This window comes from Bradyrhizobium sp. ISRA442 (genome assembly GCF_038085055.1).
Taxonomy (GTDB): domain Bacteria; phylum Pseudomonadota; class Alphaproteobacteria; order Rhizobiales; family Xanthobacteraceae; genus Bradyrhizobium.
The window spans coordinates 228,758-286,428 of sequence record NZ_JALGCN010000002.1 but is presented as its reverse complement, the minus strand read 5'-3'; the positions used below and the strand labels follow the sequence as shown (position 1 = coordinate 286,428).

General features: G+C 64.1%; 49 protein-coding genes and 1 pseudogene (1 of these 50 cut by a window edge). 33 read left to right on the top strand and 17 right to left on the bottom strand.

What is annotated here, in order from left to right:
• Window positions 1–52 precede the first annotated feature (52 nt).
• The gene (locus MTR72_RS04410) at window positions 53–1,000 is read left to right on the top strand and encodes an oxygenase MpaB family protein (protein WP_280965211.1); all 948 of its coding nucleotides are present in this window, start codon (window positions 53–55) and stop codon (window positions 998–1,000) included.
• Window positions 1,001–1,053: 53 nt separating this feature from the next.
• Here MTR72_RS04410 and glgA read toward each other — a convergent pair whose 3' ends face one another.
• Complete coding sequence (gene glgA, locus MTR72_RS04405; RefSeq protein ID WP_445819557.1) at window positions 1,054–2,520, bottom strand: glycogen synthase GlgA; 1,467 nt, start codon at window positions 2,518–2,520, stop codon at window positions 1,054–1,056.
• 131 nt (window positions 2,521–2,651) lie between these two features.
• Here glgA and MTR72_RS04400 point away from each other — a divergent pair, with 131 nt between their 5' ends.
• The 3 genes from MTR72_RS04400 (at window position 2,652) to MTR72_RS04390 (ending at window position 6,271) form a co-directional block, all read left to right on the top strand.
• Window positions 2,652–3,848 carry a CaiB/BaiF CoA transferase family protein gene (locus MTR72_RS04400; RefSeq protein WP_280965209.1) on the top strand — a complete coding sequence of 399 codons (1,197 nt, stop codon included), beginning with the start codon at window positions 2,652–2,654 and terminating at the stop codon, window positions 3,846–3,848.
• A gap of 147 nt (window positions 3,849–3,995) precedes the next feature.
• Window positions 3,996–5,063 (top strand): alcohol dehydrogenase, encoded by a 1,068-nt coding sequence (locus MTR72_RS04395; protein WP_280965208.1) that lies wholly within the window; start codon window positions 3,996–3,998, stop codon window positions 5,061–5,063.
• Between the two features lie 128 nt (window positions 5,064–5,191).
• On the top strand, window positions 5,192–6,271 hold the full coding sequence (locus MTR72_RS04390) for an isocitrate/isopropylmalate dehydrogenase family protein (protein ID WP_280965207.1): 1,080 nt from the start codon (window positions 5,192–5,194) through the stop codon (window positions 6,269–6,271).
• A 45-nt stretch (window positions 6,272–6,316) separates the two neighbouring features.
• Here the strand turns inward: MTR72_RS04390 and MTR72_RS04385 are convergent, their stop codons facing one another.
• The 4 genes from MTR72_RS04385 to MTR72_RS04370 form a co-directional block, all read right to left on the bottom strand.
• Window positions 6,317–6,604, bottom strand: a complete 288-nt coding sequence (locus tag MTR72_RS04385; RefSeq protein WP_280965206.1) for a hypothetical protein — start codon at window positions 6,602–6,604, stop codon at window positions 6,317–6,319.
• Between the two features lie 105 nt (window positions 6,605–6,709).
• Window positions 6,710–7,531 (bottom strand): enoyl-CoA hydratase, encoded by an 822-nt coding sequence (locus MTR72_RS04380; RefSeq protein ID WP_280965205.1) that lies wholly within the window; start codon window positions 7,529–7,531, stop codon window positions 6,710–6,712.
• Window positions 7,532–7,868: 337 nt separating this feature from the next.
• A complete protein-coding gene (locus MTR72_RS04375; protein WP_279377845.1) occupies window positions 7,869–8,240 on the bottom strand; it encodes a helix-turn-helix domain-containing protein in 372 nt (123 codons plus the stop codon).
• Between the two features lie 28 nt (window positions 8,241–8,268).
• Entirely contained in the window at window positions 8,269–9,315 is a 1,047-nt protein-coding gene (locus MTR72_RS04370) for a LysR family transcriptional regulator (RefSeq protein ID WP_280965204.1), read from the bottom strand.
• A 511-nt stretch (window positions 9,316–9,826) separates the two neighbouring features.
• Here MTR72_RS04370 and MTR72_RS04365 point away from each other — a divergent pair.
• Together MTR72_RS04365 and MTR72_RS04360 are read left to right on the top strand one after the other, a co-directional pair.
• A complete protein-coding gene (locus MTR72_RS04365; RefSeq protein ID WP_280971039.1) occupies window positions 9,827–10,063 on the top strand; it encodes a hypothetical protein in 237 nt (78 codons plus the stop codon).
• Window positions 10,064–10,269: 206 nt separating this feature from the next.
• Complete coding sequence (locus MTR72_RS04360) at window positions 10,270–11,001, top strand: cytochrome c biogenesis CcdA family protein (RefSeq protein WP_280965203.1); 732 nt, start codon at window positions 10,270–10,272, stop codon at window positions 10,999–11,001.
• On the opposite strand, the gene MTR72_RS04355 is transcribed toward MTR72_RS04360, so the two are convergent.
• On the bottom strand, window positions 10,998–12,134 hold the full coding sequence (locus MTR72_RS04355; RefSeq protein WP_280965202.1) for a mandelate racemase/muconate lactonizing enzyme family protein: 1,137 nt from the start codon (window positions 12,132–12,134) through the stop codon (window positions 10,998–11,000). The genes MTR72_RS04360 and MTR72_RS04355 overlap by 4 nt on opposite strands.
• A gap of 25 nt (window positions 12,135–12,159) precedes the next feature.
• Window positions 12,160–13,668 (bottom strand): sensor histidine kinase, encoded by a 1,509-nt coding sequence (locus tag MTR72_RS04350; protein WP_280965201.1) that lies wholly within the window; start codon window positions 13,666–13,668, stop codon window positions 12,160–12,162.
• A gap of 257 nt (window positions 13,669–13,925) precedes the next feature.
• On the opposite strand from MTR72_RS04350, the pseudogene MTR72_RS04345 reads away from it, so the two are divergent.
• Window positions 13,926–15,634 (top strand): annotated as a pseudogene (locus tag MTR72_RS04345) (SulP family inorganic anion transporter).
• A gap of 306 nt (window positions 15,635–15,940) precedes the next feature.
• Here MTR72_RS04345 and MTR72_RS04340 read toward each other — a convergent pair.
• Complete coding sequence (locus MTR72_RS04340) at window positions 15,941–16,282, bottom strand: DUF1236 domain-containing protein (protein ID WP_280965200.1); 342 nt, start codon at window positions 16,280–16,282, stop codon at window positions 15,941–15,943.
• 317 nt (window positions 16,283–16,599) lie between these two features.
• Entirely contained in the window at window positions 16,600–17,874 is a 1,275-nt protein-coding gene (locus MTR72_RS04335) for a serine hydrolase domain-containing protein (protein ID WP_341510122.1), read from the bottom strand.
• Window positions 17,875–18,037: 163 nt separating this feature from the next.
• Here MTR72_RS04335 and MTR72_RS04330 point away from each other — a divergent pair, with 163 nt between their 5' ends.
• The 10 genes from MTR72_RS04330 to MTR72_RS04285 all read left to right on the top strand — a co-directional run bounded on the left by MTR72_RS04330 (window position 18,038) and on the right by MTR72_RS04285 (window position 31,357).
• Window positions 18,038–18,955: an intradiol ring-cleavage dioxygenase gene (locus tag MTR72_RS04330; protein WP_280965198.1), complete on the top strand. Its 918-nt coding sequence runs from the start codon at window positions 18,038–18,040 to the stop codon at window positions 18,953–18,955.
• A 347-nt stretch (window positions 18,956–19,302) separates the two neighbouring features.
• Window positions 19,303–20,622, top strand: a complete 1,320-nt coding sequence (locus MTR72_RS04325) for a CmpA/NrtA family ABC transporter substrate-binding protein (RefSeq protein ID WP_280965197.1) — start codon at window positions 19,303–19,305, stop codon at window positions 20,620–20,622.
• A 59-nt stretch (window positions 20,623–20,681) separates the two neighbouring features.
• Window positions 20,682–21,578: a nitrate ABC transporter permease gene (gene ntrB / locus MTR72_RS04320; RefSeq protein WP_280965196.1), complete on the top strand. Its 897-nt coding sequence runs from the start codon at window positions 20,682–20,684 to the stop codon at window positions 21,576–21,578.
• Between the two features lie 12 nt (window positions 21,579–21,590).
• Entirely contained in the window at window positions 21,591–22,385 is a 795-nt protein-coding gene (locus tag MTR72_RS04315) for an ABC transporter ATP-binding protein (protein WP_280965195.1), read from the top strand.
• 340 nt (window positions 22,386–22,725) lie between these two features.
• Window positions 22,726–24,117 carry an MFS transporter gene (locus MTR72_RS04310; protein ID WP_280965194.1) on the top strand — a complete coding sequence of 464 codons (1,392 nt, stop codon included), beginning with the start codon at window positions 22,726–22,728 and terminating at the stop codon, window positions 24,115–24,117.
• A gap of 73 nt (window positions 24,118–24,190) precedes the next feature.
• On the top strand, window positions 24,191–25,408 hold the full coding sequence (locus MTR72_RS04305; protein WP_280965193.1) for an NAD(P)/FAD-dependent oxidoreductase: 1,218 nt from the start codon (window positions 24,191–24,193) through the stop codon (window positions 25,406–25,408).
• Between the two features lie 13 nt (window positions 25,409–25,421).
• Complete coding sequence (locus tag MTR72_RS04300) at window positions 25,422–28,127, top strand: nitrate reductase (protein WP_341510121.1); 2,706 nt, start codon at window positions 25,422–25,424, stop codon at window positions 28,125–28,127.
• A gap of 268 nt (window positions 28,128–28,395) precedes the next feature.
• Entirely contained in the window at window positions 28,396–29,292 is an 897-nt protein-coding gene (locus MTR72_RS04295) for an SMP-30/gluconolactonase/LRE family protein (RefSeq protein WP_280971038.1), read from the top strand.
• Window positions 29,293–29,388: 96 nt separating this feature from the next.
• On the top strand, window positions 29,389–30,228 hold the full coding sequence (locus tag MTR72_RS04290; RefSeq protein ID WP_280965191.1) for an aldo/keto reductase: 840 nt from the start codon (window positions 29,389–29,391) through the stop codon (window positions 30,226–30,228).
• Between the two features lie 187 nt (window positions 30,229–30,415).
• Window positions 30,416–31,357: a DMT family transporter gene (locus MTR72_RS04285; RefSeq protein ID WP_280971037.1), complete on the top strand. Its 942-nt coding sequence runs from the start codon at window positions 30,416–30,418 to the stop codon at window positions 31,355–31,357.
• Between the two features lie 132 nt (window positions 31,358–31,489).
• On the opposite strand, the gene MTR72_RS04280 is transcribed toward MTR72_RS04285, so the two are convergent.
• Window positions 31,490–31,951 (bottom strand): Lrp/AsnC family transcriptional regulator, encoded by a 462-nt coding sequence (locus MTR72_RS04280; protein ID WP_280965190.1) that lies wholly within the window; start codon window positions 31,949–31,951, stop codon window positions 31,490–31,492.
• Window positions 31,952–32,083: 132 nt separating this feature from the next.
• Here MTR72_RS04280 and MTR72_RS04275 point away from each other — a divergent pair, with 132 nt between their 5' ends.
• Both MTR72_RS04275 and MTR72_RS04270 read left to right on the top strand, forming a co-directional pair.
• Complete coding sequence (locus tag MTR72_RS04275) at window positions 32,084–34,447, top strand: transketolase (RefSeq protein WP_280965189.1); 2,364 nt, start codon at window positions 32,084–32,086, stop codon at window positions 34,445–34,447.
• Between the two features lie 312 nt (window positions 34,448–34,759).
• Window positions 34,760–36,190, top strand: coding sequence for an aldehyde dehydrogenase family protein (locus MTR72_RS04270; protein ID WP_280965188.1), 1,431 nt, complete (start codon window positions 34,760–34,762; stop codon window positions 36,188–36,190).
• A gap of 140 nt (window positions 36,191–36,330) precedes the next feature.
• Here the strand turns inward: MTR72_RS04270 and MTR72_RS04265 are convergent, their stop codons facing one another.
• The gene (locus MTR72_RS04265) at window positions 36,331–37,326 is read right to left on the bottom strand and encodes an SMP-30/gluconolactonase/LRE family protein (RefSeq protein ID WP_341510120.1); all 996 of its coding nucleotides are present in this window, start codon (window positions 37,324–37,326) and stop codon (window positions 36,331–36,333) included.
• A gap of 90 nt (window positions 37,327–37,416) precedes the next feature.
• On the opposite strand from MTR72_RS04265, the gene MTR72_RS04260 reads away from it, so the two are divergent.
• Window positions 37,417–38,241, top strand: a complete 825-nt coding sequence (locus tag MTR72_RS04260; protein ID WP_280965186.1) for an NAD-dependent epimerase/dehydratase family protein — start codon at window positions 37,417–37,419, stop codon at window positions 38,239–38,241.
• A gap of 87 nt (window positions 38,242–38,328) precedes the next feature.
• On the opposite strand, the gene MTR72_RS04255 is transcribed toward MTR72_RS04260, so the two are convergent.
• The 3 genes from MTR72_RS04255 to MTR72_RS04245 all read right to left on the bottom strand — a co-directional run bounded on the left by MTR72_RS04255 (window position 38,329) and on the right by MTR72_RS04245 (window position 41,039).
• Entirely contained in the window at window positions 38,329–38,949 is a 621-nt protein-coding gene (locus MTR72_RS04255) for a hypothetical protein (protein WP_280965185.1), read from the bottom strand.
• A 34-nt stretch (window positions 38,950–38,983) separates the two neighbouring features.
• Window positions 38,984–40,147: a TAXI family TRAP transporter solute-binding subunit gene (locus MTR72_RS04250; RefSeq protein ID WP_280965184.1), complete on the bottom strand. Its 1,164-nt coding sequence runs from the start codon at window positions 40,145–40,147 to the stop codon at window positions 38,984–38,986.
• Between the two features lie 205 nt (window positions 40,148–40,352).
• Window positions 40,353–41,039: a GntR family transcriptional regulator gene (locus MTR72_RS04245; protein WP_280965183.1), complete on the bottom strand. Its 687-nt coding sequence runs from the start codon at window positions 41,037–41,039 to the stop codon at window positions 40,353–40,355.
• A 184-nt stretch (window positions 41,040–41,223) separates the two neighbouring features.
• Between MTR72_RS04245 and MTR72_RS04240 the strand changes: the two genes are divergently transcribed.
• From MTR72_RS04240 to MTR72_RS04225, 4 genes are all read left to right on the top strand, one after another.
• Window positions 41,224–42,942, top strand: coding sequence for an IlvD/Edd family dehydratase (locus tag MTR72_RS04240; protein ID WP_280965182.1), 1,719 nt, complete (start codon window positions 41,224–41,226; stop codon window positions 42,940–42,942).
• A gap of 62 nt (window positions 42,943–43,004) precedes the next feature.
• A complete protein-coding gene (locus tag MTR72_RS04235) occupies window positions 43,005–44,000 on the top strand; it encodes a TRAP transporter substrate-binding protein (protein WP_280965181.1) in 996 nt (331 codons plus the stop codon).
• Window positions 44,001–44,062: 62 nt separating this feature from the next.
• The gene (locus MTR72_RS04230; protein WP_280965180.1) at window positions 44,063–44,641 is read left to right on the top strand and encodes a TRAP transporter small permease; all 579 of its coding nucleotides are present in this window, start codon (window positions 44,063–44,065) and stop codon (window positions 44,639–44,641) included.
• Window positions 44,638–45,978 carry a TRAP transporter large permease gene (locus MTR72_RS04225; protein ID WP_280965179.1) on the top strand — a complete coding sequence of 447 codons (1,341 nt, stop codon included), beginning with the start codon at window positions 44,638–44,640 and terminating at the stop codon, window positions 45,976–45,978. Before MTR72_RS04230 ends, MTR72_RS04225 begins: the two co-directional genes overlap by 4 nt.
• A gap of 9 nt (window positions 45,979–45,987) precedes the next feature.
• On the opposite strand, the gene MTR72_RS04220 is transcribed toward MTR72_RS04225, so the two are convergent.
• The gene (locus MTR72_RS04220; protein WP_280965178.1) at window positions 45,988–46,782 is read right to left on the bottom strand and encodes an enoyl-CoA hydratase/isomerase family protein; all 795 of its coding nucleotides are present in this window, start codon (window positions 46,780–46,782) and stop codon (window positions 45,988–45,990) included.
• Window positions 46,783–47,033: 251 nt separating this feature from the next.
• Here MTR72_RS04220 and MTR72_RS04215 point away from each other — a divergent pair, with 251 nt between their 5' ends.
• Complete coding sequence (locus MTR72_RS04215) at window positions 47,034–48,254, top strand: NAD(P)/FAD-dependent oxidoreductase (RefSeq protein ID WP_280965177.1); 1,221 nt, start codon at window positions 47,034–47,036, stop codon at window positions 48,252–48,254.
• A 30-nt stretch (window positions 48,255–48,284) separates the two neighbouring features.
• Here the strand turns inward: MTR72_RS04215 and rbsK are convergent, their stop codons facing one another.
• Window positions 48,285–49,193, bottom strand: coding sequence for a ribokinase (rbsK, locus tag MTR72_RS04210; RefSeq protein ID WP_280965176.1), 909 nt, complete (start codon window positions 49,191–49,193; stop codon window positions 48,285–48,287).
• Between the two features lie 18 nt (window positions 49,194–49,211).
• Window positions 49,212–50,105 (bottom strand): sugar kinase, encoded by an 894-nt coding sequence (locus MTR72_RS04205; RefSeq protein WP_280965175.1) that lies wholly within the window; start codon window positions 50,103–50,105, stop codon window positions 49,212–49,214.
• Window positions 50,106–50,322: 217 nt separating this feature from the next.
• Between MTR72_RS04205 and MTR72_RS04200 the strand changes: the two genes are divergently transcribed.
• From MTR72_RS04200 to MTR72_RS04165, 8 genes are all read left to right on the top strand, one after another.
• Window positions 50,323–51,171, top strand: coding sequence for a VOC family protein (locus MTR72_RS04200; protein WP_280965174.1), 849 nt, complete (start codon window positions 50,323–50,325; stop codon window positions 51,169–51,171).
• Between the two features lie 228 nt (window positions 51,172–51,399).
• A complete protein-coding gene (locus tag MTR72_RS04195; RefSeq protein WP_280965173.1) occupies window positions 51,400–52,107 on the top strand; it encodes a TetR/AcrR family transcriptional regulator in 708 nt (235 codons plus the stop codon).
• 282 nt (window positions 52,108–52,389) lie between these two features.
• Entirely contained in the window at window positions 52,390–53,199 is an 810-nt protein-coding gene (locus tag MTR72_RS04190) for an ABC transporter permease (RefSeq protein ID WP_280965172.1), read from the top strand.
• Between the two features lie 51 nt (window positions 53,200–53,250).
• Window positions 53,251–54,243 carry an ABC transporter substrate-binding protein gene (locus MTR72_RS04185; RefSeq protein ID WP_280965171.1) on the top strand — a complete coding sequence of 331 codons (993 nt, stop codon included), beginning with the start codon at window positions 53,251–53,253 and terminating at the stop codon, window positions 54,241–54,243.
• On the top strand, window positions 54,240–55,088 hold the full coding sequence (locus tag MTR72_RS04180) for an ABC transporter ATP-binding protein (RefSeq protein WP_280965170.1): 849 nt from the start codon (window positions 54,240–54,242) through the stop codon (window positions 55,086–55,088). Before MTR72_RS04185 ends, MTR72_RS04180 begins: the two co-directional genes overlap by 4 nt.
• Before the next feature lie 4 nt (window positions 55,089–55,092).
• Entirely contained in the window at window positions 55,093–56,490 is a 1,398-nt protein-coding gene (locus MTR72_RS04175; protein WP_280965169.1) for a hypothetical protein, read from the top strand.
• On the top strand, window positions 56,487–57,638 hold the full coding sequence (locus MTR72_RS04170; protein ID WP_280965168.1) for a Gfo/Idh/MocA family protein: 1,152 nt from the start codon (window positions 56,487–56,489) through the stop codon (window positions 57,636–57,638). Before MTR72_RS04175 ends, MTR72_RS04170 begins: the two co-directional genes overlap by 4 nt.
• Window positions 57,639–57,648: 10 nt before the next feature.
• Window positions 57,649–57,671: the beginning of a dihydrodipicolinate synthase family protein gene (locus tag MTR72_RS04165; protein WP_341510119.1), read on the top strand. Its footprint extends 1,168 nt past the window's final position; the window shows 23 of its 1,191 coding nt (coding positions 1–23); its start codon is at window positions 57,649–57,651; its stop codon lies off the right edge, out of view.

Below are 57,671 nucleotides of genomic sequence, written 5' to 3'. Positions count from 1 at the left end.
GGGACCGCAAGGCTAGGCTATTGTCGGTGCATCCGCGTCGAGGGGCTTGCAATTGGTCGCCGAGAAAGATCTGGAGGCTGCGCTCAATCTCGTCCGGGCTGACGCCGCGGGATCGAATGCGGGCGTTTTCGGCCCGGCCTCGGTGACGTGGCGGCTCGATCGGGAAGCCGTGATTTTTCTCGGCGCGGGCCGCGCGCTGCTGCTTCAACTTGCGCATCCCTGGGTCGCTGCCGCGATCGCCGAGCACTCGCGGACGCTTGCCGATCCGATCGGTCGCTTCCATCGCACGTTCGACATCATGTTCGCCATGGTGTTCGGCTCGCTCGACAGGGCGCTTCTGTCGGCCCGGCAGCTCCATCGGCGCCATACCATGATCGTTGGACACATGCCTGAGGCGGTCGGTCCGTTCGCGGCCGGCTCGAGCTACTGCGCCAACGACGTTGCGGCGCTGCGCTGGGTCCACGCGACCTTGGTCGAGACCGCGCTCATGGCACATGACCTGGTTCTGCCGCCATTCTCGGCGGAGGAGCGCGAGCGTTACTGGAGCGAGAGCAGGATGTACGGCGCCTTGTTTGGGCTCACGCCGGACGACCTTCCGGCGGACTGGTCAGCCTTTGCAGCCTACAACGAGGCGATGGCGCAATCGGACACGCTCACCGTCAGCGCCGCGGCGCGCGAGGTCGCCACGCAGATTCTTGGCGGTGCGCGTCCGTGGTTGCGGCCACCGCGATGGTATCGCGCCGTGACTGCGAGCATGCTGCCGGAGCGGCTGCGCGCGGGCTTCGGCCTTGCGCTTGACGAGCCGGACGTCAGGACCGCCGACCGTGCGCTGACGTGGATACGACGCGTCTATCCGAGATTGCCCGACCGGCTGCGTTATGTCGGCCCCTATCAGGAAGCGCAGGCGCGGTTGAATGGCAAGACCGAGCCCGATTGGATGACGCGCTGTCTGAATCGGGCGTGGATCGGACGGCCGCAAATGGATGACCGCGGCAGGTAGAGGCTCGGGAAGATGCTCGCAATGACGGAAAATGTGGACGCGCCGTCGCGCCCTCACACAGAGGCCACCCTTCGGTACAGCGCATTGTAGCAGCCGGCTGAGATTTTCCACGAGAACGAGCGTGCCATCGCGCTGCGGCGCATGGAGTCGAGGCGGTCCTGTGCCATGAAGGTCGAGAACGCCCGGCGGACGCCGCCGAGAAATGATTCGTGCGACGGCTTCGGGAATAGGAATCCGGTCTCACCATCGGTGATGGTCTCGGCCAGCCCGCCGGTCTGGTGGCCGATCGGCAGCGAGCCGAAGCGCTGGGCGTACATCTGACTGAGGCCGCACGGCTCGAAACGCGACGGCATGAGGATGAAATCACTACCGGCGAAGATCCGTCGGGCCTGGGCCTCGTTGAAGCCGATGACGACGCCGATGGAGTCCGGGCGGCGGCGATGCGCCGCGATCAGCGCCTGCTCGAGCGCCGGCTCGCCGGAGCCGGTGACCACGATCTGGCCGCCGGCATCGATGATCTCGTCGGCCGCCGACAGCACGAGGTCGATGCCCTTCTGGTGCACCAGGCGCGCGACGATCCCGAACATCGGCCCGCGCGACACCGCAAGCCCGAACTGCTTGCGGACATAGTCCGCATTGGCTTTCTTGCCCACCCAGTCGCCGGCGCCGAATTGCTGGGCGAGCTGCGCGCAGGAGCGCGGGTCCCAGCTCTCGTCGATACCGTTCAGGATACCGGTGAGCTCGGCGGCATCGGAACGGACCCGCAACAGGCCTTCCAGCCCGCAGCCGAATTCCGGCGTGGTGATCTCCCGCGCATAGGTGCCGCTGACGGTCGTAAGGTGCGAGGCATAGACCAGCCCCGCCTTGAGGAAGGAGAGCTGGTCATAGAACTCGATGCCGTCGATATGGAAGGAGCTCTCCGGTGCGCCGATGCGTCGCAGCGCGTCCTTCGGGAAGAGTCCCTGATAGGCGAGGTTGTGGATGGTCAGGATCGACGGGATACCGGAGCCGCGCCAGGCGAGATAAGCCGGCACCAGCGAGGCCTGCCAGTCATTGGCATGGACCAGGTCTGCTGCCCAATCCTTGTCCAGGCTGCCTGCGGCCAGCTCAGCGGCCGCCGAAGCAAGGCGCGCGAAGCGGATATCGTTGTCCGGCCAGTCGCGCCCGGTCTCGTCGCCGTAAGGGTTGCCGGGACGGTCGTAGAGTTGCGAGCACAACAGCACATAGACCGGCAGACCGTCCTTGGTCGAGGCCCGGCCCAGCGAGCAGGCCGGCATCTCCGCGAAGGCCGGACAGCGGCCAACGACCTGAACATGCGTGAGTTGTTCGATGATATCGCGATAGCCGGGGAGCATGATCCGGATATCGGCGAAGGAGCGGAGGGCTCTGGGGAGGGCAGCCGAAACGGCGCCAAGTCCGCCTACGCGGACGAAATCGTCCATCTCGGTCGTGACGAATAAGACCCTCAAGAATGATGCCCTCTTCCGAGCCCGTTTGCTGCTATGCAAGAACGGGTCCAGTTACCCGGCATTCCCAAGTCCGCCCGCAATACACGTCCGCCCGGTAAGGACTTTCCTACCGGGCCGGCGCCATCTAGGGTCGCCGCATCAACCAAGAAGAACACCCATTGTTCCTAGGGGGGACTCCCGGAATGCAGCTAGCAGACAAGCATGAGGGGACGACGACAAAGGCCTTCGCCGGCCTGCGGGTCCTCGACTTTTCGACGACGATCGCCGGCCCCCATTGCGCGCGGATGCTCGCCGACATGGGCGCCGAGGTGATCAAGATCGAGACCGACGGCGGCGAGACGATGCGGACCCGGCCGCCGCTGCGCAAGGGCTGCAGCACCGTGTTCGGCCAGCTCAATGTCGGCAAGAAGAGCATCGTGCTCGACCTGAAGTCGGAGGACGGCAAGGAGGCTGTGCGGCGGCTGGCCGCGACCGCCGATATCCTGGTCGAGAATTTCCGTCCCGGGGTGATGCGCCGCCTGCGGCTCGACTACGACAGCCTGCGCCCGGTCAATCCGAAGCTGATCTACTGCTCGATCTCCGGCTATGGCCAGGCCGGCCCGTCGGCCGAGCTGCCGGCCTATGCGCCGGTGATCCATGCGGCGTCCGGCTATGACATGGCGCATCTCGCCTACCAGCCCGGCCGCAACCGTCCCGACTATTGCGGCATCTACCATGCCGACGTCGTGACCGGCACCTACGGCTTCGGCGCGATCGCCTCTGCGCTGTATCAGCGTACGGTCACCGGCCGCGGCCAGCACATCGACGTCTCCATGCTGGAATCGATGCTGACGCTGACGGTGATCGAGTTGCAGAGCTCGCAGTTCGCCGTGAAGCCGCCGCCGCGCCCGATGTTCGGCCCGACCGAGACGGCGAACGGCTACCTCATGATCACCGTCGCCAGCGAGAAGACGTTTCAGGCGCTGATGGGCGTGATCGGCCAGCCGGAATGGATATTGGACCCGCGCTTCTCGAGCTATGGCGCGCGGCGCGACAACTGGGCTGACATGATGGACGGCGTCGAGGCGTGGTCGCGGCAGCTCACGACCGACGCATGCCTTGCCGCGCTCGCTGAGGCCGGCGTACCGGCTTCGGCCTACCGCACCGTGGCCGAAGCGCTGCGCGACCCGCAGCTCGCGTATCGCAAGGCGCTGTCTTACGTCGAGGACGAAGGTGGCTCCTTCCAGGTCCTCAACCTGCCGTTCCGGATGTCGGGCGCCGATACCATGCCGGGCACGACGATGGCCGTGCTCGGCGAGCATACGCGCGCGCTGCGCGAGGAGATTGGCCTCGCCGACAATGCGTCAATTCCGTCAGGCAAAACGGCTGCGCAGGGTTGAAGGACATCGTGGCGGCTGCATGCGATGCAGTTTCCCGCGGCGGCTTGCCATCGTCCGGCGGCGTAAACTAAGACAGGTCCGAATTTGTCTCGCTGGGCCGGCCGTGGCATGCTGGCGGCGACAACAAGAAGCATGCGGGAGACGCCCATGAAGAGTTTCAAGGTTGCCGATTTCAAGGCGCCGCTGAAGGAGTTCGATCAGCCGACGCCGGAGCCCCAGGGCACGCAGGTGCTGATCAAGGTGAAGGCGGCCGGCGTCTGCCACAGCGACCTGCATATCTGGGAAGGCGGCTACGATCTCGGCCACGGCCGCAAACCGCTGTCGCTCAAAGATCGCGGCATCAACCTGCCGCTGACCATGGGCCACGAGACGGTAGGCGAGGTCATCGCCTTCGGACCGGACGTGAAGCCAACCGACCAGGGCGATCTCAGGCTCGGCGATGTCGGTCTCGTCTATCCCTGGATCGGCTGCGGCAAATGCGCGACCTGCCTTGCCGGCGACGAGAACATGTGCCTGACGCCGCGCTCGCTCGGCGTCTATTGCGACGGCGGCTATGCCGACCACATGCTGGTGCCGCATCCGCGCTATCTGCTCAATCTTAGGGGACTTGATCCTGCGACGACTGCGCCCTACGCCTGCTCGGGCGTCACCACCTACAGCGCGCTGAAGAAGGTCGAGCAGCATTTCGACACGCCGATCGTGATGTTCGGCGCCGGCGGCCTCGGCCTGATGGCGCTGTCGCTGCTCAAGGCGATGGGCGGCAAGGGCGCGATCATGGTCGACATCGACGCGCGGAAGCGCGAGGCGGCGGAGAAGGCCGGCGCGCTCGCCACCGTCGATCCCAAGGCGCCGGACGCACTGGAGCAGCTCGCCAGGAAGGCGGGCGGGCCGATCCGCGCCGTGATCGACCTCGTCGGCAATGCCGCGACGACGCAGCTTGGCTTCGACTGCCTGACCAAGGGCGGCAAGCTTATCATCGTCGGCCTGTTCGGCGGCGGTGCGACCTGGGCGCTGCCGCTGATCCCGATCAAGGCGGTGACGATCCAGGGCAGCTATGTCGGCAACCTGCGCGAGACGCAGGAGCTGCTCGACCTCGTCCGCACCAAGAAGGTGCCGCCGATCCCGGTGACGCCGTTGCCGCTGGCCAAGGCCAATGACGCACTGATGCAATTGCAGCAGGGCGCGGTGGTCGGACGCACGGTGCTGACGCCGTAGCAAACGCACTATCCTCCGTCATTGCGAGCGCAGCGAAGCAATCCAGACTGTTTCCGCGGATGCATTTCTGGATTGCTTCGCTGCGCTCGCAATGACAACTTGGTTCTTCTCTTCGCTCAGGAACCCCCATGTCCGCAAATAACGCCTTCCACATTGCCGTGCTCGCCGGCGACGGCATCGGTCCCGAGGTCATGGCGCCCGCGATCGAGGTGTTGCGCAAGATCGAGTCTAAATCGGGCTTGAGCTTCCGCTTCACCGACGCGCCGGCCGGCGCCAACAATTATCTCGCGACCGGCAAGTCGATGCCGGACTCTACGATCAAACTTTGCGAAGAGGCGGATGCGATCCTGCTCGGCGCCTGTGGCCTGCCGTCGGTGCGCTACCCCGATAACACCGAGATCGCGCCGCAGATCGAGCTGCGCTTCATCTTCGATCTCTATGCCGGCGTGCGTCCGGCGCGGCTCATTCCGGGCGTGCCGAGCCCGATCGTCGGCGCTGATCAGCGCGGCATCGATCTTGTCGTGATTAGGGAGTCCACCGAAGGCCTGTTCGCGTCGATGGGCAAGGGCGTCGTCACGCATGAGGACGCGCGCGAGACCATGGTGATCTCGCGCAAGACCTCCGAGCGCCTGTTCGAGTTCTCGTTCCGGCTCGCCGAGCGGCGCAAGGCGCGCGGCCGGCCGGGTGCGCTCGCCTGCGTCGACAAGGCGAACGTGTTCAAGGCCTTCGCTTTCTTCCGCGGCATCTTCGACGAGATCGCCAAAGGCCATCCCGAGGTGAAGACGGACCGCCTCTATGTCGATGCCTGTTCGGCGATGCTGGTCAAGCGGCCCTGGGATTTCGACGTGATGGTGATGGAGAACATGTTCGGCGACATCGTCTCCGACATCACTGCCAGCCTGATCGGCGGCCTCGGCATGGCCCCGTCAGCCGACATCGGTGACCGCTACGCGGTGTTCCAGCCGTGCCATGGCACGGCACCTGATATCATGGGGCAGGGCAAGGCCAATCCCACCGGCATGATCCTGTCGGCCGCGATGATGCTGGACTGGCTCGCCGACAAGCACGGTTTGGAAAGCGCAGCCGAGGCTGGCGAAAAGATCGAGCGCGCGGTGGATCAGGTCTATGCCGACGGCATCAAGCCGATGGAATTCGGCGGCAGCAATGGCACTGCCGATATCGCGAAAGCCGTGCTTGCGGCGTTGTAGTCAGAACGCGCACAAGAGAAAGGGGCCCGTGGGCCCCTTCATCGTTCACCAGCGGTGCCAGCGGTGCCAGGGGTGGCCCCAGCCCCACGGACGCGGTCCGTAGAAGCGTCGCGGGCCGCCATAATAGCCGTAGGCGCCGTAATAGTTCGGGCGCCACCAGCAGCGGCCCCAGGCGTTACACACCATGCGCACCTGATCGACGTTCGCGGCCGGGCCGCTTGCGATTCGATCGGCTTGCGGAATGCCGTTCGGCATCGCCGCCAGAGCCTGCCCTGACGCGAGCGCAGCACCGCCCATGGCAGCCAGACCAAGAACAGCAAACTTGAGTTTCATCGCAATCTCCCTCGTTGGTGGCGGAAGAACACTCGGGAGATCAGTTGGTTGCTGTTGCAGCGCGGGGCAGCGAGGAATTTAATCTTCCTGAATGCGGGTTCAGCTTCAGCGCCCCTGGAACTGCGGCTTGCGCTTCTCCATGAAGGCCTGTCGACCCTCGCGGAAATCCGCACTGTCCATGCAGGCGTTCCCGATCGTCTTGATCGCCTCCATGTCGCGCCGGCTTTCGTCCTTCAGCACCTGCGCGATGGTGATCTTGGCGGCCTTGATCGAGAGCGGTGCGTTCCCCGAGATCGTTTCCGCAATTGCCATGGTCTCGCCCCAGAGCTGATCATCCGGGATCATCCGCTCGATCAGCCCGATGCGCAGCGCCTCCTCCGCATCGATGCGCATGCCCGTGTACATCAGCAGCCGCGCCCAGGACGGCCCGACCAGCGACACCAGATTCCGCAACCCGTCATAGCCATAGGCGATGCCGAGTTTCGCCGCGGGAATGCCGAACTGGCTGCCGTGGGAAGCAATGCGAATGTCGGCGAGCATCGCGACCTGCATGCCGCCGCCGAGACAAAAGCCCTGGATGCAGGCGATCGTCGGCTTGGGATAGTCGGCGAGAAGCGCGCGCTGGGCCGCACTACGCTTGGCGTATTCTTCCGACGCCGCTGCATTGTGTCGGGACTTCTCGAATTGGCTGATGTCGGCACCCGACACGAACGCCTTGCCGCCGGCGCCGCGCAGGATCACGACGCGCACCGCATCGTCGTCGCGCAAGCTCGTCAGCGCCTCGCCAAATCCCGCCCACATCTCCAGCGACATTGCATTGCGCTTGTCGGGATTGTTGAAGGTGATCACGCCGACGCCGTCGGCAGTGTGCTTGAGGATCTTGCCGTCGGCGTGGGAGGTTTCGGTCGTGTTGGATTGGTCCGGCATCGCGCACCCGCTTTTCTTTTGACGGGCGCAATGTGCGGCTGACGCGATGTCAGGGTCAACGGCGGCGAGGCAAGGACTTTGCATCCGCCTGCGCCGCGATTGCATGGCCACGTGCGCAGTCGGCGGGACCAGGTCGCGGCAGAGCCTGAATGGGTTCGCGAAAACCGCGGGTGCGATGGCCGGCAGGATGCCGGAAAAGAAAAAAGGGGCAGTCAGACCGCCCCGAAAGAAAAAGAATCGCGTCATGCGCGCGCCGCACGGTCTCGTTCAATCCGGCCACGCCCCCGCGACGCGGCGGATTGAACACCGGCCCTGATGGCCAGACCTCCGGTCGATCTCAGCCTTCGTTCGCCGCGATCGATTCCATCAGCGAGACGAGCTGACGCTGCACCGTCTGGTCCTTGATCTTGCTGTAGGCGCGCAGCAGCCGGAGGCTGAAGGCGCTGTCGAGGAAGAGCAGGCTCTCGACCTCGCGCGCCTTGTTGTCGCCGTCATAGAAGAAGGTGACGGGCACATCGAGGGCGGCGGCGATCTGCTGAAGGCGAGCCGCGCCGACCCGATTGACGCCCTTCTCGTACTTTTGGACCTGCTGGAAGCTGACGCCGAGCTTTTCGCCCAGCTCGGCCTGCGAGATCTTCATCTCGACGCGGCGGAGCCGGATCCGCTTGCCAAGCTCGATGTCCGGCTTGCCGGCACTGCGCTGCTTCATTCTCTTTGCCGCTGCTTTCATATTGTTCTCACCGTTCTTCGGTTGAAAATCCCCCAAAGAGCTGGGTCAGGGGTTCGCCCATATACAAGTCCTTGAATTCATGCGGATGCACGAACTCGTCCTTAAACCACGGGAAGCGTGCCGGATTGAAAGCTTCGATCAGCCAGTCAATCATGTGCCGCACTCTCGGAATCCGGCCGCTACCGGGATGGTAGGACAACCAGATATCCAGCGGTCTGTTCAGCTCGACGTCCAGTGGAGTCAACTTCCCGCCAAGCGCAATGGCGTAGCTCGGGAATACGCCGATTCCGGCGCCATTCGCGACAGCCCAGTAGTTGGCGCTTGAGACGTTGGTCTTCATGACCAGAAGGTCACGCTCGGGAACGCCTGGGAAGAAGCTCTCAAAAGTTTCCTTGGCGGCGAGCTGGTCGGCGAACTGCAGCACCAGACGATGCTTGATCAATTCCGTCGCCGATCGCGGCGCGCCATGCTTCTCGACATATTTCTTCGCGGCCCAGAACATCAGATGCATGCGGCCGAGCCGCACCAGCTTGATGTCGAGCGCGGAGGGGCGCGACAGATGGATGGCGACGTCGGCCTCGTGGCGGGAGACGTCGGCCGAGCGCATCGCGCAATGCAGGTCGACCAGAATCTTCGGATAGGCCTGCTGGAATTCGACGAGCCGCGGGGCCAGCCAGAATGTCCCGAGTCCCTCGGTGACGGCGACCCGAACCTCGCCGGTCAGCGCGTTGACCATCGAATCGCTGGCGCGCAGGACGTCGAAGGTGGCCGCCTCCATTCGTTCGACCGCCGAGACCACCAGCGCGCCGTCGTCAGTCAGATGCGTGCCGTGAACGTCGCGCGTGAACAGGGTGGTGCCGGTCTGGCGCTCGAAATCGTCGATTCGCCGGCGGACTGCGTTGATCGACAACGAAAGGCGTTCGGCCGCCGAGCGGAAACTGCCGCAACGGACAACTTCAAGGAATATCCGGGCCGCATCCCAATCCGAGAGGCCGCCGAGATTTGCTTTCTGGCGTTCTTCCAGTGGAACGCCCCTTTCCGCCAAGAGGTGCATACAAGTCCTTCCGGCCCGCTAAACTGGCAGAATCTTGCGCAAACCACAACCACGGCGGGTTGCGGGGCGACGACTTTTGAACGTCATCCTTTACTCGCCACGAGTGGTATTTGGGTGCGCTGGGGGGCTGGAATCGGACAGAAGATCGTCCGGAAGAGGGGTATCGCGTGCGTTCCGTAGCGAGCCTTGAGATGGCTGCGAGGAGAGCGGATCCGTCCGGAAGGATGGGCGTTGCGCGGTGGCCTGTCCGAGGCTGCGATGGGGATCGTTCGTCCCGCGCCAGGCGTTGTGCTCTTCGCCGGTTCGACCTCCGCCGCTCGCGCTGTGGGTTACTCTTGGGTGGAATCCCGGCTTTGGGCTCGGAACGCCCTGAATTCGTGTTCGAAGGCGTAAAGTCCACGTGCTATCCTCACCCTGGTATGGGGGCCGTGGGGAACATTACCGTCACTTCTCACAGGCCGAACGAACGGAAAGAACGCCGGTGTCGCATTTAGACGAACAATTGCAGTCGGTGCTGGGAACGCTCGAGGAGTGCCGCAAGGTCCTCAACCAGAACAACGGCCGGGAGACGGCCGAATTGCTCTCGATTGTCATCCTCGATTTGAGGATGAGGCTCAAAGGAATTGACAATGCCGATCTTCGGGCATTGTGCGACGAAATGCTGCGGAGCGCTGGAAGCGAACCGCAGCCGCCTTCCAAGCAGACGCAGGACCAGCCCCGGCGTCCGCTGCTCCGCGTGGTGAAATAGCCGCGCCGCCCCAATCCCGCTTTTGCGAGATTTGTGCGCGTCCCGATGCCGCATCTGTGATCACAGACGGCATCGGGAGGAGCCCTGGTTTGCCTGCGCCTCTGTTGCGCATTCTCCGGCATCGGCTACACCAGAGCCGGTCCGGCTCCGCTCTCGCGCAGTCCTCGCGCGCTGTGCCTGGGGCCTGAAATGGCTCCGACTGCATCATGCAAAATGTTTCGATCCCGGCGGCGCTGATAGCCGGCCTCGTCAGCTTTCTCTCCCCCTGCGTCCTGCCCCTGGTTCCGCCCTATCTGATCTATCTCACCGGTGCCACGATCGAGCATGTCGAGAGCGAGGAGCCGGCATCGGCCTCCAAGCGCGCGGTCATGATGTCGGCGCTGCTGTTCGTTCTCGGCTTCTCCACGGTCTTCGTCGCCCTGGGTGCCAGCGCCTCACTGATCGGCGGGCTGATCCGCGCCTGGTCGGCCGAGCTTTCGATCCTCGCCGGCATCGTCATCATCGTGATGGGTCTGCACTTCCTCGGATTGACGCGCATTGGGTTCCTGATGCGCGAAGGCCGGCTGCCGATCCCGAAACCCGTCGGCCTCTGGGGCGCCTACGTCATGGGGCTTGCCTTCGCCTTCGGCTGGACGCCCTGCATCGGCCCGATCCTCGCCGCGATCCTCTCGATCGCCGCGGCAGAGGCGACGGTGACGAAGGGGGCAGGGCTGCTCGCGGTCTATTCCGCAGGTCTCGGCATTCCCTTCCTGATCGCCGCGCTGATGATCGAGCAGTTCTCGAAACTGTTCGCGCGCATGAAGCGGCAGCTCGTCAATGTCGAGCGCGCCATGGGCGTGTTGATGGTGATCACCGGAATCGGATTTCTGACCGGTGCTGTCTCGAACGTGAGCATCTGGCTGCTCGAGACGTTCCCGGTGCTTCAGACGATCGGTTAGGCGCTCACCGCGAAGCGCGCGAGCGCCTTGCGGTCGATCTCGATCCCGAGGCCGGGACCGTCGGGGACGCGAACAGTGCCGTCCTTGTGCTCGATCGGATTCTTCAGGACCGCCTGGCGGATGGGATGCTCGGTGCGGTCGAATTCGAGCAAGGGCTGGAGCGGCGCCAGCGACGTCGGCGTATGCGAGGGCAGCACTGCGAGAAGCTGAAGCGAGGCCGCGATCGCGATGCCGGTGCCCCAGACATGGGGATTGTATCGAATGCCGAACGCCTCGCTCATATCGGCGATCTTCTTGCATTCGCTGAAACCCCCGGCCGCGCAGGTGTCGGGCTGGGCGATGTCCAGCGCATGGGAGGCGAACATCTCACGGAAGCCGAAGCGGGTGAACTCGCATTCGCCGCCCGCGATGGGAATGGTCAGCGCGGATCTCACCGCGCGATAGCCCGCGATGTCCTCCGGCGGAACAGGCTCCTCGAACCAGGCGATATCGTGGCGTTCGATCAGGCGGCCGAGCCGGATCGCCGCCGTCGAGTCATAGGCGTGGTTCGCATCGACCATCAGCGCGACATCCGGGCCGATCGCCTCGCGCACCGCACGCGTCACCGCGGCATCCTCGGCGATATCGAAGCCGACCTTCAGCTTCACCGCACCGAACCCTTCCGCGGCATAACCGGCCGCTTCCTCCGGGAGGTACTGCAGCGGGTCGCCTGATTTGCGCCGGTAGAGTCCGGTTGCATAGGCCTGCACCTCCAGGCGCGCCGCGCCGCCGAGGAGCTGATGCACGGGCACGCCGAAGTGCTTGCCCTTGACGTCCCACAGAGCGATGTCGATGCCGCTCAGTCCCTGGATGACGACGCCCTTTTGGCCGTGATCGCGCAAGCGTGCGTAGATAGTCTGCCACAGCACGTCGGTGCGCAACGGATCCTCACCGATCAGCCATGGCGCGACGCTTTGAACCACCGCGGCGGTCATCCTCGCCGGCCCGTAGCATTCGCCCCAGCCGATGACGCCCGCATCGGTCTCGATCTCGACCAGCATCGCGGTGCGCGTGTCGTACCAGGCCCGCGAATAGGCAAAGGGCTGCGACAGCTTTGCTTCGAGAACGTGTGCGCGAACGTTGGTGATCTTCATGTCATGCCTGTCCTGTTGGTCCGCTTCAGCGCGCCTCGTCCAGCGCGCAACTGATGGTGTAGACGACGCCGCGCGGCAGGAAGTCGACGGTCGCTTCGCCGCCGAGCTGGTCGCGCGCGCTGCGCTCGATCAGGCGCGAGCCGAAGCCGCGCTGAACGGGGGCCGTCACGGGCGGTCCACCGATCTCGGTCCAGATCAGCCGCAGCCGCGGCTTCGGCGAATCGGCGATCACCTCCCAATCCAGCGTTACCCTGCCGGTCTCGTTGGACAGCGCGCCGTATTTCGCGGCGTTAGTGGCCATCTCGTGCACGATCATCGAGAGCACCACGGCAAGCCGCGGCGACAGCGGCGCCGTGGGGCCGAACATCCGGATGCGTTCGGGAGCGGTAAGCATGAAGGCCTGTAGCACGCGGTCGAGCACGTCCTTCAGCTCCGAGCCCTGCCACTTCTCCTGGCTCAACAGATTATGCGCCTCGGCGAGCGCGCCGAGCCGCCCCTCGAACTTCGTCCGCTCGTCCCGGCTCGCGCTGCGGAAGGTCTGCACCGCGATCGCCTGCATCAGCGCCAGCGTATTCTTGACGCGATGGTTGAGCTCCTCGATCAGCAGGTCGTGCAGCATCTCGCCGCGCGCGATCGTGGTCGCCATCCGCACCGCGAAGGTGAGGCCGATCAGGAGCAGCACGCCGCCGATCAGGCCGGTGATCGCGATGTTGCGCCAAAGCGGCGCGATCAGCGAACTCTCCGCGACGCCTGCGGCGACCGTCCAGCCGGTCAGCCTCGAGCGCGTATAGGCGGCTGCGAGCGCGACACCGTCGAGCGAGATCGTCGGGAGGGCGGCTTCGCTCGCGCGAAACATCGCGTTGTAGAGCGAAGGTGAGGCCCGCTTGCCGAACGTCTCGGCTGGATTGGGCGTGCGTGCGAACACGAAGCCCTTGGTGTCCAGAAGCGAGACCGCCCAGTGGTCGTCGGGCCGTTGTTGCTCGACCAGCCGCTGGAAGACGTCGATCGGCGGGCTGAACGAGAGCGCGTAGACGACCTCGCCGTTGCGCAGCACGGGGACTTCGACCGTCACGATCGGGCGCTTCTTGACCGAGCCGATGAACAGATCGGAATATTGCGGCGCCTTGCTCGCAAAGACCCGCTCCACGATCGCATGATTGTTGCGCGGCGGCAGGCTCGCCGTATCGGTCGTCACGGTCGAGAATATCTGACGTCCGGACCTGTCGGCAACGAGCAGGACGCTGTCTCCGCCGTACTGGGCGATGAAGCCGTCCGCCAAGCGCCGGAAGCCGTCGAAGTCACCGCTTCGCAAGGAGTCGCTGAGCGCGAGCACTTGCAATCCACCCGTCATCCGCTGAACCTCGGAGTCGAGCACGAGGCGCATGCTGCGGACCGTCTCCAACACCCGGCGCGTCGCATTGCTGCGATCCTGGTCGTAGTTGTAGTAGGCGAGGCCGACGGCAAAGACGATCAGCGGCAGCGTCGTTCCTGCGACCAGGAGAGCGAGCCGGACCGGCAGGGTGAGCTTTGACAAACGCAGATGCCCTAGCTCCGGCGCGACGGCGCCGGACGGGCGGAGCATAAAGCAGCGCCGCGATTGTGCCACCCCGCATTTTGATCGCGTGGACGGCACTCAAGCTGCAGTGCAAAAGCGCCGGCAGATTGCTCGATCGCGGCGCCATGATGCAACATGCCAGGCGAACATGGCCTATAGTGGATTCTGGTCCGCCAATCGCGGCGCAACTCACGACGCGCGGCTGACAAGTCCGATCCGCGTTTGAGAGTGACCCAATGAAGCATTGGATCCACCGGCTGCCAGGGTTGGAGACGCTCCGTCTATATGAGGCAGCGTGGCTTCCGCATGATATCTTCGCCGGGGTTGTCCTGGCGACAATGCTCGTTCCGGTTGGAATCGCCTACGCGGCGGCATCGGGCCTGCCTGGCATCTATGGTCTTTACGCAACAATCGTGCCGCTGCTGGTCTACGCGTTGTTCGGCCCAAGCCGCATACTTGTCCTGGGCCCGGACTCGGCGCTTGTGGGGATCATCCTGGGTGTTGTCACTCCGTTGGCCGGCGGCGATCCCCTGCGGGCCGCGACGCTCGCCGGCATGATGGCGATCGTTTCGGGGATAGTGTGCATTCTGGCGGGTCTTGCGCGCCTGGGCTTTGTCACCGAACTTCTCTCCAAGCCGATCCGTTATGGCTACATGAACGGAATAGCGCTGACCGTCTTGATCAGCCAATTGCCAACGCTTTTCGGCTTCTCCATCGAGAGCAAAGGACCCTTGCAAAGCTTATTGGCGATCGTCGGCGCAATCCTGGAAGGACGGACAAACTGGGTCGCGCTCGGGATCGGGCTCGCCACATTGGTCGTGATCCTTCTTCTCAAGGACAGCAAGCGACTCCCAGGCATCCTGATCGCGGTTGTCGGGGCAACGATCGTTGTCGGTGTGCTGGATCTTGGAGCAGCTTACGGCTTGAAGGTCGTGGGTCCTCTTCCTCAGGGGCTGCCGGGTTTCGTCGTTCCCTGGATCAGCTACGGCGATGTGGTCCCGGTGCTGGTCGGCGGTTGCGCAATCGCGCTGGTGTCATTTGCCGATACCAGTGTGCTGTCACGTGCCTATGCCGCAAGGTTGGGGGCGCGGGCCGATCCGAACCAGGAATTGGTGGGGCTTGGTGCCGCCAATCTGGTGACCGGATTCTTTCAGGGCTTCTCGATCAGCAGCAGCAGTTCGCGTACACCCGTTGCGGAAGCCGCCGGCGCTCGGACCCAACTCGCCAGTGTCGTTGGCGCACTTGCCATCGCTGCACTCCTGCTGGTGGCGCCGAATCTCCTTCGGCATTTGCCCAGCGCGGCATTGGCGGCCGTGGTCATCGCCGCGGCGATCGGCTTGGTTGAGATCGCCGACCTCAAGCGAATCTATCGCATTCAGCGCTGGGAATTCTGGTTGGCGATCGTCTGCTTTGTCGGTGTCGCAGTGCTCGGTGTGATTCCGGGAATAGGTCTGGCGATCGCAATCGCCATCGTTGAGTTTCTCTGGGACGGCTGGCGCCCTCACTCCGCCGTATTGGGGCGCGCCGACGGCGTCAAAGGCTATCACGACATCACGAGGTACCCGGATGCGCGCCGCATCCCCGGGCTGGTCCTGTTTCGGTGGGATGCGCCGCTGTTCTTCGCCAACGCTGAATTCTTCAAGGAACGTGTCCTGGATGCCGTAGCGACATCGCCAACACCCGTACGCTGGCTGGTCGTTGCGGCGGAGCCGGTGACCAGTGTGGACGTCACTGCCTGCGATGTGGTTGCCGAATTGGATCAGGCGCTGCATGCGCAGGGCATAGAGTTGTGCTTTGCCGAGCTGAAGGATCCGGCAAAGGACAAGCTGAAGAAATTCGGCTTGTTCGCGCAGCTTGGCGAGAACTATTTCTTTCCAACCATCGGCGTCGCCGTTTCTCGTTATCTGTGAAGTGGGACGACTGGGAGGACCGAACCGAAGGCTAGGTCATTTGCCGGCTTTCGAGCGTACGCGGAACCGCCTCGGCGCCGAAGTGCAAAGACCGATTGCGTGATCCGCCGGTGCCGAGGCTATAGATTACTTTCGTCGCCCGCGCCGGTCGCAGCACGAAATTTTGCAGCGCAATCGCCTGCAGCGCTCAGGTCATGCTGATCGCGGTCAGCACCAGGCAGATAGCGTAAACGGCAGCCAGGCTCAGCCCGGCGATCCTGGCTTCCCGATATGGGGACATGAGGTCAGCTCCGGAAGGCGGTCGCCGCGAAGGCGACCGCCTGGTTTCCATCGCATCTCGATCAATCGATTTCCTGAACCACCGTTCGCGTGCCCGGATCCACGAGCATCACGCGATCGCCGGAGTAGACATAGCGATATTGCGTCAGGGACGGACCCCAGTCCGCCGGAACCGCCTCGAGCTCGACGTCTTGCGGCACCGTCCCGCCGACGATGATCTTTTCCTTCGTCACGATCGGGCGCACGCGGTGCTCGGTGATATAGCTTTTGATCTTGGTACGGTATTGCGGCTCGATCTGAACCGCGGCGTGACCGGTTCCGGTCGTCGTCGTCACGGTGGTTTGCGCGATCGCGCCGGTCGAGATAAAGACCGCCGCCGCAGAAAGCAGGAACAGCTTTTTCATCTTGTTCTCCTCAAACGAACTAAGTGCGGCATCAACAACTCACGTTGAGCGACGTTCCCGGGACGAGGAACAAACTGCCGCTTCTTCCCGTTCAAGGATCGTCCGATCCGGAACACCCGGCGGACCAAATGAAGCTGGAGATGGTAACCGCAGCGCTGATGGTTGCTGGAGGGAGGTGTTTGCGGCCGACGAATTCTATGTCGTCCAGGACATCAAGACGAAGAGGCGCACCGTCGTCGACAAGAAGCCGGCGCACAGCCCATGACCGTCATCAGTCCCTCTCGCGAGTGATCGCGGAAAAGCCCGTCGCGAACGAACTACAGGTTACTCTCGGTGATCGCGGCGTAGACCATGCTGCGCAGCTCGCGGCGGATCGGATAGGCGCTCGACGGCAGCACCTGCGTCATGAAGATCGCGATCAGCTCCTCGGCCGGATCGATCCAGAATGACGTCGTGGCCGCGCCGCCCCAATTGTACTCGCCGGGGCTGCCGGCGATCAGCGTTTCGGCCGGGCGCATGGTCACGGCGAAGCCGAGACCGAAGCCGATGCCGTTATACGTCGCCTCGCAGAACAATGAGCGCGACACTTCCGGGAGCGCGCGGCCACCCGGAATGTGGTTGGTCGTCATCAGCGCCAGCGTCTTCGGTCCAATCAGCCGGACGCCGCCGAGCTCGCCGCCGTTGAGCAGCGCGCGGCAGAAGGTGAGATAGTCGGCAACCGTCGAGCACAGGCCGCCTCCGCCCGAGATGAAGGAGGGCGGCGACAGAAACGAACTCGTCGTCGGGTCGTCCTGGAGCGTCAGGCCCTCGCGGCGCTGACCGGCATGGAAGGTCATGCCGCCACCCGGATCGGCGGAATAGCAGGCGGCGAAGCGATGCGCCTTGGAGGCCGGCACGTGGAAATCGGTGTCAATCATGCCGAGCGGATCGAGGATCCGCTGCTTCAGAAACTGCTCGAACGGAATCCCTGAGATCTTGCCGATGAGGTAGCCGATCACGTCGGTTGAGACCGAGTAGTTCCAGGCTTCTCCGGGCGAGAACTCCAGCGGGATCTTGGCGAGCCCCTCGATCATCGTTTGCAGCGTACCGGATTTCTCCACCTCGCCGATCTTCTCGGCGCGGTACGCGGCATCGACGTTGGAGCGCTGCTGGAAGCCGTAGGTGAGACCGGAGGTGTGGCGCAGGAGGTCGACGATCAGCATGGGCCGGGTCGGCGGCCGGGTCAGGAAGGCCGGCGAGGTGCCGGCGACGAACACGCCGAGATCCTTCCATTCCGGAATGTATTTGGCAACGGGCTCGTCGATCGCGACGAGGCCCTCCTCGACCAGCATCATGAAGGCGACGCTGGTGAGCGGCTTGGTCATGGAATAAATGCGGTAGATGGTGTCGTCCTTGACCGGCAGCTTGCGCTCGACGTCGGCAAGGCCCTGGACCGAGCTGTGCGCGACCTTGCCGCGACGGTAGACGAGGAGATGCGTGCCGGGGAAGCGGCCGGCATCGATGTACCGGTTCTTCAGATGCGCATCGATGCGGTCGAGCGCAGCCTTGGACATGCCGACGGATTCGGGGGAGGCGGGAGTGGGGGCGAGCATCAGTTCCTCCGGGCAGTTTTTGTAGGCCAGTTGATAGCGAAATGGCGCGCCCATTCCAAGCCGGTCGCGCTTAACGCAGCCGGGTCGAGTGGTGTAGGCTGCACTCTGGAACGCTTCCAGGGAGCCCACCGGGCCAACGAGAAAAATTGAGAGCAGGCAGCCTATGACCCAGTTCAGCGAGACCGAACTCACCGAAGCCGTCGTCCGCAGTTTCGACAATACACCGACCCCACGCGCGAAATTCCTGCTCCAGGAACTGGTGAAGTCGCTGCACGATTACGTGAGCAAGACCGGTCTCAGCTTCGAGGAATGGGAATATGCGATCGACTTCCTGACCCGTACCGGCCAGAAATGCACCGACACGCGGCAGGAATTCATCCTCCTGTCCGACGTGCTCGGCGTCTCCATGCTGGTCGATGCCGTCAACCATCGCGATCGCGACGGCGCCACCCAGACCACCGTGCTCGGCCCCTTCTATGTCGGCGAGCACAAGGTGACCGCGCACGGCACCGACATCTCCCCGAACAACCTGACCGGCGAGAAGATGTTCGTGCAAAGCCGCGTCACCGATCTCCAGGGTAAGCCGCTCGCAGGCGTCCCCGTCGACGTCTGGCATGCGGATGACGACGGCTTCTACGATTCACAGAAGCCGAACTACGACGAGGTCGGCGCCTCGGCGCGGGCGCGCTTCGTGACGGATAGCGACGGCCGCTTCTTCTTCCGCACCATCCTGCCCTGCAGCTACCCGATCCCGACCGATGGGCCGGTCGGCGAGATGATCATGCAGACCAAGCGTCATCCGATGCGCCCCGCGCACGTGCATTTCCTGGTGAACGCGAAGGGCTTTGAGCCGCTGATCACCCACGTCTTCATCGGCGGCGACAAATATCTCGATTCCGACGTGGTGTTCGGGGTCAAGGACGACCTCATCGCCAAGGTAGAGCCGCGCGACGATCCGGCGATGCCCGACGGCACCAAGTCCAATGGGCGCTGGCACCTGATGAGTTACGAATTCCACCTCAAGCCGGGCGGCGGCCAGGCCCCGAAGCCGCTCGGGGTGAAGGTCGGGGAGCCCGCCTGAAAAGACGCACCCCGGCGCCGCCTAGTTTATATGCGGCGCACAAAAATTGAGCGGGCCGCAAGTTCCGCGTGCGGAAGGCGGCCCGCGACAATCTGTTCCTGTGGGCGTAATTCATTGATCTACATGTAATATTTGCGTCGATCGGCTTGGCACAAAGCTTGAATAGCTTGTGCCGACGCCATTGAAGCCGTCCCGCGAGACTTCTCATCCGACTTTGCCGACGCCACCGCGACGGGGGTCTCTCCCGTCATGCGTTCGCATGCGCCAATGGCGGCGTCACCGGACGAGCGGGCTCGTGTGCACTGACGCACTCATTTCCTGCAACGACGCAAAGGACGACACGACCTATGACCAAGCGCATTCGCCGGCCCTCGGAGAGTGGCCTCAGCCGCCGTCAATTGTTGAAGGCGACCGGCAGCACCGCCGCACTTCTCGCCGCCGCCAAATTGAATTTCCCCGCCGGTGCGTTCGCGCAAGACACAGGCCCCGAGGTCAAGGGCGCCAAGCTCGGCTTCATCGCACTCACCGATGCGACCCCGCTGTTCGTTGCGAAGGAGAAGGGTATCTTCGCCAAATTCGGCATGCCCGATGTCGAGGTGCAGAAGCAGGCCTCCTGGGGCACGACGCGCGACAACCTGGTGCTCGGCTCGGAAGGCAACGGCATCGATGGCGCGCATATCCTCACGCCGATGCCGTACCTGATCTCCGCCGGCAAGGTGACGCAGAACAACCAGCCAACGCCGATGTACATCCTGGCGCGGCTCAATCTCAACGGCCAGTGCATCTCGGTGGCGAAGGAATATGCCGACGTCAAGGTCGGCATCGACACCGCGCCCTTCAAGATCGCCCTCGAGAAGAAGAAGAAGGCCTCCGGCAAGGCCGTGAAGGCGGCGATGACCTTTCCCGGCGGCACCCACGATCTCTGGATCCGCTACTGGCTCGCCGCCGGCGGTATCGATCCGGACAAGGACATCGAGACCATCGTCGTGCCGCCGCCGCAGATGGTCGCCAACATGAAGGTTGGCACGATGGACTGCTTCTGCGTTTGCGAGCCTTGGAATCTCCAGCTCATCCACCAGGAGATCGGCTACACCGCGATCACCACCGGGGAGCTCTGGGACAAGCATCCCGAAAAGTCGCTTGGCATGCGCGCGGCCTGGGTCGACAAATACCCGAAGGCGGCGAAGGCCCTGCTGATGGCGGTGATGGAAGCCCAGCAATGGGCCGAGAAGGTCGAGAACCGTGAGGAAGCCGCAGCCATCTGCGCCAAGCGGCAGTGGATCAACTGCCCGGTCGAGGACGTCACCGACCGCATGAAGGGCAAGTTCGACTACGGCACCGGCCGTGTGGTCGAGAATTCGCCGCAGCAGATGCGTTTCTGGAAGGACCACGCCTCCTATCCGTTCCAGAGCCACGATCTCTGGTTCATGACGGAGGACATCCGCTGGGGCAAGTACGAGCCCGGCTTCGACAGCAAGGCGCTGATTGCCAAGGTCAATCGCGAGGACCTCTGGAAAGACGCGGCCAAGGCGCTCGGCGTAGCAAGCTCCGACATCCCGACCTCCACCTCGCGCGGCAAGGAGACCTTCTTCGACGGCAAGGTGTTCGATCCTGAAAATCCGGCTGCCTATCTGAAGTCGCTCGCGATCAAGCGCGTCGAAGTCTGATGGAGCCCGCGGCCGCCGTCAGGCGGCCGCATCGTCTTGGGAAGCCGGAGAAGATTGCGATGAACATGCCTGCCACGAAGATGGACATTGAAACTGCGACCCCCGCGGGTGCCGCCGCGCCGATCGTTGCGATGACACCGAAGCGCCCGTCGCGAAGCGAGACTTACGTGCGGATGGCGAAAGAGGCGGCTGTGCGCGTCATTCCGCCGCTCGTCGTGCTCGCGCTGTTGACGCTGATGTGGGAGCTCGTCTGCCGCCGCGCCGGCTCGACCCTGCCGCCGCCGTCGAAGGTGTTCAAGGACACCAAGGAGCTGATCTTCGATCCGTTCTTCGACCATGGCGGCATCGACAAGGGCCTGTTCTGGCATCTCTCCGCCAGTCTCCAGCGTGTCGCCTTCGGCTATTCGCTCTCCGCGGTCGCCGGCATCGCACTCGGTGTGCTGGTCGGGCAGTCGGTCTGGGCGATGCGCGGGCTCGATCCGCTATTCCAGGTGCTGCGCACGATTCCGCCGCTCGCCTGGCTGCCGCTCTCGCTCGCGGCTTTCCGCGACGGCCAGCCGTCGGCGATCTTCGTCATCTTCATCACCTCGATCTGGCCGATCATCATCAACACCGCGGTGGGCGTCCGCAACATCCCACAGGACTACCGCAACGTCGCCGCGGTGGTGCAGCTTAATCCGCTGGAGTTCTTCGCCAAGATCATGATCCCGGCAGCCGCACCCTACATCTTCACGGGGCTTCGCATCGGCATTGGCCTCTCATGGCTCGCGATCGTCGCGGCCGAGATGCTGATCGGAGGCGTCGGCATCGGCTTCTTCATCTGGGACGCCTGGAACTCCTCGCATATCAGCGAGATCATCCTGGCGCTGTTCTATGTCGGCATCGTCGGCTTCGTGCTCGATCGCCTGATCGCGGGCCTCGGCAAGATCGTCACCCGCGGCACCGCGCAGAACTGAAGGAGAGGGCAAATGACCGCCTATCTGAAGCTCGACCACATCGACAAGACCTTTACCCGCGGCAGCGCGACGACCGAGGTGCTGAAGGAGATCAACCTCACCATCGAGAAGGGCGAATATGTCTCGATCATCGGTCACTCCGGTTGCGGCAAGTCGACCCTGCTCAACATCATCGCAGGCCTGACCCGTGCCACCACCGGCGGCGTGCTGCTCGAGAACCGCGAGGTGAATTCGCCGGGGCCTGATCGCGCCGTGGTGTTCCAGAACCACAGCCTGTTGCCCTGGCTCACCGTCTACGAGAACGTCAAGCTCGGCGTCGACAAGGTCTTCGCCAAGACCAAGTCGCGGGGCGAGCGCGAGGCCTGGGTCATGCACAATCTCAACCTCGTGCAGATGGCGCATGCCAAGGACAAGCGTCCCTCGGAGATCTCCGGCGGAATGAAGCAGCGCGTCGGCATTGCTCGCGCACTTGCGATGGAGCCGAAGGTTCTCCTGCTCGACGAACCCTTCGGTGCGCTCGACGCGCTGACCCGCGCGCATTTGCAGGATTCGGTGATGGCGCTGCATCAGAAGCTCGGCAATACCATCCTGATGATCACCCACGACGTCGACGAGGCCGTGCTGCTGTCCGACCGCATCGTGATGATGACCAATGGCCCGTCCGCGCGCATCGGCGAGGTGCTGGACGTGCCGCTCGCGCGCCCGCGCAAGCGGCTCGAGCTCGCGACCAACGCCGCTTATCTGAAGTGCCGGCGGCGCGTGCTCGAATTCCTTTATGAGCGTCATCGCTTCGTTGAGGCGGCGTAAACCAAGGTTTAACGCGCAGACCGTCTACGCCTAAATAATCGACATCTCGCTCAATCCTTGTGCGCCGCACAAGGATTGAGCGAATCGCAAAATTAGCGTGCGAAAACGACATGCAAGCATTTCGGGCAAGGCGAATAAAGCGCTGAAATCCCTGTATTTCCAGATCTCTCGCAGTTGGCACGGAAATTGAACTGTCAATTTGCGACGCCAACGACGACGTCCCTCAACATCATCAATCAGCATCGTGAACTCGCCACCGGGGGTGAAGCCTCGGAGCACGCCTCCATGCCTGGAGGCCGAGCCTGCAACGACGCAGCGGTGAGCCTGGAAGGGATTATCAATGACGAAAGATCCGACTCTGAACTCCACTTGGATTTCGGACTGGCGCCCCGAAGACGAGGCGTTCTGGAATGCGACTGGCAAGACTATCGCGCGACGCAATCTGATCTGGTCGATCGTAGCCGAGCATATCGGCTTCTCGGTCTGGCTGATCTGGAGCATTGTCACCACCAAGCTGCCCCAGGCAGGCTTTCACTACACCACCGACCAGCTCTTTCAGCTCGTCGCCGTCCCCGGCCTGATCGGGGCCTTGATGCGCTTCCCGTATACATTTGCGGTCACGACGTTCGGCGGCCGTAACTGGACTATCTTCAGCGCGGCGGTGCTGTTCATCCCGACGCTGTCGCTCGCCTATTTCGTGAGCGAGCCGGATACGCCGTTCTGGCTCATGCTGCTGATTGCCTCGACCGCGGGCCTCGGCGGCGGCAATTTCGCCTCCAGCATGACCAACATCTCCTTCTTCTTTCCCGACCGGATGAAGGGATCGGCGCTGGGTCTGAACGCGGCCGGCGGCAATATCGGCGTGTCCAGCGTGCAGCTTCTCACCCCGATCCTGATGACGCTCGGCGTCATCAACCTGTTCCAGGCGACGCCGGTCGACGGCATCTTCCTGCAGAACGCCGGCCTGATGTGGGTGCTGCCGATCGCAATCGCGGTGTTCGGTGCCGTGTTCTTCATGAACAACCTGACCTCGGCCAAGTCGTCGGTGAAGAACCAGCTCGCGATCGTCAAGCGCAAGCATACCTGGATCATGGCGTATCTCTATATCGGCACGTTCGGATCCTTCATCGGCTACTCGGCGGCGTTTCCGCTGCTGATCAAGACGCAGTTCCCGGCGATGACGATCTCGATCGCGTTCCTGGGACCGCTGGTCGGCTCGCTGTCGCGTCCGCTCGGCGGCTGGCTCGCCGACAAGGTCGGTGGCTCCATCATCACGTTCTGGAACTTCATCGCGATGGCGGCGGCGACGATCGGCGTACTCTACTTCGTCGGAGAGAAGGACTTCATCGGCTTCCTGTCGATGTTCCTGATCCTGTTCGTCACGACCGGCATCGGCAACGGCTCGACCTACCGGATGATCCCATCGATCTTCCGCGAGGAGAACCTGTTCAAGGTGCGCGGCAAGGGCGATGCGGCACGCGCGCTCGCATTGAAGACGGCGAGCATCGAGAGCGGTGCGGCAGTCGGCTTCATCGGCGCGATCGGCGCGGTCGGCGGCTACCTGATCCCGAGCGGCTTCGGCAAGTCGATCGCCCTGACCGGCGGCCCGCAGCTCGCGCTCGCGATCTATCTCGCCTTCTACGCCTCCTGCCTCGGGCTGACCTGGTGGTTCTACCTGCGTCGTGGCCCGCAGCGCGAAGGCGCGCCAAGCCTCGCCGAAGCGCGGGTCTGAGCTTGGCACAAAAGTCGCTTCCCCCCGTACGCGGGGGGAAGCAAACCCGAAGGCCGCAGAATAGGGGACTTTCATGAGTGAACCGCTCGTCATCGTCGGTAACGGTATGGCGGCCGCGCGTCTTGTCGACGAGCTCGCCAAGACCGCGCTCGGACGCTACGCCATTGCCGTGATCGGCGAGGAGCCGCGGCTCGCCTACAATCGCGTGCTGCTCTCCTCCGTACTTGCCGGCGAGACCGGCTCGCACGAGATTGAGCTGAGGCCGGCCGGCTGGTGGCGCGATCGCGGCGTCACCGTGCGTTACGGTTATCGCGTCACCGAGATCGACACCGGCCGTCGTGAGCTCAAGATCGCCGGCGAAGAGAGCATGGAATATTCGAAGCTCGTGCTCGCCACCGGCTCGACGCCGCTGCGGCTCAATGTTCCCGGCGCCGATCTTGCCGGCGTGCACACCTTTCGCGACAGCCGCGACGTCGACCTGCTGCTGACGCTCGCCGCCGCTAGGAAGCGCGTCGTCGTGATCGGCGGCGGCCTGCTCGGCCTCGAAGCGGCCTATGGCCTTGCCAAGGCCGGCGCGCCGGTGACGCTTCTGCATCTGATGGACCGGCTGATGGAGCGCCAGCTCGATCTGCCCGCCGCCGACCTGCTCAAGACGCTGGTCGAGCGCAAGGGCGTTCGCGTCATGCTCAACGCCTCGACTGCGCGCATCCATGGCGAAGGCCATGTCGAAGCAGTCGAGCTCGCCGACGGCAGCCGCATCGAGGCCGACGCCGTGATCTTTGCGGCCGGCATCAAGCCCAATGTCGCGCTCGCCAACGAGGCCGGCATCGCGGTGAACCGCGGCATCGTCGTCAACGACGTAATGCAGACTGCCTCGCCCGACATTTTCGCGCTCGGCGAATGCGCCGAGCATCGCGGCATCTGCTACGGCCTGGTCGAACCGGCCTACGAGCAGGCGCGCGTGCTGGCGCGGCATCTCGCCGGCCGCCCTGCGGCCTATCAGGGCAGCGTGGTTTCGACCAATCTGAAGGTGTCGGGCGTCAGCGTGTTCTCCGCCGGGGACTTCATCGGCGGCGAGGGCAGCGAGAGCCTCGTGCTCTCTGACGCCAAGCGCGGCACCTACAAGAAGCTCGTGATCGCCGACGGCCGGCTCACCGGCGCCGTGCTGATCGGCGATACCGTCGATGCGCTCTGGTATCTCGAGCTGATCCGCACCCGTGAGAAGATCGCGGCCATCCGCACCGACATGATGTTCGGCCGCGCGCTCGCGCTGCCGCCGAAAGCTGCTTGATGGTGTTGCCTGAATGACTGCAATCGATCCGACGCTCCGCACAACCAAAACGACCTGCCCCTATTGCGGCGTCGGCTGCGGCGTGCTGGCGACGCCCGACGGTAGCGGCGGCGCGGCGATATCAGGCGATCCCGATCATCCCGCCAATTTCGGCCGGCTGTGCTCCAAGGGCTCCGCGCTCGGCGAGACCATCGGTCTCGAAAGCCGGCTGCTTTATCCGATGATCCGCTGCAAGGGCATGCTCGAGCGCGTCGCCTGGAGCGATGCGCTCGATCACGTCGCCCACCGCATGCAGCACATCGTCGCGCGCGACGGCGCCGACGCGGTCGCGTTCTACCTCTCCGGCCAGCTCCTGACCGAGGACTATTACGTCGCCAACAAGCTGATGAAGGGATTTGTCGGCACGGCGAACGTCGACACCAATTCGCGGCTCTGCATGTCGTCCTCCGTCGCCGGCCACCGCCGCGCGTTTGGCGCCGACACCGTGCCCGGCTGTTACGAGGATCTCGACCAGGCCGATCTGCTGGTCTTCGTCGGCTCGAACGCGGCATGGTGCCATCCGGTGCTGTTCCAGCGCATGCTGAGGAACAGGCAGGAGCGCGGCGCGCGCATGATCGTGATCGATCCGCGCCGCACCGACACCGCGAGCGATGTCGACCTGTTCCTTGGATTGAAGCCCGGCACGGATACCGCGCTGTTCTCCGGCCTCTTCGTTCATCTCGCCGACAATGGCGCACTCGACAACGACTACATCGCACAAAACACGAGCGGCTTCGACGATGCGCTGGCACGCGCCCGCAGCATCGCCGGCAGCGTCACCGCGACCGCGCTCGCCACCGGCCTGTCCGAGCAGGACGTCGCGACCTTCTTCCAGATGTTCCGCGATACGGAGCGCGTCGTCACGCTGTACTCGCAGGGCGTCAATCAGTCGGCGCAGGGCACCGACAAGGTCAACGCCATCCTCAACTGCCATCTCGCCACCGGCCGCATCGGCAAGGTCGGCGCCTCGCCGTTCTCGCTCACCGGCCAGCCCAATGCGATGGGCGGCCGCGAGGTCGGCGGCCTCGCCAACCAGCTCGCCGCGCATATGGGCTTCGCGCCGCCCGAGGTCGATCGCGTGCGGCGGTTCTGGAAGGCGCCGCGCATCGCCACCCATGAGGGGTTGAAGGCGGTGCAGTTGTTCGAGGCCATCAACCGCGGCGAGGTCAAGGCGTTGTGGGTAATGGGCACCAACCCGGCGGTATCACTCCCCGACGCCGATGTCGTGCGCGAGGCGCTGAAGAAGCTCGAGCTGTTCGTGGTCTCCGAGAATGTGCTCTCCAACGACACGGTCGAGGCCGGCCCGCACGTGCTGCTGCCTGCGCTCGCCTGGGGAGAGAAGTCGGGCACCGTCACCAATTCCGAGCGCCGCATCTCACGCCAGCGCTCCTTCCTGCCGGCGCCGGGCGAGGCGCGGCCGGATTGGTGGATCCTGAGCGAGGTGGCGAGGCGCCTCGGCTTCGGCGATAGCTTCAATTACAAATCGGCGGCCGAGATATTCCGCGAGCACGCCGCGCTCTCGGCCTTCGAGAACGACGGCAGCCGCGATTTCGACATCGGCGCGCTGAAGTCGATCTCCAATGAGGCGTTCGACGCGCTTGCGCCGGTGCAGTGGCCGGCGCGCGAAGGCCAGGCTTCCGGCGAGCGCTTCTTCGCGGGCGGCGGTTTCTTCACCAATGATGGCAAGGGCCGCTTCGTCGCGCCCGAGTTGCCGTCGCTGCGCAGCGAGATCAGCCCGGCACGGCCGCTCCGGCTCAACACCGGGCGCATCCGCGACCAGTGGCACACCATGACGCGCACGGGTTTGAGCCAACGGCTGGGCGCGCATCTGCCCGAGCCGTTCGTCGAGATCCATCCCGACGACGCCGGCAAATATGGCATTGTCAATGACGGCTTCGCCCGCATCACCACCGACTATGGCCAGTGTATCCTGAAGGCCGTCGTCAGCGGGGGCCAGCAGCGCGGCACGTTGTTCGCGCCGATCCACTGGAGTGCGATGAACACCTCGCACGGCCGCGTCGGTGCGCTGGTGCAGTCGTTCACCGATCCGTTCTCTGGCCAGCCCGAGTCGAAGGCGACACCGGCCGCGATTGCGCCGTATGAATATGTCTTCCGCGGCTTTGCGCTCTCGCGCAAGGAGCTCGATCTGCCGCCGCATCTGTGGTGGACGCGCGTGCGCGTCGCCGGCGGCTTCGGCTACCTGTTCGCCGACAACGCCGATCTCGCGCGCTGGCCGGCGTGGCTCGCTACCATCGGCGGCGAGGACGTCGCCGAGTACCGCGATTTCGGCGGCGGGGTCTATCGCGCGGCCTCGTTCGCCGGCGAGCGCGTGGAGACCTGCCTGTTCGTCGGGCCTGCTCATGACGCCGGCGACGGGGAGGTGGTGAAGAGCGTGTTCGCGGCTGACGTCGTCACCGACGAGCAGCGCCGCCTGCTGCTCTCCGGCAAATCCACCGAGGGCGCCGCCTCGACCGGTCCGATCGTCTGCGCCTGCTTCGGCGTCGGCCGCGGCACCATCTGCGACACCATCGCCGCCGGCGCGCGCACAGCGGCGGAGATCGGCGCAAGGCTGAAGGCCGGCACCAATTGCGGCTCCTGCATCCCGGAGCTGAGGCGGCTGATTGCGCAAACCGAAGCCGTTTCCGGCAAAGAGGCGAAGCTCGCGGGCGCGGCGCGCTAACGGCCGGGCTCTTTCCCATCGTCATTGCAAGCGCAGCGAAGCAGTCCAGAATCCCACCGCGGCGACAGTCTGGATTGCTTCGCTGCGCTCGCAATGACGGGTTGAGGCAGTTGCGCACGCTACCTCCCCAACGTCGTCCCGGCGAAGGCTGAGCGTGGGGCGTCGGCTTGCGCCAAGGCTGCCATGATATCTGCGCCAATCGACGGACCCGGTATTGTGGCCTATGCTCCCGCGCATCCCGCCACACACAACAACCACAACAACCATGATGTACCTGGAAACGCCGCCGCGCTTGATCGAAACGCAAATCTACTCCGCCATGCCCGACAAATTCCGCCGCAAGGGCGTGCGGACCGATTGGGCCGACGCCAACCGGCCGGGTATTGCGACGGACTCCTTCATCGAAGGCCCGTCATTCGACGCCGACGGTAATCTCTACGTCGTCGACATTCCCTTCGGCCGCATCTTCCGCATCGCGCCGGACGGCGAATGGTCGCTGGTGATTGAATATGAAGGCTGGCCGAACGGGCTGAAGATCGCGGCCGACGGCCGCATCCTGGTGGCCGACTATAGACATGGCATCATGCAGCTCGACGCCGGGGCAGGGCGCATCACGCCGGTGCTGACTGCGCGCAATTCGGAATCCTTCCGCGGCTGCAACGATCTGCATCTGGCCTCGAACGGCGACATCTATTTCACCGATCAGGGCCAGACCGGCCTGCATGATCCGAGCGGCCGCGTCTATCGGCTGGCGGCGAACGGCCGGCTCGATTGCCTCATCGACACCGGCATCAGCCCGAACGGGCTCGTGCTCGATCCGACCGAAACCGTGCTGTTCGTTGCAATGACGCGCGACAACGCGGTGTGGCGGCTGCCGTTCATGAAAGACGGCAGCGTCTCGAAAGTGGGGCGGTTCTGCTCGCTGTTCGGCACCAGCGGCCCTGACGGCATGACGATGGACGCCAAAGGCCGCTTGTTCGTCGGCCATGCGTCGCTCGGCCACGTCTTCGTGTTTGCGCCGAATGGCGAGTTGGTCGCGCGCATCAAATCGTGCGCGGGGCCGAACTGCACCAACGTCGCGATCGGCGGCGTCAGGAAGGATCGCCTCTACATCACGGAGTCTTCGACCGGCAGCGTGCTGGTCGCGGATATCGGTGAACTCTAGCATGGGATGATCGTTGACTTGCGCGGCGCCGCGCTCCCTTTCCAATGATGGGGAGAGAGGAGGAGCAGCGCTCGAACTGATGAACTGGATCAAGATATGAAATCAAATCCCTTCGGCCAGACCGGCACGAGCGTCTCCGTCATCGGGCAAGGCACCTGGTATCTCGACCACGGCGACCGCAGGCGCGCGATTGCGGCGCTTCAGCGCGGTCTCGATCTCGGCATGACCCACATCGACACCGCCGAGATGTATGGCGATGCAGAGCTCCTGATTGCGGATGCGATCGCGGGCCGCCGCGATGAGGTGTTCCTGGTGTCGAAGGTGCTGCCGAGCAACGCTTCGCGCAAAGGCACGATCACGGCCTGTGAGCGATCGTTGAAGCGGTTGAAGACCGACCGGCTCGATTGCTATTTGTTGCATTGGCGCGGCTCCTATCCGCTCGAGGACACCGTCGCCGCTTTCGAGGAACTGGTGAAGGCCGGCAAGATCAAGTCCTGGGGCGTCTCCAATTTCGATGCCGACGATCTCGATGAGATGCTCGAAGTCGCCGGCGAAGGCAGGATCGCCTGCAACCAGGTGCTCTATCATCTGAAGGAGCGTGCGATCGAGCACGCTGTGATCCCCTGGTGCGAGCGGCACGGTGTGGCGGTGGTGGCCTATTCGCCGTTCGGCCACGACGACTTCCCCGCCAACGGCGGCAAGGGCGGCGCCGTGCTCGCGCGCATCGCAGAGGCGCATCGCGCCAAGCCCCGGCAGGTCGCGCTGAGCTTCCTCACCCGTGCAACTACGGTGTTCGCAATTCCGAAGGCGTCGTCCGCGGAACATGCTGGCGAAAATGCGATGGCTGGCGATCTCGCGCTGACGAAAGACGAGATTGCGGCGCTCGATACGGCGTTTCCGCGTGGCCCGAAGCCGCGCAGCCTGCCGATGCTGTAGTGCACAAACGCGTATTATTAATGGAGCGTTGACACGCGCGCTCGTCAGCGCATATCGGCATCCTGTTTTCGGAAGTTGTGAACCGCGCCCAATTGTCGTTTTTTACGAGGGTACTCGATTCGCATTTTTCCGAGTTCCAGCCGTGACCCCGCCGCCCGCCGCAGCCGCAAGGCTCGACAATATCTCCATGCCCGTGCCGGAGAAGAAGCAGGCTCGCCGCCGCGCACCCGCGCGCGTCGATCATCCCTTCAAAGGCATCTCACTGGTGCTGTTGTCGACGGTGTTCCTCGGCTGCTCCGACGTCACCGCGAAATATTTATCGTCGAGCTTGCCGTCGATCGAGATCACCTGGATCCGCTTCCTGACCTTCGCGCTGATGTTCGTGCCGGTGATGCTGCCGGGCTCGCCGTTCCATGCAATGCGTACCGAGCGGCTCGGCCTTCATGTCATGCGCGGCGCGGCACTGCTTGGCTCGTCCTTGTTCTTCATCACAGGATTGGGATTCCTGCCGATCGCGGAAGCCTCCGCCACCGGCTTTGTTTCGCCATTGTTCGTGACCGCGTTGTCGATCTTCTTCCTGAGCGAGAAGGTCGGCTTGCGCCGCTGGATCGCAACCGCGATCGGCCTGATGGGCGTGATGATCATCCTGCGGCCGGGCTCGAGCGCGTTTCACGCCGCTGCGTTCTTCCCGATCGTGTCGGCCTTCTGCTGGGCTGCCGCCTTGATCCTGACGCGCATGATGAGCGGCCGCGAAGCCGTCGCCACCACCATGGCCTATTCGGCGCTGACGGGCGTCGCCATTCTTTCCCTGATGGTGCCGTTCGTCTGGGTCACGCCGAGCTGGAGTGCGATCGGCTTCGGCATCTTCATCGGCGTCGCATCGACGGTGGGCCAATGGATCGTGGTGCTCGCCTATCGCTACGGCGATGCCTCGGTGCTGGCGCCGTTCTCCTATACGCAACTGCTGTGGGTCAGTATTTTGGGCTTCTTCCTGTTCGGCGAGGTGCCGGACGTCTGGACCGTCACCGGCGCGGCCTTCATCGTCGCCAGCGGCCTCTACATCGCCCATCGCGAGCGTATCCGCCGCGCGCAGCTCCTGGTGCTGGAAGAGCGTTCGCCGAACGCCTGACGCAATATCGCGCCTGGCGCGTCGTGCTACAGAATCTTACCGCAGAGGGACTTTGGATTGCTTCGCGGAGCCTGTCATCGGGCCGCGCTTCGCGCGGACCCGTTGGCTCGCAATGACGGGAGCGAGTATGCCTCACACCGGCAGCGCGATCGAATACTTCACCTGGCTCAGCGCAAAGCTCGACTCGATCGACGCGATGCCGTCGAGGCGGGTCAGCTTGTTCTTAAGGAACGCTTCATAGGAGGAGAGATCGGCAGCGACGACGCGGAGCAGGTAATCGCGGTTGCCGGTCATCAGATAGCATTCCAGCACCTCGTCCCATTTCGAGATCGCGCGCGCAAAGCGGTTGAGGTCCTCCTCCTTTTGCCGCGCGAGCTTGATCGAGATGAAGACGCTGACGTGCAAGCCCAGCGCCTTCTGGTCGACGGTCGCGACGTAGCGGGTGATGACGCCGCGCTCCTCCAAGAGCTTGACCCGGCGATGGCAGGGCGAGACCGAGAGGCCGACCTTGTCGGCGAGCTCCTGCATGGTCAGGCGGCTGTCAGTCTGGAGCAAAGCGAGGATCTTGCGGTCGATGGCGTCGAGGTCGGGCATTGGAATGAAACCTGTTCTACGAGCTCTCCATTGGTAAGATATCCCAATATCGGGAGGTATGGCGCGAAAAATTGAGAAGTTTGGCGCCGCTCCCGGGCGTATCATCGGGGCGTTATGTCCGGGAGCCGTGCCATGCCCGTCGATTCCGCCCGCCTCGAAACCCTGTCCGCACTGAGCCGCAAGGTGCTGTGGCTGTCGTCGTGGACGATCCATCACGCCAACCACATTCGTCTGAACGCGGACGGCCTCAAGGTCGGCGGCCACCAGGCCTCATCCGCCTCGCTCGCCACCATCATGTCGGCGCTCTATTTCTCGGTGCTGAAACCAGAGGACCGCGTCGCCGTGAAGCCGCATGCGAGCCCGGTGTTCCACGCCATCCAGTATCTGTTCGGCCGGCAGACTCGCGAGAAGCTGGAGAATTTCCGCGGCTTCAAGGGCGCGCAGTCCTATCCTTCGCGCACCAAGGATATCGACGACGTCGACTTCTCGACCGGTTCGGTCGGCCTCGGTGTTGCGCAGACGCTGTTCGCCTCGCTGGTGCAGGACTACGTCAAGTCACATGGCTGGATGAAGGACCGCCGCGAGGGACGGATGATCGCGCTGGTCGGCGACGCCGAGATGGACGAGGGCAACATCTTCGAGGCGCTCGCGGAGGGCTGGAAGCACGGCCTGCGCAACACTTGGTGGGTGGTCGACTATAACCGTCAGTCGCTAGATGCCGTCGTGCGCGAAGGGCTCTGGGAAAAGTTCGAGACCATGTTCCGCAATTTCGGCTGGGACGTGATGATCGTGAAATACGGCCGCTTGATGCGCGAGGCCTTCGCCGAGCCCGGCGGCGAGGCGTTGAAAACCTGGATCGACAATTGCCCGAACGCGCTCTATGCGGCGCTGTGCTTCCAGGGTGGCGCGGCGTTCCGCAAGCACCTGCACGACGAGATCGGCGATCAGGGCCCGATCACGAAGCTGATCGACCGCCGCAGCGACGACGAGCTCTTGGCGCTGATGTCGAACCTCGGCGGCCACGACATGGCGAGCATGCTGGAGGCGTTCGAATCCATCGATCACGATCGCCCCGTCTGCTTCATCGCCTACACCATTAAGGGTGTCGGCCTGCCGTTCCAGGGCCACAAGGACAACCACGCCGGCCTCATGACGGTCGCGCAGATGGAGAAGTGGCGCGCGAGCCAGGACATCCGGCCCGGCCACGAGTGGGACAAGTTCGAAGGTCTTTCGCAGGATGCTGCCGAGCTCGAAGCGTTCCTCGCGCGCGTGCCATTCAACCAGGACGGCCGCCGGCTGACCGCGCCCGCAGTCGAGGTGCCGTCGCAGCTCACCTTCAAGCCGTCGCCGCAGATGTCGACCCAGCAGGGCTTTGGCCTCGTGCTGAACGAGATCGCGCGCAGCGGCAGCGAGCTTGCCAAGCGCATCGTGACGACCTCACCTGACGTCACCGTCTCGACCAATCTCGGTCCCTGGGTGAACCGACGCGGCCTGTTCGCGCGCGCCGAGAAGGCGGACCTATTCCGCAGCGAGAAAATTCCCTCCACCTATAATTGGGATGCGTCGCCCAAGGGCCAGCATCTCGAGCTCGGCATCGCCGAGATGAATCTGTTCATCATGCTCTCGGCGCTCGGTCTGTCGCATCAGATCAACGGCGAGCGGCTGCTGCCGGTCGGCACGCTCTACGATCCCTTCATCGAGCGCGGCCTCGATGCGCTGAACTATGCCTGCTACCAGGATGCGCGCTTCATGGTGGCGGCGACGCCGTCCGGCATCACGCTCGCGCCCGAGGGCGGCGCGCATCAGTCGATCGCGACGCCGCTGATCGGCATGGCGCAGGATGGACTCGCCTCGTTCGAGCCGGCTTTCGTCGACGAGCTCGCCGTGATCATGGGCTGGGGTTTTGACCACATGCAGCGCGATGCGGGCGAGGGCGGCTCGGTTTACTTGAGGCTCTCGACGCGCACGATCGAGCAGGCGCAGCGGATCATGACGCCCGAGTTGGCGAAGGGCATCACCGACGGCGGCTATTGGCTGCGCAAGCCCGGTCCCAATGCCGAGGTCGTGATCGCCTATACCGGTGCGATCGCGCCGGAAGCGATCGAGGCGACCGGCTTCATCGGCGAGAGCCGGCGCGACATCGGCCTGCTCGCAATCACCTCGGCGGACCGCCTCCACGCAGGCTGGACTGCCGCGCGAAAGTTGCGGCGCGATCATCGCGGCGTGCAGCACTTGAGCCACATCGAAAAGCTGCTGGCACCGCTGCCGCGCGACTGTGGCATCGTGACCGTAATCGACGGCCATCCGGCGGCACTCGGCTGGCTCGGCAGCGTCCGCGGACATCGCGTCGAGGCGCTCGGCGTCGAGCGGTTTGGCCAGACCGGCGCGATCGCCGACCTCTATCGCCACTACGGCATCGACGCCAACGCCATCATCGATGCGGCCGAAAGCCTCACCACCGGCGCGCCGGTGCTCCATCGCAAGATGGCGGTGTGATCGTTCGCATGGGCCCCGGCTCAGCAGCGCACCGCTACTGGACAATGCTTCGCATCGCCAGGGAAGCGCTGCGCTGCGTCCGGGCACGAGAGTGGTTGGGCTCGGTACAATCTCGTGTCCTGGACGCGGCGCGACATGAAATGTCGCGACGCTGAGCCGGGACCCATGGCCGCGCTTGCCTCCCTTCGCGACGCGCTCCATATTCCGTCCGCCGCAACGCTGGCTCCGCATATGGCGGGTTCAACTGCTGACGCTTTCGTGCGAGGATGCCTGCCGAAACGCCCCCTCCATGCCCCCAAGAAGAGGTCAAAGATGGTCAATCGCATGCAATTCTACATCGACGGCGCCTGGGTCGATCCCGCCGTCAAGAAGTCCACGCCCGTCGTCAATCCGGCGACGGAAGAGGCGATGTACGAGGTTGCGCTCGGCTCCAAGGCCGACGTTGACAAGGCCGTTGCGGCCGCCAAGCGCGCCTTCCAGACTTACTCCCAGACCAGCCGCGAGGAGCGCGTCGCGCTGCTCTCCAAGATCATCGAGGTCTACAAGGGCCGTCTCAAGGAAATCGGCGCGGCCGTCTCCGACGAGATGGGCGCACCGCTGCCGATGGCGGAGAAGCTCCAGGCCGGCGCCGGCCTCGGTCACCTCATGACCACGCTCGACGTGCTCAAGAACTATCACTTCGAGGAACCCGCTGGCACCGCCATGGTGCTGCGCGAGCCGGTCGGTGTCGTCGGCATGATCACGCCCTGGAACTGGCCGCTCAACCAGATCGCCTGCAAGGTCGCGCCCGCGCTCGCTGCCGGCTGCACCATGATCCTCAAGCCGTCCGAGTTCACGCCGACCTCGGCGCTGATCTTCGCGGAGATCCTCCATGAAGCCGGCGTGCCGATGGGCGTGTTCAACCTCGTCAACGGCCTCGGCCCCGAGGTCGGCGCTGCCATGAGCGAGCATCCCGACATCGACATGATCTCGTTCACCGGCTCGACCCGCGCCGGCATCGATGTCGCCAAGCGCGCGGCTCCGACCGTGAAGCGCGTCAGCCAGGAGCTCGGCGGCAAGTCGCCGAACGTCATCCTCGAAGGTGCGGACCTCACGAAGGCGGTGACCGGCGGCGTGATGCACATGTTCAACAATTCGGGCCAGTCCTGCAACGCGCCCTCGCGCATGATCGTGCCGCTGTCGAAGATGAAGGAAGTCGCCGCGATCGCGAAGGCGGTCGCCGACAAGACCAAGGCCGGCGATCCGCGCGCCGAGGGCACCACCATCGGCCCCGTCGTCAACCGCGGCCAGTGGGACAAGATCCAGGCGCTGATCAAGAAGGGCATCGACGAGGGCGCAACGCTCGTCGCCGGCGGCCCGGGCCTGCCCGAAGGCGTCAACAAGGGCTTCTATGTCCGCCCGACCATCTTTGCCGACGTCACCAATGAGATGACGATCGCCCGCGAGGAGATCTTCGGGCCGGTGCTCACCATCATCGGCGCCAAGGACGAGGCCGATGCCGTGCGCATCGCCAACGATACGCCCTACGGTCTTGCCGGCTACGTCTCGGCCGACACGGTCGAGAATGCCAAGAAGGTCGCGCGCCAGATCCGTGCCGGCAACGTCAACCTCCAGGGCGTGCCGAATGACCGCACCGCGCCGTTCGGCGGCTACAAGCAGTCGGGCAACGGCCGCGAGTGGGGCAAGTACGGCCTCGAGGACTTCCTCGAGGTGAAGGCGGTCGCCGGCTTCAACGCGGCGTAAGCGTTACTGTCCGGAACGACGCCGGAGCGGGAAGTCGCTCCGGCGTTGTCGTTCGATTAAGCGAAGCAATCCAGAATCCTTCCGCGGAGACAGTCTGGATTGCTTCGTCGCAAGAGCTCCTCGCAATGACGGAGGAGGGACTACCCGCCGACCGCGCCTTGCGTGTTCACGTACAGCGCATAGATCGACTGGCTCGCCGCCATGAACAGGCGGTTGCGCTTGACGCCGCCGAAGCAGAGGTTGGCGCAGCGCTCGGGCAGCGCGATGCGGCCGATCATGACGCCGTCGGGCGCGAAGACCACGACGCCGTCGAGCTCGGGATCGCCCATGCCCCAGCCGCACCAGAGATTGCCGTCGATGTCGCAGCGCATGCCGTCCGGCGTGCCGGGACCTGCATCGATGAACACGCGCTTGTTGGAGATCGTGGTGCCGTCGGGTGAGACGTCATAGGCGAGGATCTTGCGGTTCGGCAGCCCACGCGACTCCACGACGTAGAGGATCTTCTCGTCCGGCGAGAAGCACAGTCCGTTTGGCCCAAGCACGCCCTCGGCAACAATGGTCGCCTTGCCGCTTGCAGGATCGAGCCGATAGACGTTCGGATCGATCTCGGACTCGGCCTTGTAGCCCTCGTAATTGCCGAGCAGGCCGAAAGTGGGGTCGGTGAACCAGATCGATCCGTCGGACTTCACCACGACGTCGTTCGGCGAGTTCAACCGCTTGCCGCCAAAGGAATCCATCAGCACCGTGATCTCGCCGTCATATTCGGTGCGCACCACGCGCCGGCCGCCGTGCTCGCAGGTGATCAGCCGGCCCTGGCGGTCGCGCGTGTTGCCGTTGGCGAAATTGGAGGGCTTGCGATAGACGCTGACGGCGCCGGTCTCCTCCTCCCATTTGATGATGCGCTGGTTCGGAATGTCGCTGCACAGGAGATATCGCCCATCGCCGAACCACACCGGGCCCTCGGCCCAGCGCAGGCCGGTGGCAAGCCGTTCCACGGCCGAGAGCTTCAACCAGTATTTTTCGAAACGGGGATCGAGTGCATGAATCGCCGGATCGGGGTAATAGGTCGCCGGCCGCCAGCCTTGAGGCCTTTCACCTTGAGGCCGTTCTTGGGTGTGGGACGATGCATCGCTCATTGCAGTTCTCGTTATTGCGTTCCCTCTGCCCAAGTCTGCTATCATTAGAGACCTACGACCGCAAATCGGTCACTACCGACGAGGAAAGACATGCCGCGCATTTTGATGACTGGAGCTTCAGGGGGAATCGGCTCGAGCTTGCGTAAGTTGCTGCCGCCGATCTATCCGGATCTCCTGCTCTCTGACATCAAGCCGCCCGCCAATCTCGCCCCGAACGAGAAGTTCAAGGCGGCCGACCTGTCCGATCTGGCGCAATGCGAGGCGATCTGCGAGGGCGTCGACGGCATCCTGCATTTCGGCGGCTATTCGGTCGAAGGCTCCTGGGACGATATCCTCCAGGCCAACATCATCGGCGGCTACAATTTGTTCGAGGCGGCGCGCAAGAAGGGCGTCAAGCGCGTGGTCTTCGCCTCATCCAACCACGCGGTCGGCTTCTACCCCCGCCACCACAAGATCGGCACCGACGTGACCCCGCGTCCCGACGGCCGCTATGGCGTCAGCAAGGTGTTCGGCGAAGCGGTCGGTGCGCTCTATGCCGACAAGCATGGGCTGCAAGTGACCTGCATCCGCATCGGCAATTTCGGCGAGATGCCGCTCGATCATCGTCGGCTCGCGATCTGGCTGAAGCCGGAAGACCTCGTGCAACTCTGCCGCATCGGGCTCGAACATCCCGACATCCATTTCGAGATCTTCTACGGTGCCTCGCTGAACGAGCGCGCGTGGTGGGACAACCACCGCGCCTACGAGTTCGGCTATCGCCCGACGGGCCGCGCCGAGGATTTCTGGCAGCACGCGATGGCCGAGCAGGCCAAACTGAAGCCGGACCCGGTCGGCGACTATTTTCAGGGCGGCACGTTCTGCAGCATGGAGTTCGATGCCGATCCGAGCCGGATCATCGACTGGACGAAGCGCTAGGGCGGACGAGTAATAGTTGACGCGGTGCGGGCCGGACATTCACCTGCTTTTCAGCAGGGAGAGACCGACTCGCATCGTCGAAGCGCATCATTTCGCAACGCGCGCTTCCTGCTGTTTGGTCACGTGCCAGAGCACAACATGATAGTGCGGCACATCCACTCCGGGGTGACCCGGGTTGAAGTAGAAGCTGACATGATCGACTGATCCCGCGGACCCCGTTCCCTCCAACGACTTGTGATCGTCGATGTCTTTGTTCGGGACCATGTACACCGTCGCGACCAAACGATCCTTGCGATCGAAGCACAGGAACGGCCCCAGCGGCAACGTGTCGGGCTTGACGAAGATGATACCGAGGCCCGGAAAGAATTTTGGGAAGTTCACGAGGTCGCTGATCCGCTTGTATCCGTTTTTTTCGGCGATTTTCCGCTGATTTGGCGGCGGACGAACGGCTTCGTGCTTCGCTTCGTGCTTCCTGTGCGCCTTGCCACGTCGGTAAGAGGCTGTCCTGGTTTGCCCGACCTTGCCGGCCGCTGGCGCCGCCGCCGGTGGCGCCGCGGCGGGTGGTGCCGCAGCCGGCGCGAGCGTCTGCGGCGCTGGTGGCGAGAAGGCTGGTGGCGAGAAAGGAGCAAACTGGGCGGCCGGACGCCTCACGTCGGCGATCAAAGCGAGCAACGCAACCAGGGCTGCGCTTACAAGCGCATTGCGCATCGACACCTCCCGAGGTTTGCTTGCCAAAGTTTGCTCACTTGGCCGGATTGCGTTCTCGCCAGCGCAAGAAATCCCGGAACAATTCTTCGCGGTCGGGCGGATTGGCGGTTGGCTTTCCCTCGAGGAATCGGCCGAACGCCCTGCGAAGCGCGGCCTCGCCGCCCGATTGCTGCTGGAGCCAGCGCTCTGCCGGTCGGAATCGTCGCCATCCGGGGAGCAGCGCGGCCAGGTTCACCTCGCGCCACTTAGGGTGATGTTGGTCGCCGAGAAATTCAGGAAAGCGCGTGAACAATGTCTGGACGAACAATTCCAGCAGCCGAAACCGCTCGTTGCGGGTCGGCCAGTTGTAGACGAAGAGGGCAGATTTGACCGCAATCGTATCGACGTTCGCATCGGCGGCGATGATGTTCGGGTAGTCTTCGTGGCGGAGCGTTGATGGCAGATAATCTTGCTGCAGCAGCTCCAGGGAATAGGGGATGGGCAGGAAGTGAATACCGCCGGCTTGCGGGGCATGCGTCAGGAAGCTGACCGGTTTTCCTGACACCAGCAGAGCGGCGGAGAGGTCGCCCTTCTGCAGACCATCCAGCGCGGCCTCCGGTCCCAGGTTCGATTCGCTGATCTTCACGCCCAGCCGGTTCAACACCTCGCGGCCAAGGACGGCGCCGGCACTGCCGTCTTCGCCGAGATTGACCCTCTTTCCTGCCAGGTCCGGCAGGCTTCCGATCTCCGGCCGCGCGAGAAGATGGAACTCTTCGATATAGAGCGGGGCAATGTAGGCAAGCTTGTCAGAGATGTCTCCGAACGTCCTCGTCTCCCGAAGCCGGTCAACCAGGACGACAGGCGCGATTGCCACGTCGGCACCTGCGAGGGTGAGCACGTCAAGGACGTTGCGGACGCCGCCGTTTCCCACGATGGGCAGGACCCGCAAAGCAACCTCGCCATGAGGGCCGGTCTCCTGGCCGCTAGCAAGCGTGGTCGCAATGTCCTGAGCGATCCCGAATTCAGTGCATTGCGGCGTACCGGTTACGAATCCCACCGTATACGGGTCCGCAGATCGCCCCGTTTCCTTCCTGGGAGTGCCTTCTTTTCGCGGAGACGCCTTCGCGAGCTCGCTCGGGGAATTGGGCGGCCGCTTTTGCGCGAGGCAGTCCTGGACCTGTCCGCCGAGCCAGGCCGCCGCAATCAAGGCGATGAACAAACCGGCCCGCATCGCTCCGCAGACCCTCATTGTTCAAACCTGCTCGCCCAGGCCAGCCCTCGCTTGGCGGCAACTGCTCAGGCAAATCCGGCCACGTCCGAAGCACCGCTGGGCAAATCGATCTCGCTAAAGCCTTCCAACGCGCCCAGGCCAGCGACGTTCCGTCAAGGAGTGTGCGGCTCGCTCGTGGCGGGAAATTGCCCAACTAGCGCCCAGCCTTATCCTCCGCGATGCGCTTCAGATAATCCGACTTGCTGAACTGCATGTGATCGACGCAGAGCTGAGCCAGGGCCCAGCTATCGCGGCCCTTCAACAGCTCGATCATCAGCTCGTGCTGGCGCTTCGACAGCGCCAGCCCCTCGCGGTCGGCGAGATTCTTCGCGCGCATAGGCAGCGTCAGGTTCATGTAGTCCTGGAGCGAGTGTACCAGATAGGGATTGCCGCAGGCGCCGAACAGCGCGACATGGAAGGCATCGTTGGTCTCGTGAATGCCGCGCAGGTCCTGCAACTCGGCCCTGGCGCAATATTGCCGCTGCAGCTCAATGAGCACGTCGATCAGGCTTTGCGGCGCGGGCAGCGGGATCATCAGCGCGGCCTGCCGCGTCAACATTTCCCGGACCTCGTAGATCTGCCGGACCTCCTCGGCCGAGTAGAACCGCACGGTGGCACCGACATTCTTCTCGCGGCGGACGATGCCGCGCCGCTCCGCCTCCATCAGCGCCTGGCGCACGAAGTGCCGCGAAGTGCCGTAGCGCGCCATCAGCGCGTCTTCGGTCAGGCGCGCGCCGGGCGCGAGACGGCCGAAGATGATGTCCTCCTCGAGTCGCGCGACGACATCGTCCGGGTCGTCGCGCCGAACCGTCACGGCGTTCGCGGTGCGAATGTGCTGCATCCCTCCAGCCTCCAGCAGGGCTCCCCGGTCCCGCCATCCCTGTGGAGCAGGGAGCAGTCAGATTGTCAATAATCTGGAGCGCTCGACCGCCGTTCTGTGATGAATTCGCCGAAGCGAAGGCCAATCTTATTGACAATCAGGGGGCAGGCTGTACGACAATGGCTAGGCGGAATGGAGTGGCATGATGACGAGTGGCTTGCGCAAGGGTCTGACGAGCTATGGCGACGCCGGCTTCTCGCTGTTCCTGCGCAAGGCGTTCATCAAGGCCATGGGCTATTCCGACGACGCGCTCGAGCGCCCCATCGTCGGCATCACCAACACCTATAGCGACTACAATCCCTGCCACGGCAACGTGCCGCAGATCATCGAGGCCGCCAAGCGCGGCGTGATGCTGTCGGGCGCGATGCCGTTCGTGTTTCCGACCATCTCGATCGCCGAGAGCTTTGCGCATCCGACCTCGATGTATCTGCGCAACCTGATGGCGATGGACACCGAGGAGATGATCCGCGCCCAGCCGATGGACGCGGTGATCGTCATCGGCGGCTGCGACAAGACGCTGCCTGCGCAGGTGATGGCGGCGATCAGCGCCGATCTGCCGACTGTGGTCATTCCGGTTGGGCCCATGGTGGTCGGCCATCACAAGGGCGAGGTACTGGGCGCCTGCACCGACTGCCGCAGGCTGTGGGCCAAGTATCGCGCCGGCGATATCGACGATGCCGAGATCGAGGCGGTCAATGGACGCCTGGCGCCGTCGGTCGGCACCTGCATGGTGATGGGCACGGCCTCGACCATGGCCTGCATGATCGAGGCGCTCGGCCTGTCGTTGCCGATGAGCGCAACCATTCCGGCGCCACATGCCGAGCGCTTCCGCCTGGCGGAGGCGAGCGGCAAGGTTGCTGCGGAGATGGCGAAGACGAAGGGGCCGAAGCCGAGCGAAGTGCTGACGCCGGCCTCGTTCAGGAATGCGCAGGTCGTGCTCCAGGCGATCGGCGGCTCGACCAACGGTCTGATCCATCTGACCGCGATGGCGCATCGCTCGCCGCACCGGCTCGATCTCGAGGCCTTCGACAAGCTCGGCCGCGAGGTGCCGGTGCTGGTCGATCTCAAGCCGTCCGGCGAGCACTATATGGAGCATTTCCATCACGCCGGCGGCGTGCCGAAGCTGCTGGCGCAGCTCGGCGATCTCATCGATCTCGACGCCAGGACCATCACGGGGCAGACGCTGCGCGATGTCGTGGCGAATGCGGAAGAGGTGCCCGGTCAGGACGCGATCCGCTCCCGCGACAATCCGATCAAGCCGGAAGGCGGCCTTGCCGTCCTGCACGGCAATCTCGCGCCACGCGGCGCGGTCATCAAGCAATCGGCCGCGAGCCCGAAATTGTTGCAGCACACCGGGCGTGCCGTCGTGTTCGAATCCGTCGAGGACATGACCCTGCGGGTCGACGATCCCGATCTCGATGTGAACGCTGACGACGTGCTGGTGCTGCGCAATGCTGGTCCGAAGGGCGCGCCCGGCATGCCCGAAGCGGGCTATCTGCCGATCCCGAAGAAGCTCGCGCGGGGCGGCACCAAGGACATGGTGCGTATTTCGGACGCGCGCATGAGCGGCACGGCGTTCGGCACCATCGTGCTGCACATCACGCCGGAATCCGCCGTCGGCGGTCCGCTTGCGCTGGTGAAGAACGGCGACATGATCCGGCTGGACGTTGCCAAGCGCAGCATCGAGCTGCTGGTCAAGGCCGCGGAGCTGGAACGGCGCCGCGCTGCGCTGAAGCCGATCGCTGCGCCGGACGAGGCGCGGCGCGGCTACGCCTGGCTTTTCAACGAGACCATCTTGCAGGCCGATGAGGGCTGCGACTTCGATTTCATGCAGAGGACTGGGCAAGTGACTGGGAAGGGGTGACCAACCACCCGAAAACGTAGCTCAGACCGCAAAAGCGGCGGGCGATAAAACAGGGGCAAACGATGATTGCACGATCCATGCGTGGGTTGGCGGCTTTGGCCGCCGTCCTGTTCGTCGCTGGGGCCGGGGCGCAGGAGGTGAAGCATTATCGCTTCGCCTACGACCAGCCGCGCAATACCGGCTATTCCATCGCGGGTGACCTCTTCGCCGACAAGCTCAAGGAATTGAGCAAGGGGACGATGATCATCGATCAGTATCCCGGCGCTCAGCTCGGGCAGGAGCCGCAGGTCCTCCAGCTCGTGAAATCCGGCGATATCGAATTCGCCATCATCTCGTCGGCCAACACGGCGACGATCTCGCCGCAGGCCGGCGTGATGTCGCTGCACTTCCTGTTCCGCGACGAGAACCACGTGATCAAGGGGCTGGCCGATCCCCGCGTGTTCGAAGCGCTCAAGACCATGATCGAGGAGACAACGCAGGGCCTGCATGTGATCGCAACCGGCTCGCAGGGCGTGCGCCACATGTACTCCAAGAAGGAGATTCACAACGTCGGCGACATCAAGGGGCTCAAGGTCCGCGTCCAGGCGACCGCGACCGAGGACACCATGTTCCCGGCCTATGGCGCCCAGACCGTGCATATGCCGTTCGGCAGCGTCTACACCTCGCTGCAAACCGGTGTCGTGGACGTCGCCGAGAACAGCATCAACGTCTACCTCGTCAACAAGCACTACGAGGTTGCCCCTATCCTGAACATCACCGAGCACGAGGCCAATAATGCGCTGGTGTTCGTCTCCGACAAGCTCTGGCAGAGCCTGTCCGCCGAGCAGAAGCAGTGGGTACAGACGGCGGCCAACGAGATCAGCACCAAGGAGCCGCAGAAGGCGTTCGAGCTCGAGCGGACCGCGGCCGAGAAGCTGAAGAAGATGGGCGTCAAGATCGTCCAGGACGTCGACAAGAAGAGCTTCACGGCGATCGCCGATCCCTATCTCGACAAGCTCGCCAAGGAGCTCGGCCCGCACGCCGAGAAGATCAAGAACCTGATCCGGTCGGTTAACTAGGCTGGGCTTGCCGTCACCTCCGCGAGTCGGGCCGGCGTAAGCCGGGACGATGGGGAAAGTAAATGGCCATCGCCGACAAACTGGTTCTCAGACGGCAGCGTCACCTCAAATGGCGCGCGCTCGACTGGCTCGAGCTCGCGCTGATGCTTCTCTGCGGCACGTTGTGCTTCGGCTTCTCGCTGTCGGTGACCGCCGACATCGTTACCCGCACCATCGGCCATCCCTGGCTGTGGCTCCAGGAAGTCACCTCGACGCTGTTCATCTATGCGATCTTCATCGGCACGGCGGCCGCGACAAGGCGCAACGACCATCTCTATCTCACCGCGATCTCCGAGGCGATGCACGGCACGCCGCGGCTGATCGTGGAAGTCGTCATTCGCATCGTCGTTCTCGGCGTCGCCTTCTGCCTGATCTGGTACGGCTATCAGAATTATCTGCGCGGCTTCGGCAGCTTCCGCCTGCCGTCGGGTACGCCGATTGCCTCGCTCTATGCCATCATCCCGCTGTCGGGCGTGCTGATAGGCCTGTTCACCATCGAGCAGCTTGTCAACGGCCTTCGGAACGGTTTTGACCATCCCGAGCCACCGGACGAGGACGCAACGCCCGTCGTTACAGACGCACAGATGAGGGCGCAGCCGTGAGCGCACCAGTCGTCCTGGCCTTGATGTCCTTCTGCTTCCTGTTCTTCGGTTATCTCGGCGTGCCGGTGCCGTTTTCGCTGATGGCCGGCGTATTCATCGGTGCGATCCTCTCGGACGTCTCCCTTGCCGCGATCATCCAGAAGATCTTTGACGGCGTGGACTCCGAGGCGCTGCTGGCGATCCCGTTCTTTCTGCTGGTCGGCGAGCTCATGAGTTCGGCGAATGTCGTGGTGCGGATCGCGAACTTGTCGGTGTCGCTGGTCGGGCACATCAGGGGCGGCCTGTCGCAGGTCGTGGTCGTCTTCAGCATGTTCTTTTCGGAGATGTCCGGCTCGACCACCGCCGACGTCGCCGTGATGAGCCGCGCGCTGGGCGGTCCAATGAAGCGCGAGGGCTATGAGCCCGCCTTCATCGCGGCCATCATCGCCTCGGCCTCGACCATCGCGGCGCTGGTGCCGCCGAGCATCACGGCCGTGGTCTATGGCGCGGTCGGCAATGTCTCGATCGCCGGCCTGTTCATGGCGGGCGTGGTGCCGGGCCTCATGATCGGCTTCGGCCTGATGATCTACTGCTATTTCTTCGGGCCTTCGGGCTTGCGCAAGCCGCGGGCGCCGTTGCGCCAGGTGGCGTTCGCTGCCGGCGATGCCGCCTTGCCGCTGATGATCCCGGTGATCCTGCTCGGCGGCATCCTGACCGGCTGGTTCACGCCGACGGAGGCCGGCGTCGTCGCCGTGGCCTGGATTATCCTGGTCGTGATCCCCGCGCTCAATCGCGGCCACTTCAAGAAGATCCCTTACGATTTCTGCCTCGCCGGCCTGATCTTCTCGCTGCCGCTGATCACGATCGGCGCCGCCAACGCCTTCGGCTGGATGCTGGCCTATTTGCGTGGCGCGAACTACATCGCGGAATGGATCACCTCCATCGCCGGCAACGATCCGCATCTGATCATGCTGTTGATGGTGCTGCTGTTCACCGTGGTGGGTGACTTCATCGAGCCGGTGCCGACCATCATCATCTTCATGCCGCTGGTCAACGCGCTGACGGAGGCGGGCGACATCAATGGCGTGCATATGGGCGTGGTGCTGATCGCCACGCTCGCGTTCGGCCTGATTACGCCGCCCTATGGGCTGGTGCTGCTGATGGCGTCGAAATTCGTCGGCATCAGCTTCGCCAAGGCGTTGCGCGCGGCGCTGCCGATCTACGTCGTGTTCTTCGCCACCATCGCGTTTGCGATCTACTTCCCGAGCGTGGTGCTCTGGCTGCCGCGGCACGTGCTGCCGGAGTCGGTCGGCTGCTTCAAGTCGCCGGCAGGGACGGGCTACATCTGTCCGCAGTGAGTGTCGCGGCTACTTGCCCTTGCTCGTGAATTTCTTCACGGCGACGCGAAATTCTTCTGTGTTCATCGCCATGATGATCTTGTGCTCTTCGGCGTCGAGCTGCTGCTTCACCGGCGTGGTCGCGGCCTGGTAGACTAGCGACTTGGTGCCGGCGATCGCCGCCGGCGGGTTCTGCGCGAGGCGCTCGGCGAGCTGCCGTGTCGCCTCCTTCAGCTCGGCCGGAGGCACGATCTTGGCGACCAGACCCCACTCATAGGCCTGCTGCGCGGTAAAATTGTCCTCGGACAGGAATATCTGAAGCGCGCGGCGGGATCCGACTGTGCCGACGATGCCGACCGTGCTGCCACCGTCCGGCGAGACGCCGATCTTGGCATAGGCCGGCGTGAAGCGGGCATCCTCTGCGGCAATGCAGAGGTCGGTGACGAAGGCGAGACCCATGCCGGCGCCGGCCGCCGAACCGTGAACGCTGGATAGCGACAGTTTGGGCATGCGCCGGATGGTCTCGATGAAGGCGTGATAATGCTTCAGCAGTTCGCCGACGACCGGCGTCACCGTATTGGCTTCGGCCGCAGCGCCGATTGTCTGCAGATCGCCGCCGGCGCAGAAGGCGCGGCCTTCGCCCTCGATGACCACGACCCTGATCTCGTCGGCGCCCTCGATATACGCCGCGAGCTGTTCGAGCCGCTGCGCAATCGCAAGATTGATCGAGTTAAACGCGGCGGGGCGGTTGAGCGTGATGGTTGCGATCGGGCCATCGATCCGCAGCAGGGCGGCATCATCGGGACGGGAGACGGGAGCAGACATCGGAAAATCCCCGGCATGAGGTCGTTGGCGCAACTAAATCGCAGAAGCCGAGGGGTGACAATCCCGGTCATGGCAGCTTGCATGCCAGGCTGGCGCTCTTGCGCAACCCGGAACGATGGGGTCAAATGGCGCTGCCTTCGTTTAGGAACGGACACGAGCGCCGGCTCCTCCGGGCGAGGCCAGCAAGCCAAAATCAGCGAGAGAGGAGACGACATGGCTAACGCTCGTGTCTTGGGAAGAGGTCTGTTCCAATGACGGATGGCCCGGTGATCATTGTCGGTGCGGGCCATGGCGGCTACCAGGTCGCGGCATCCCTGCGTCAGGCAGGTTTTTCCGGCCGCATCTGCCTCGTCAACGACGAGGCGCATCTGCCCTATCAGCGGCCGCCTCTGTCCAAGGCCTACATCAAGGGCTCCGCCGGTCCGGAAAGCCTGATGTTCCGGCCGGAAAAGTTTTACCAGGACCAGAAGATCGAGCTGATCGCGGGCCGCGCGGTGTCGATCGAACGCGCGAAACGCACGGTCCTTCTCGCCTCGGGCGAGACGCTTCCCTATGGCCACCTCGTGCTGGCCACGGGCGCACGCAACCGGCTGCTCGATCTGCCCAACGCAAACCTGTCCGACGTGAAATATCTGCGCATCCTCGATGAGAGCGAAGCGCTGCGAAAAATCATGCCATCGAAGAAGCGGGCCGTGATCATCGGCGCGGGCTTCATCGGCTTGGAATTCGCCTCCACTGCGCGAATCAAGGGGCTGGAGGTCGACGTGATCGAGCTCGCCCCGCGCGTGATGGCGCGCGCGGTGACGGCCGAGGTCTCGGACTATTTCCAGGCCCGGCACCGCGAAGCCGGCATTCGTATTCACCTCGGTGTGCAGGCAACCAGCATCGAGGCGGAGGGCGGCAAGGTCACCGGCGTCAGCCTCAGCGACGGCCGGCACTTGCCGGCCGACCTCATCGTGGTCGGCGTCGGCGTGCTGCCGAACATCGAGCTCGCGGCGGAAGCGGGGCTGCCAGTCGCATCGGGCATCATCGTCGACGAGCATCTGCTCACATCCGATCCCAGCATCTCGGCAGTCGGCGATTGCGCACTGTTTGCGAGTCCGCGCTTCGGCGGATCGCTGCGGCTGGAGTCGGTGCAGAACGCCACCGATCACGCCCGATGCGTGGCGGCGCGGCTGACCGGCGACAGCAAGCCTTACGACGGTCACCCCTGGTTCTGGAGCGACCAGGGTGATGACAAGCTCCAGATCGCGGGGCTCACCACCGGCTACGACCGCGTCGTGCTGCGCGGCAACCCCGCAGGCAAGGCGTTCTCCGCGTTCTGCTACAAGGGCGACACGCTGCTCGGCATCGAGTCGATCAACCGCGCCGGCGATCACATGTTCGGCCGTCGCCTGCTTGGGATGGACCGCTCGATCTCGCCGGAGCAGGCCGGCGATGAAAATTTTGACCTGAAGAGCGCGCTGGCTTGATCTTCCCCCCGCAAGCCGGGAAGAAACGCCCTACAAAACCGCCGCAACCTCCGCCGCTGTCGGCATTGAGGGACCGGCGCCCATCCGCTGCACCGAGATCGAAGCGGCGGCGTTGGCGAAGGTGAGCGCATCACGCAAGGGCGCGCCACCGGCGAGTCGCGCCGCGAGCGCGCCGACGAAGCAGTCGCCGGCGCCTGTTGTGTCGATCGCCTTCACCAGGCGGCCCGGCACGACGATCTCTTCGGGAGCGGCGAGCGTCAGCACGCCGCGCTTGCCCAGCGTCACGCAGATGGTCTGGTCCTCGCGCGCCCGAAGCTGCCGTGCGACGTCCACGATGCGCGCCGGCTCGTCGCTCTCGGACAGCTCGACGCCTGCGAGGAAGCCGAGCTCGGTCTCGTTCAGCACGAGGATATCGACGAGCTCGAGCAGGTCGTGGGAACATTTCTGCGCGGGCGCCGGATTGAGCAGCGTGGTCGCCCCGGCGGACCGTGCCCGCTGGAAGAACGCGGCGATCGTGGGCAGGGGGATCTCGAACTGGCTGACCGCGACATCGCCGTTCAGCAGCGGCACGACACTGACATCGTCCGCGCCGACCAGCGCATTGGTGCCGGGAATGACGACGATGGTGTTGTCGGCGTCCGCCACCGTGATGATTGCTGTGCCGGTGTGCGCCTCGGCCGTCTCCTGGACGTAACCGAGATCGACGCCCTGACCGCCCAGGAAGGCCTTCAGCTCCGCCCCGAAGGAATCCTTCCCCAGCCGGCCGATCAGCGTGGTCCGGGCACCCAGCCGCGACGCGGCCACGGCCTGGTTCGCGCCCTTGCCGCCGGGAAAATACAGCACCTGCCGGCCTGCGACGGTTTCGCCGACCCTGGGATGGCGATCGGCCGTCGCCACCACATCCATGTTGATGCTGCCGGCAACGAAGACACGTCCCATGCGAGACTCCAGCGAACGCTAAACCCTGACCTCGAATTCGTGCCTGACCTTGGCGATGTCGACAAGCGTCGGCAGGCCGGCCTCGTTGCCGAGGCGCTGGATCTTGAACGTCGAGGCCGCACGGGCGAAGTCGAAATGCTCGCGCCAGGTTTTGCCGGGATGGGCGAGGTAGGAATAGATATAGGCGCCGTGGAACACGTCGCCGGCGCCATTGGTGTCGAGCACGCGCTCGCGCGGGATCGGCATTGCCGGCATGATCTCGACCGTGCCGGTCTCGTTGTACCAGAGCAGGCCCTTCTCGCCCATGGTGACGCCGCCGATCTTGCAGCCGCGGCCCTTCAGGTAGTCCAGCATCTGCTCCGGGGTCAGATCCATCTGCTCGCACAAGCGTTCAGCGACGATCGCGACGTCGATGAATTCCAAGAGCTCGTGCGTGTTGGTGCGCAGACCGCCGCCATCGAGCGAGGTGAGGATGCCGGCCTCGCGGCAGACTTTTGCATAATGGATCGCGGCGTCCGGCTGGTGGCCGTCGATATGCAGCGCGCGGCAGTTGCCGAGATTGAGGATCGGGAAGGGATGGATGTGGGTGTCGTCGCGGCAGCGGACGATGGCGCGCTTGCCGTCCTTGGGCATGATGAAGGACAGCGAGGAGGTGTTCACCTTCCGGCCGTGCAGCGAGATCGCATACTTCGCGCACATGTCCTGGAACATGCGGCCCAGCCAGTCATTGGCGACGGTGGCGATCAGGTCCGGCACGATGCCGAGCTTGGCGCAGCAGAACGCCGCCGTAACCGCGTTGCCGCCGAAGGAGACTGCGTAGTCCGAGGCCACGTGCTTCTCGTCGCCGGTCGGCATGTGGTCGGTGATGAAGACGACGTCGATATAGGTCTGTCCGATAAAGAGGGCCTGCATTGGTTGTCCGTAATGCGCTGGGTGGTCCCGGCCGGCGGAATTACTCTAGCACCGGTTCCGTTCAGGAGACGCCGAAATTATTCGCAAAGCCGCCACCCGAAGCGCTTGAGGTGAGCTTTGCGTCGGAATACGACCATGACAGGGCCAACGCAATGCCCAAGCGGAGCGCCGCGCCGGATCGATCTGCAGTTCCAGGCGCGTCGAAGGGGGAGGGAAAATGATCACCGGCCTCGATCACGTCGTTGCTCTGGTCAAGGACATCGGTGCGGCCAAGGCGGCCTATCAGACGCTGCTGGGGCGGGCACCGGCCTGGCAGAATTCAGGCGAGGGCGCCGACCGGGTGCTGTTCACGCTTGCCAACATGACGATCGAGCTGATGGCGCCGAGCGGCTTCAGCGTGGCCGCCGATCGCATGCGCGCGTTGCTGGAGGACCGCGAAGGCGTGCTCGCGAGCCTGTGCTTTCGTGTTGCAGACATGGGCAAGATGTACCGGCGGCTGGAGCGGGTGGCCTTGCGTCCGGACCCGGTCGCCGAGGTCGAAAGCAGCGATGCCGAGACCGGCGCGGTTCTGCACTGGAAACGCACGCGCGCTGCGACCGAGCTGACGCGCGGCGTGCGCATGTTCTTCCTTGAGCTCGCCGAGGAGCGTCCGCAGTCGGCGGCGAGCGACGTCGCGCCGATCGACGCGCTCGACCACGTCGTGGTCGCGACCGAGGATTCCGAACGTGCCGCGGCGCTCTATGGCGCGCGGCTCGGGCTCGATCTGGCGCTCGACCGCTCACACCAGGATTGGGGCCAGCTCATGTTCTTCCGCTGCGGCGATCTCATCGTCGAGGTGGTGCGGAGGCCGGTCGCCGGCGGCGATCTCGCGCATGATCGGCTGTGGGGCCTGAGCTGGCGGGTGGCCGACCTCGAGGCCACGCGCGCCCGCCTGATCTCGGCCGGCGTCGACGTCAGCGAGGTACGCAACGGCCGCAAGCCGGGCACGCGGGTGATGAGCATCAGGAACGGCACCTGCGGGATCCAGACCATCCTGCTGGAGCGTACGCCGAAGCCGACGGACTGAGGCCCTGGCCTCTCCACGTCATTGCGAGCGCAGCGAAGCAATCCAGAATCTTTCCGCGGATGCATTTCTGGATTGCTTCGCTGCGCTCGCAATGACGAACTATGCGGCGCCACCTTCCGCCTTACTGCCACGCCGCCCAGATTCCCCGGGGAGTCCCGCCATCCTTCATTCTCAAACCGTCGCGCGCGTGTTACATGACGTTGTGAGAGCATCCAGCGAGCAACCGGTTTGGCGAAGGCAAAGCGAAATCTGAGATGGCAGCGTGATCCCGAAGGGATGCGGCTGCGCATTCTCGAGGCTGCCAAGCAGGAGTTTTCGGCCCACGGGCTTGCCGGTGCACGGGTCGACCGTATCGCGGCCGAGGCCGGCGCCAACAAGCGCATGCTCTACTATCACGTCGGCAACAAGGACGAGCTATATCTCGCGGTGCTTGAGGGTGCCTATGACAAGATCCGCAGCGAGGAGCGGGGACTCGATCTCGAGCATCTCGATCCGCCCGAGGCGATCAGACGGCTGATCGAATTCACCTGGAACTATTTTCTGCGCAACCCCGAATTCCTGTCGCTGCTGCAGACCGAGAACCTCGCGCGGGCAAAGCATCTGAAGCGCTCGACCAAGGTCAAGTCGATGCATTCGCCCTTCGTCGAGATGATCCGCACCGTGGTGCGGCGCGGCGTCGACAGCGGCGATTTCCAGGTCGCGGTCGATCCGGTGCAGCTCTACATCTCGATCGCGGCGCTGTGCTTCTTCTATCTCTCGAACTCGGCCACCTTGAGCGTGATCTTCGGACGCGACCTGCTCGCCAAGGACGCCAAGGATGAGCGGCTTGCCCACATGGTGGGCCTGGTTCTGGCCGCGCTGACGGGACGATCGGCGGAACTGCTCGAGATCGTCAAGGCGCCAAAGTCGCGCCTCCCGCAGCATCAGCCCGTCTAGCGGAATTCTTTATTCCACAATCTCAGATATCATCGCCCGGCTCGACCGGGCGATTCAGTTTTCCGGAGGCGCTGAGCCAATACGGAGAAGTCGCCGCGTACTGGATCCCCTGCTTTCGCGGGGGATGACACCGAAGATGCGGCATGATTGACCGGCCGCTTAACGGGAACGCGAGCTAACCGTGGGAACCACTGCGCAAAACGTCACAGGGGAAACCGCTGGACAGTATTTATCCAACGGGTTAATTTCTCACCGAACCAAAAAGACTGCCGGGAGTGAGGCGTGGCTGAACCGAAGCCGCAAAGTGCGGTGTCCAAGATCTTGAATGCGGCCTGGGTGCGGCCGCTGTTGTTTCTGGTCTTCATTGTCGTGGCCTGGGATCTCTCGATCCGGCTGTTCAAGATCCCCGCCTATCAGATCCCGGCGCCGGCCGACGTCGTGGCCGTGCTGCGCAGCGACTGGCCGGAGCTGCTGCGTCAGTCCTGGCCCACCACTTACGCGACCATATGGGGCTTCGTGCTTTCCGCGCTGTTCGGCATTCCCGTGGCGATGCTGATCGCGGGATCGAAGACGGTGGAGAGCTACGTCTATCCGCTGCTGGTGTTCTCCCAATCCGTGCCGAAGATCGCGATCGCGCCGCTGTTCGTGGTCTGGTTCGGCTTCGGCATCCTGCCGAAAGTGATCTCGGCGTTCCTGCTCGGCTTCTTTCCGGTGGTGGTCTCGGCCGTCCAGGGCTTCAAATCGGTCGATCCTGACATGGTCGATCTTGCCCGCGCCATGCAAGGCAGCCGGTTTCAGGTGTTCCGCGCGGTGAATCTGCCGCATGCGCTGCCCGCGATCTTCTCCGGCCTCAAAGTGTCGGTGACGCTCGCAGTGGTCGGCGCCGTCGTCGGCGAATTCGTCGGTTCCAATTCCGGCATCGGCTACGTGATGCAACGCTCGATCGGCACATTCGACCTGCCGACGATGTTTGCTGCACTCGTGATCCTCGCGTTGCTCGGCGTGGTGCTGTTCTGGATCGTGGACCGGATAGAGCGGCTGGTCATTCCCTGGCATGTCAGCCAGCGTGAGGATGTGATTTTCACCTCTTAAGCAACGAACGGCCACCAACGGCCGAAGCAACAAGGACAAGGGAGAAAGTAGATGAAGCGGTGGATAGGAGCTGTCTCGGCGGCGCTGATGGCGCTTTCGGTTGCGCCGGCGCAGGCTGCCGACAAGGTCGTGCTGATGCTGAACTGGTACGTCTATGGCGAGCACGCGCCGTTCTATTACGGCAAGGCCAAGGGCATCTATGCCGCCGAGGGCATCGACCTCGAAATCCAGGAAGGCCGCGGCTCTGCGGCGACCACGCAGGCCGTTGCGGCCAAGACCGCCGACTTCGGCTATGTCGACGTTCCCACCATGATGCGCGCCGCGATCAAAGGCGCGCCCGTGATCGCGACCGGCGTGCTGCTCCAGACCAGCCCGATGTCGGCCATGGGCTTCGCTGACAAGAACATCAAAAAGCCCGAGGACATCAAGGGCAAGACGGTGGCGATCACGCCGGCCGACTCCATGACGCAGATCTGGCCGCTGTTCCTGAAGAAGACCGGGCTGAAGGAAAGCGACTTCCACACCGTGGCCGGCGACGGCCAGACCAAGCTCAATGCCGTCATCAACGGCCAGGCCGATCTCCTGCTCGGCTACGTCATGGACCAGTCGATGAAGATCAAGGATGCCACCGGCAAGGACGTCTATCCGATCAAGTTCGCCGACTACGGCATCAACATGGTCTCCTCGGGCATTATCGCCAATTCCGACTACGTAAAGGCCAATGCGGATCTCGTCCGCCGCTTCATGTCGGCGACGACAAAGGCGGTTGAAGCCGCCGAAAAGGAGCCGAAGGCGGCGGCGCAGTCGATCCTCGACGCCAACCCGAAGGGCGGCAAGATCGAGACGTTGACTCAGGGCTTTGAGCTGACCATCCCGCTCTATCGGACGGCGGAGACCAAGAGCAAACGGCCGTTCCAGGTCACCGACCAGAACATGACCGACTCGGTCAATCTGATGGTCGAATATGGCGGGCTCGATGCCAAGGCCAAGGAGAACCCGAAGGCCTTCTATACCAACGACTACCTGCCAAAGGGCAACTCGTGAAACCAGCGACAAGACCGAGTGATGACGTGCAACCGGCCGCGCATCTGAGACTGGTGAGCGATCGGGCCGGCAGCGACGCGTCGGGCATCAAGCTGTCCGGCGTGTCGAAGACCTATCGGACGCGCGACGGCGATGTGCCGTCGCTGCGGCCGCTCGATTTCCACATCAATGACGGCGAGTTCTTCGTCGTGGTCGGTCCCTCCGGCTGCGGCAAGTCGACGCTGCTCAAGCTGATCTCCGGACTGTTGCCGCCGACGACCGGCGAGATCCTGGTCGAGGGCGAGAAGGTGACGACGCCGCACGGCAATGTCGGTATCGTCTTCCAGAACGCGCTGCTTCTGCCCTGGCGCAACATCATCTCAAACGTGATGCTGCCGATCGACATGAAGCGGCTGCCACGGGCCGAATATCTCGCCCGCGCCAAGGAGCTGTTGAAGCTGGTCGGGCTCGAAGGCTTCGAGAAGAAGCTGCCCTGGCAGCTCTCCGGCGGCATGCAGCAGCGCGCCTCGATCTGCCGTGCACTGGTGCATGATCCCAAGATCATGCTTATGGACGAGCCGTTCGGCGCGCTGGACGCGCTGACGCGCGAGCGCATGAACGTCGAGCTGATGCGGATCCAGCGCGAAACGCGCAAGACCGTGCTCCTGATCACCCATTCGATTCCGGAGGCCGTGTTCCTTGCCGACCGCGTGCTGGTCATGACCGAGCGGCCGGGCGCGGTCGCCGCGATCTACGATGTGCCGCTGCCGCGCCCGCGCTCGCTCGACGTGATGGCCGACCCGGTCTTCACCGAGCTCGTGCAACGCATCCGCAAGCACTTCTTCACGCAGGGTTCGCTGGACTAGAGCCATGTCTGTGCGCCTGAAACTGCGAGATATCGCGTTCTTTGAACGGCCCGTGCGTTTCGCGCGGCCGTTCCGCTTCGGCGCCATCACGATTCATGCGACCCCGCAGCTCTTCGTGCGGGCCGAGATCGAGGTCGAGGGCAGGGGGACCGCAGTCGGCGCCAGCGCCGAACTGCTGGTGCCAAAATGGTTCGACAAGCGGCCGGAGCTGTCGCCGGCGCAGACGGTCGATGGGCTCAGACGCTCGCTGCGCATTGCGCGCGGTCTCTATCTGGCGCAGAGCGGCTTTAACACGGCCTTCGGGCTGCATGCTGCCTGCATCGGCGCGCAGGTTGCAGCCTGCGCGAAGGAGAACATTCCGCCGCTGGCTGCAGCCTATGGCCCGGCCGAGATTGACAAGGCAATTCTCGATGCGGTGCTGCGTGGCAATGACAGCAATTTCTTCGACGGAATGGCCGGCAACATTGCCGGTATCGATGCGCGACTCTCGCCCGATCTAAGGGAATCGGACGTCGGGGAATTCCTTGCGGAACGGAAGCCGCTGCTGCGCGTCGCGGTTCGCCACACCGTGGGTCTCGACGACGTCGTCGAAGGCGAGAGCGGTGTCGCCGATGCGCACGAGAATGCCGGTGCACGTTATTTCAAGCTGAAGCTGTCGGGCAATCCGACGGCCGATGCAGCAAGGCTGGCGCGCATCGGCAAGGAGCTCGATAAGCTGGGTCATGATTACAAGGTGACCCTGGACGCGAACGAGCAGTATGCCGATCTCGACGCGCTGCGCGCGTTGATCGACCAGCTCGATCGCGATTCCCTGCTTCGATCGATCTCGTCGCGCCTGCTCTATGTCGAACAGCCGATGCCGCGCGACATCACGCGGCATTCGCCGCTCGGCTCGCTCGCGGCGCGCGCCTTCATCATCGACGAGGCTGATGATTCCTACGACGCATTCCCGGCAGCGCGAGCGCTCGGCTATCGCGGGATCTCGTCGAAATCCTGCAAGGGACTCTACAAGTCCATCGTCAACGCAACGCGCGCGGCGAAGTGGAGCACGGGCGGAGAGACGTTCTTCGTCACCGGCGAGGACCTGACTTGCCAGGCCGGCCTTGCCGTGCAGCAGGATCTCGCGCTCGGTGCGTTCATCGGCGTCACCCATGCCGAGCGCAATGGCCATCACTACGTCGACGGTTTCGGCGAGACGCCCGCCGCAGAAGCCGAGGCCTTCGCGAAGGCCCATCCCGATCTCTACGCCGATGCCGGCAAAGGCATCCGGCTCTCCATTCACAACGGCGATCTCGTCACGGGATCGCTGACCGCAACGGGCTTTGCGACGTCGGTCCATCCGGACTGGTCGGCACTGCGCCCGCTTGAACAGCCAAAATCACGTCAGGAGCAATTGGCATGACCACGCAACGCCTCGGCCTCATCATGAACGGCGTCACCGGCCGCATGGGGCTCAACCAGCATCTGATCCGCTCGATCGTGGCGATTCGCGACCAGGGCGGCGTCAAGCTCAAGAATGGCGATCGCGTGATGCCAGATCCAATTCTGGTCGGCCGCAGTGCCGACAAGCTCGAGCGGCTGGCCAAGCAGTTCAACATCACGCGCTGGACCACCGACCTCGACGCCGCGCTCGCCGACAAGAACGATACCATGTTCTTCGACGCCGCGACCACGCAGGCGCGGCCCGGCCTGCTGTCCCGCGCGATCAACGCCGGCAAGCATGTCTATTGCGAGAAGCCGATTGCGACGACGTTCGAGGAGGCGGTTGAGGTCGTCAAGCTCGCCAACGCCAAGGGCGTCAAGCATGGCACGGTGCAGGACAAGCTGTTCCTGCCGGGCCTGAAGAAGATCGCCTTCCTGCGCGACTCCGGCTTCTTCGGCCGCATCCTCTCGGTGCGTGGCGAATTCGGCTACTGGGTGTTCGAGGGCGGCTGGCAGGAGGCGCAGCGGCCGTCCTGGAACTATCGCAGCGAGGACGGCGGCGGCATCATCCTCGACATGGTCTGCCACTGGCGCTACGTGCTCGACAACCTGTTCGGCGACGTCGAGAGCGTGGTCTGCATCGGCAACACCGACATTCCCGAGCGCTATGACGAGCAAGGGGAGAAGTACAAGGCGACCGCCGACGATTCCGCCTATGCGACGTTCCAGCTCAAGGGCGGCATTATCGCGCACATCAACATGTCCTGGGTCACGCGTGTCTATCGCGACGACCTCGTCACCTTCCAGGTCGACGGCACGCTCGGTTCGGCCGTCGCAGGCCTGTCCGACTGCATGATCCAGGCGCGGCAGGCGACGCCGCGTCCGGTCTGGAATCCCGACGAGAAGCGGTTGCACGATTTCTACGGCGACTGGCAGAAGCTGCCGGACAACGTCACCTACGACAACGGCTTCAAGGAGCAGTGGGAGATGTTCATCCGCCACGTCTACGAGGATGCGCCGTACAAGTTCACGCTGCTCGAGGGCGCCAAGGGCGTGCAGCTCGCCGAATGTGCACTGAAGAGCTGGAAGGAACGGCGTTGGATCGACGTCGCGCCGATCAAGGTCTGAGGAGGCTGACATGAACAAGCCCATCCAGCCTAT

What these genes read in the sequence shown, in the direction of transcription:
- MTR72_RS04400 (WP_280965209.1), top strand. Translation starts at nt 2,652, where the DNA reads ATGCAGCTAGCAGACAAGCATGAGGGGACGACGACAAAGGCCTTCGCC.
- MTR72_RS04395 (WP_280965208.1), top strand. Translation starts at nt 3,996, where the DNA reads ATGAAGAGTTTCAAGGTTGCCGATTTCAAGGCGCCGCTGAAGGAGTTC.
- MTR72_RS04390 (WP_280965207.1), top strand. Translation starts at nt 5,192, where the DNA reads ATGTCCGCAAATAACGCCTTCCACATTGCCGTGCTCGCCGGCGACGGC.
- MTR72_RS04385 (WP_280965206.1), bottom strand. Translation starts at nt 6,604, where the DNA reads ATGAAACTCAAGTTTGCTGTTCTTGGTCTGGCTGCCATGGGCGGTGCT.
- MTR72_RS04380 (WP_280965205.1), bottom strand. Translation starts at nt 7,531, where the DNA reads ATGCCGGACCAATCCAACACGACCGAAACCTCCCACGCCGACGGCAAG.
- MTR72_RS04375 (WP_279377845.1), bottom strand. Translation starts at nt 8,240, where the DNA reads ATGAAGCAGCGCAGTGCCGGCAAGCCGGACATCGAGCTTGGCAAGCGG.
- MTR72_RS04370 (WP_280965204.1), bottom strand. Translation starts at nt 9,315, where the DNA reads ATGCACCTCTTGGCGGAAAGGGGCGTTCCACTGGAAGAACGCCAGAAA.
- MTR72_RS04360 (WP_280965203.1), top strand. Translation starts at nt 10,270, where the DNA reads ATGCAAAATGTTTCGATCCCGGCGGCGCTGATAGCCGGCCTCGTCAGC.
- MTR72_RS04355 (WP_280965202.1), bottom strand. Translation starts at nt 12,134, where the DNA reads ATGAAGATCACCAACGTTCGCGCACACGTTCTCGAAGCAAAGCTGTCG.
- MTR72_RS04340 (WP_280965200.1), bottom strand. Translation starts at nt 16,282, where the DNA reads ATGAAAAAGCTGTTCCTGCTTTCTGCGGCGGCGGTCTTTATCTCGACC.
- MTR72_RS04335 (WP_341510122.1), bottom strand. Translation starts at nt 17,874, where the DNA reads ATGCTCGCCCCCACTCCCGCCTCCCCCGAATCCGTCGGCATGTCCAAG.
- MTR72_RS04330 (WP_280965198.1), top strand. Translation starts at nt 18,038, where the DNA reads ATGACCCAGTTCAGCGAGACCGAACTCACCGAAGCCGTCGTCCGCAGT.
- MTR72_RS04325 (WP_280965197.1), top strand. Translation starts at nt 19,303, where the DNA reads ATGACCAAGCGCATTCGCCGGCCCTCGGAGAGTGGCCTCAGCCGCCGT.
- ntrB (WP_280965196.1), top strand. Translation starts at nt 20,682, where the DNA reads ATGAACATGCCTGCCACGAAGATGGACATTGAAACTGCGACCCCCGCG.
- MTR72_RS04315 (WP_280965195.1), top strand. Translation starts at nt 21,591, where the DNA reads ATGACCGCCTATCTGAAGCTCGACCACATCGACAAGACCTTTACCCGC.
- MTR72_RS04310 (WP_280965194.1), top strand. Translation starts at nt 22,726, where the DNA reads ATGACGAAAGATCCGACTCTGAACTCCACTTGGATTTCGGACTGGCGC.
- MTR72_RS04305 (WP_280965193.1), top strand. Translation starts at nt 24,191, where the DNA reads ATGAGTGAACCGCTCGTCATCGTCGGTAACGGTATGGCGGCCGCGCGT.
- MTR72_RS04300 (WP_341510121.1), top strand. Translation starts at nt 25,422, where the DNA reads ATGACTGCAATCGATCCGACGCTCCGCACAACCAAAACGACCTGCCCC.
- MTR72_RS04295 (WP_280971038.1), top strand. Translation starts at nt 28,396, where the DNA reads ATGTACCTGGAAACGCCGCCGCGCTTGATCGAAACGCAAATCTACTCC.
- MTR72_RS04290 (WP_280965191.1), top strand. Translation starts at nt 29,389, where the DNA reads ATGAAATCAAATCCCTTCGGCCAGACCGGCACGAGCGTCTCCGTCATC.
- MTR72_RS04285 (WP_280971037.1), top strand. Translation starts at nt 30,416, where the DNA reads ATGCCCGTGCCGGAGAAGAAGCAGGCTCGCCGCCGCGCACCCGCGCGC.
- MTR72_RS04280 (WP_280965190.1), bottom strand. Translation starts at nt 31,951, where the DNA reads ATGCCCGACCTCGACGCCATCGACCGCAAGATCCTCGCTTTGCTCCAG.
- MTR72_RS04275 (WP_280965189.1), top strand. Translation starts at nt 32,084, where the DNA reads ATGCCCGTCGATTCCGCCCGCCTCGAAACCCTGTCCGCACTGAGCCGC.
- MTR72_RS04270 (WP_280965188.1), top strand. Translation starts at nt 34,760, where the DNA reads ATGGTCAATCGCATGCAATTCTACATCGACGGCGCCTGGGTCGATCCC.
- MTR72_RS04265 (WP_341510120.1), bottom strand. Translation starts at nt 37,326, where the DNA reads ATGAGCGATGCATCGTCCCACACCCAAGAACGGCCTCAAGGTGAAAGG.
- MTR72_RS04260 (WP_280965186.1), top strand. Translation starts at nt 37,417, where the DNA reads ATGCCGCGCATTTTGATGACTGGAGCTTCAGGGGGAATCGGCTCGAGC.
- MTR72_RS04255 (WP_280965185.1), bottom strand. Translation starts at nt 38,949, where the DNA reads ATGCGCAATGCGCTTGTAAGCGCAGCCCTGGTTGCGTTGCTCGCTTTG.
- MTR72_RS04245 (WP_280965183.1), bottom strand. Translation starts at nt 41,039, where the DNA reads ATGCAGCACATTCGCACCGCGAACGCCGTGACGGTTCGGCGCGACGAC.
- MTR72_RS04240 (WP_280965182.1), top strand. Translation starts at nt 41,224, where the DNA reads ATGACGAGTGGCTTGCGCAAGGGTCTGACGAGCTATGGCGACGCCGGC.
- MTR72_RS04235 (WP_280965181.1), top strand. Translation starts at nt 43,005, where the DNA reads ATGATTGCACGATCCATGCGTGGGTTGGCGGCTTTGGCCGCCGTCCTG.
- MTR72_RS04230 (WP_280965180.1), top strand. Translation starts at nt 44,063, where the DNA reads ATGGCCATCGCCGACAAACTGGTTCTCAGACGGCAGCGTCACCTCAAA.
- MTR72_RS04220 (WP_280965178.1), bottom strand. Translation starts at nt 46,782, where the DNA reads ATGTCTGCTCCCGTCTCCCGTCCCGATGATGCCGCCCTGCTGCGGATC.
- MTR72_RS04215 (WP_280965177.1), top strand. Translation starts at nt 47,034, where the DNA reads ATGACGGATGGCCCGGTGATCATTGTCGGTGCGGGCCATGGCGGCTAC.
- rbsK (WP_280965176.1), bottom strand. Translation starts at nt 49,193, where the DNA reads ATGGGACGTGTCTTCGTTGCCGGCAGCATCAACATGGATGTGGTGGCG.
- MTR72_RS04205 (WP_280965175.1), bottom strand. Translation starts at nt 50,105, where the DNA reads ATGCAGGCCCTCTTTATCGGACAGACCTATATCGACGTCGTCTTCATC.
- MTR72_RS04200 (WP_280965174.1), top strand. Translation starts at nt 50,323, where the DNA reads ATGATCACCGGCCTCGATCACGTCGTTGCTCTGGTCAAGGACATCGGT.
- MTR72_RS04185 (WP_280965171.1), top strand. Translation starts at nt 53,251, where the DNA reads ATGAAGCGGTGGATAGGAGCTGTCTCGGCGGCGCTGATGGCGCTTTCG.
- MTR72_RS04175 (WP_280965169.1), top strand. Translation starts at nt 55,093, where the DNA reads ATGTCTGTGCGCCTGAAACTGCGAGATATCGCGTTCTTTGAACGGCCC.
- MTR72_RS04170 (WP_280965168.1), top strand. Translation starts at nt 56,487, where the DNA reads ATGACCACGCAACGCCTCGGCCTCATCATGAACGGCGTCACCGGCCGC.